Here is a 57,671-nt window from a genome sequence, read left to right on the forward strand (position 1 = left end):
CGCAACTGTTTGAGGCAGGAGGTATTCATCTCTAATGTTTCTGCGATAAATTGATTACTTGCCGCAATTTGACGAGTTTTGCGATGAGGAGCACTGCTCTGCAAGATGGTTTTGCCTACTTTTGCCGAAACAAAAGTAGGTCGAACCGAAGGTTTTAACCTATATTTAAATTACAGATGGTTTGACTCCGGTGTGATAAGGCCTTTTAATCAACTCATAATAATTTGCTGAAGTCATAGCACAGGATTGCTCAGTGAAACTCGACCCCATCGACCCACAAAAATTTACCGATTTTGTCACCTACTCAGAAAAAAAACGTACCCCTTGGGAACGCTTTCTGGACAAAATCAAACCGCGCTCCGCAGCGATGCGAACCACTGTACTGGTGGTCTTTGTGGTCTGTTTCAGCCTGTTCATGTCAATCTGGTTTTTCTGGCGTACGCTTTATTTACCTGAAATTCAGCAACACGCGCGTTATCTGGCCATGGAGCTGGAGATTCTCAACAATCCGGACCTGCGTCTTTATCATAAAGAACAGGAAGTCGATATTGATACCTGGCTCAAAAACCGGATCGGAATCGAATATGTCACCAATCCGGCTGAATATCCGAATGTAAAAGACAAGGTCATTGCCGAATTCTTTACTAACCAGATTGAAACCAAACTGGCCAAAGAATTAAGAATCGAACAGGCAACCGTTTATTTCCAGTTTAAGCCAAGTCCACGCATCTGGATTCAAACTCCAGAAATGAATGGCAACTGGGTACGTGAACCTCTTAAGACCTATGCCAACTATAGCCCTGAACTGATTCTAGGCTGGCTGCTTGGTACGCCACTCATTGCCGGCATTATTATCCTGACCCTGGTGCGTCAGCTGAACCGCCCTTTACGCCGCTTGCAGAATGCAGCAAACAGCTATAGTAAAAATGGTTCCGCTCCTTATCTGGATACCAATCATGGTCCGCTGGAAATCCGTCAGGTGAATCATGCCTTTAACCAGATGATTTATACCTTGGATCAAACCGAACGTGATCGTCGAATCATGCTCGCGGGGATTTCACATGACCTGCGTACGCCGTTGACCCGTATCCGTCTTAGCGCAGAAATGATGCCGGATGAAGACTTCCTCAAGGAAGGCCTGATTTATGACGTGGAGGATATGGATGCCATTCTGAACCAGTTCATTTCCTATATGCGGGATGGTTCCGATGAAGAGCTGCAAGAAACCAATGTCAATGTGCTGTTGCAGGAACTGGTCAAGCAGTTTAAGCCACTTGATATCCGCTTTACACCTCAAGAGATACCACTGGTTGAGGTACGCAGCATGTCGCTGAAACGCCTGATTGGCAACCTGATCAATAACTCGAAACGTTATGGTGCTGAACCGATCGAGCTTGCTGCCTATGTACAAGATCATAAACTGATGATCAGTGTATCCGATCATGGTGAAGGGATTCCGGAAGACCAGATTGAAGCGTTGATGCAACCCTTTGTTCGTGGAAATTCTGCGCGTACCGTACAAGGCAGTGGTCTGGGTCTGGCCATTGTCAAACGTATTGTTGATATTCACTCAGGTGAGCTGCATATCCAAAATCGGCCTGAAGGTGGTCTGGAAGCCATTATTGCCTTACCCCTGAAAACAGCAGATTCAGAGGCACCTGCTACCCCAACCACCTTGGATAAAATTCGTCAAACGCTCACTGATCACTTCTAGTAAGTGATCATAAAAGCAACAAACGACTTTTTAGTATTTCTATATAATTCATTTTAATTTCCAATAATTCAATCATTTAAAAAACATCATTTTTCATTATACCTACATTTAGCTAAAAAATTAGACCTTAGCCTAACACCTATGCAAAATACATTTTTTGATCGGTACAATCCGTATCATTATTTAAGAATTTATGAGAGTTGAAATGTCTTTAGATCGTATCCGTTTAGCCTCCCTACACAACAAAGTCATCAGCCCTGAACAAGCTGCTGAATTCATCGAAGATGGTATGACTGTGGGTATGAGTGGCTTTACTCGCGCTGGTGAAGCGAAGGCGGTTCCTTTAGCTTTGGTACAACGCGCAAAAGCAAATCCACTGAAAATCACGTTGATCACAGGTGCATCACTCGGTAACGATTTGGACAAGCAACTCACTGAAGCAGGCGTATTGGCACGTCGTTTACCATTCCAGGTAGATAGCACTTTACGTAAAGCGATCAACAAAGGCGAAGTGATGTTCATCGATCAGCATTTGTCTGAAACAGTTGAACAGATGCGTAACCAGCAGTTGAAAAAACCTGATGTAGCGGTAATTGAAGCAGTTGCGATCACTGAAGATGGCGGCATCATTCCAACAACTTCTGTAGGTAACTCTGCAAGTTTTGCAATTTTTGCTGAGAAAGTGATTGTTGAAATCAACACGAATTTAAGTCCTGCATTTGAAGGCTTGCACGACATCTATATCCCGACTTACCGTCCAACACGTCAAGCAATTCCATTGACTCAAGTGGATGAGCGTATCGGTACACATGCAATCAATATCGATCCTTCAAAAATCGTGGGTATCGTATTCAACAATGAATTGCATGACTCTCCATCAACTGTAACTGCACCAGATGATGAGACTCAAAGCATTGCTAACCATTTGATCGCTTTCTTTGAAAAAGAAGTAGCTGAAGAGCGTTTACCGAAAAACCTTGGCCCTCTTCAAGCAGGGATCGGTTCCATTGCAAACGCCGTATTGACGGGTCTGAAAGATTCAAACTTCGAAGACTTGATCATGTACTCAGAAGTACTACAAGACTGTACCTTTGAATTGATCGATGCCGGTAAAATGAAGTTTGCTTCAGGTTCTTCAATTACACTTTCTGCAAAATACGGCGAGAAAGTATTTAACAACCTTGAGCACTACAAAGACAAACTTGTATTACGTCCACAAGAAATCTCTAATCACCCTGAACTGGTACGTCGTTTAGGTATTATCGGTATCAACACTGCGCTTGAATTCGATATTTACGGTAACGTGAACTCAACTCACGTTTGTGGTACCAAAATGATGAACGGTATCGGTGGTTCAGGTGACTTCGCTCGTAATGCACACCTGGCAATCTTCGTGACTAAATCAATCGCGAAAGGTGGCGACATCTCTTCAGTAGTTCCATTTGCGTCTCACGTAGACCATGCTGAACACGATGTAGACATCTTGGTAACAGAACAAGGTCTGGCAGATCTTCGTGGTCTGGCGCCACGTGAACGTGCTCGTGCGATCATCGACAACTGTGCCCACCCAATGTACCGTGATGCATTGAATGACTATTTTGACCGTGCATGTACGAAAGGTGGCCATACGCCTCACCTGCTTCGTGAAGCGCTGTCTTGGCATTCTAACTTTGAAGAAAATGGCCACATGCTTGCAGCAGAAGCTGCGGTAAAAACTGCATAATTGACCGTTTCAGAAAACGCCCTACGGGGCGTTTTTTTATAGGTGAATGTGGGATCAATGACCGTGATCATCTGCATAAGATCCCCCTCAGTCCAAACTTGTTAAATATTTTGAATGATTAAACTGCGCTTAGTCTGAACGCAGGGCTTTAAATTCCGATTCTTCACCCTCATACTTGCAACAAGACTAAGATTAGAGACATAACATGCGCGTAGATATTTGGTCAGATGTGGTCTGCCCCTTCTGCTATATTGGTAAAAAACGTCTGGAAGCCGCTGCACAAGAAGCAGGGATTGAGCTTGAAGTACATTGGCATAGTTTTCAGTTAGATCCTGAAGCACCAGTACGTCAGGAAATTTCCAATTCTGAGCGCTTGGCACAAAAATACGGCCGTTCAGTCGCAGAAGTTGAAGACATGCAGCGCAATATTGCTGAAATGGCCAAAGCTGAAGGGATTGAATTTAACTGGGAAGGTGCCAACTCAGGTAACACCTTGAATGCGCACCGCATCATCCACCTCGCGCAAAGCAAAGGCTTGGGCAACGAAGCACAGGAAGCTTTTTTCTATAGCTACATGACCCAAGGTCTGGCGATTGGCGAACGTGAAACGCTGGAAGATGTCGCGGCCCGTATCGGCCTGAATCCGGTGGAAGTGGATGATGTACTGGACTCAGAAGAATTTGCCGACTTTGTTAAATTTGACCAGGAAGTAGCACGTGACCAACTCAAAGTGACAGGTGTGCCGTTCTTTGTCTTTGATCAGCGCATTGCTCTGGCCGGTGCCCAACCTAAAGAAGTTTTCCTGCAAGTATTCGAAAAAGCCTTAGAAACCACACCGCAATCCCCTGCTGAGCAATGTTCAACAGATGCCTGTGATGTTCCGACCCAGCCTGAATAAACATTGAAATTGAAGAAAATGAAAAAATCCCCATTCGAGATGGGGATTTTTTTATAGATGATTGGATTAGTCAACCAAGAAGCTGATCTTTAGATTCACACGATATTCGGTAATTTTATTGTCATTAATCACGACTTTCTGTTCATTGATCCAGGCACCTTGAACATTTTTAATCGTCTCTGTGACTTTCGCGATGCCAGTCTGAATTGCATCCTCAAAGCTTTTACTACTGCTTGAATTAACTTCTACCACTTTTGCAATTGCCATGATTCAACACTCACTCTGTGAAGATAGAAGCATTCATCTTAGTTGATTTAAATTTCTCTACAGCTCTTAGCAAACAAGTGATAGCAAAAACTTACAGGGAATGAACAAATACTGATCTGCCCTTACTGCTTTAAAAAAATTTAAATCTGGACCTCTAGTTTTAAATAATCAACAAATAAATGTTTGTTTAAAAGCTTCTAAAACATCTAAAAAATGTATAAAAAACAATCCAAAACTATCTAGAGTAAATATTCTAATACATTGTTTTATAGAGTATTTTATCTAAATTTAGTTGCTTTTCTTGCCGATTTGATCATTTTTTATTAATTGCCATTTGATATTATTTTTCACGTGATTTAGGACTAACTTTTTTTCTTGTTCAAGCTCTTGAACACCCAGATATCAAAAGGTCATGTTATGAAAACTGTTAAATTTTTATGCGCAGCAACTGTGATGGCTTTTTCTCTACAAGCTTCAGCACAAATGGCTCAAGTGGTTTATCTTCCAGATTTCCCTGTGAGCAAAGCACCAGTTGAAACTGTAGCTACAGATACTGCAAATGCAGAAACTGAAAAAGCGGCTTAAGTCTTTAAGCGAAATCTCCCAGCAGGCTGAATTATTCAGCCTGTTTTTATTTCAGGGCTCCAAAAATCTAACTTGTTCTTCTGTTTAGCGAGTATTAAGAATCTCATTATTTTTTATTTTATTTTGATTTCGTTCACTTTTTATTCAAAAACAACTACCAAATTCGCTTAAAAAATACTCAAAATAATCAAGTATTTTGTCAATCAGATGCTTATAATCAGAACCTGATCTTTTATGGATTTCAGACTTTCTTGTTATGAACCAGCTTCAAGCATTAATACAGGGAAAAATTTCTCCGCAGGCGGTTTCTGTGGATTTTTTGATTGAAATGGCTGAGCGTTATCCAGATCCCAACTCTACCGAATACAAACTGGTAGAACTTGCGGTCAATATGATCATGGCCAAAACACTGGATAAAGCACTCAAATATATCTAGAGAGCTAAAATGAATGCTTTAGAAAAAGCAAAATTAATTAAAGAATTAAACGAATTGGGGCAGCAATTAGAACATAAATCCCTCAGTTTATATGAAGCCGCCCGAACCAAAAAACGACTCCAGGATATTTTTCATCTCTGTGATGAACCTGTTTTTAAAAATCAGATTTTAAGTTTTAAATCCCGTGTTCAGCCTGAGCTGACAGCACATCAGTTTGCAGCAAGCACTCAGTTTCATCATTGTTATCGCGGTTATTTTAAGGATCCTGTCCAGCTGCAACAGGCACTGATTGCACATAGAGAAACAGGCTGGGCCTTTTTGCATCAGCCACAACAAGGCTGGCAAATCTGGCTGGGTCCTGTAGAGCAATCTGATTTTTTACATGGGGAATGGGATGAATTAGCAAATTGCCATCACTGGCTTTTGCAGCAACAGCAACAAGGCGCATATTTTCCTCTCGATCCTCAACTGAGTATTCCGGCTTTATCTGTTCAGGACGCCGAATTCGATACACTTACCCTGGAAATTGCGCGTTATCATCAGGGTAGTTTGCAGATTCAAACCAAGATCACTGCACCTCAACTGTCTAAAACAATCGAACCTGATTTAGACAGAGCAACCAGCGAAATAGAAGTTAAAACAGCTGAACTGTCTATAGAAATAAACAATACGGATAATTCATCCTCTAGTCCGGTGCTAGATGAACACATTACTTTCCCTGAATCTATACAGCTAGGTGAATTCTCTGCCCTGCTGCACCCCTTAGAACATACTGGAGCGACTATACGGCGTCTCTGCGCCCTGGAATTACAACCGGCTGCTTCCCAACCGGCTGATCTGGAAATAGCACTATATTATGCTGAGGAAGACCACTGGCAGGCCCGTCCTGTTTATCTTGTCATGCAGGCCGATCAGCAAGGGCAAGGTCTGAAATACCTGATGCTCTTGGGCGCACCGAGTCTCTTGCAGGCCAATTCCTGTATCCAGTACTGGGGCACGCAGCGTGGACGGCGTTGTATAGAGATAAAATCCATATCATGGGCAGCTTTAGGTGCCTGTCTTGATCAGATAGATCTTTTCAGTGAAATATATCTGCAACAAGCCGAAACGGTCTGGATGCCTGAGGAAAGCTATGCCTATATTCCGGCTCGGTGTATTCATCAAAAGAAATTTATCAATTTTGAGGAAGCGCCCGCTGATTTTTCTACTCCAATTTTATTGCTACAGGAACATCAGAAAATTCGGGTGATTCATGGAGAACATCGCCTGGCATTGTCCAATCAGGAAATCGCTTATCCTTATTTAATGCTCAAACGTGATAAGGATTTGAATTGGCAAAAAATTCATCAAATTGTTTTAGGATTGTCACAGCCGGTACGGGTTTTAGATCTTTATATGGCAATTCAGGCACAAATCATTAAATAATTGATGTAGTTATGTAGTTTATCCTTGCTTTTTTTCCTTATTTTTTAGAAAACTAGCGCAGTAAATAAAATACGATAAGAGCAAGAATCAACTCATGCGAATAAACCAAATTACTCGAATCTTATTGCTATCACTTGGCGTGGGATTAAGTAGTAGCCCAGTTTGGGCAGAAGCATCTCCTACAGAACCTACAAAAACAGAACAACCTACAGGTACAGGTACAGGTACAGGTACAGGTACAGGTACAGGTACAGGTACAGGTACAGGTACAGGTACAGGTACAGGTACAGGTACAGGTACAGGTATTTTAGATCAGATTCCACGCTTGATCGATGCCACGCCTACGATTTTACCTGAACAGTCAGATGAAGCGATGGTGCCCACCACTGAGGAAACAGAAGATAAATCTTGGGCCGACAAAAAGCAGAAAAGAATCCGTGAATGGGCAGACCGCACCGCACATAAGATTGATAACTGGTTTGGCCAGACCAACCCGGATGAGCCAGCAACTGCGACCTTGCGAATTATTCTGGATAATAGCTGGGACAAATATGAAAACTATGAAATCAAGCCGAGGATTCGAGGAAAAATCAAGCTTCCAACCTTGGAACAAAGGTTAAGTCTGGTCTTTGGTGATGACAGTCTGGATAACGAACTGGACACCAATGTCGCAATTACCAATGAAAATCCTGGCAATTCCCGGGACAAAAATCTGGATATTCGCCGTACCCGCGAAAACAACAGCTCGTTTGCACTACGCTGGTCAGAATTTTCAAATGGCCTACCTTTCGATAGCGATCTGGATCTGGGGGTACGTTCTGGGGATGATATTTATGTACGGGCCAAAATCAGTAAAGACTGGGCGATGCAGAATGACTTCTCTTTTCATGCTGAACAGATTTATCGTTATGGATTGCAGAGTGAAAACTATTTGCGAACCAACCTGGAACTGATTCATGCCCGTCCCAATGAGGCCTTTTTTTCCAATCAGTTAAGTCTGACCTATGCAGATGAGCAAGAAGACGATCTGACTTGGGATAACTATACTTTCAGGCAGCATCAATTTTTCCAGGGCAACCGCTTTAACTATGGTATTTATACGGGCGGCTATCTGGATGATAAAGACTTACGCTTAAATCGCTGGGGACCTTATGTGTCCTGGAGGCAACCTTTTTTACGTGAATGGTTCTTTGTCCAGGGCGACCTAAATTACCTGAATGATGACCGACTGGACCGCAGCCATTATCTGGGTGCGATGGTACGTCTTGAGGCTATTTTCTAAATTTGAATAAATCCGAAACTATAAAAGCCCATAAAATATGGGCTTTTTAATGTCTGAATCCAATGAGTTTTTATTGGCGGTGCTCAACCGTCGTAAAGGTAATTCGATCACTACGAATCACACGTTTTTGCTGCAAAGAAGGCTGTTCCATCTGTGGCATATTCCATACTGCGCGGTCTGTACGCTGCATTCGTTTTACCTTTGGCGCCTCTTTTTTCATTGGTGCCTGAAAACTAATATGATCACTACGAGTCACTTTTTTGGACTCAGTATCGGCCATTGTGGCTGCGCTCATTGATACCAGAATGATTGTACTCAGACTCATCATCAGTGATTTTTTCATGGGAGAATTCTCTTAACTTAATAATCGTTATTATAAATTAATATTTTAATTATTATCTATTTTTTAAATTCAAAAACCTAAAGGTATTTTTTTATTCTGGCTATCGCTTTTTTAAATCATTAAAGGGGGAATTCAAGTTTTAAACGCTAAATTCAGAACATAAAAAATCCCTCCGTAGAGGGATTTTTGAAATATAAAAATTAACCCAATAATAGACTGTTAATACGTTTTACATACTCAGCCGGATTTTCTGGTAGTCCACCTTCTGCAATCATTGCCTGATCAAAGATCACATTGGCCAGATCATCAAACTGGGCAGAACCTTCCAGTTTTTTCACCAGTGGATGTTCCGGGTTAATCTCCAGAATCGGCTTCACATCCGGTACAGGCTGACCTGCATCTTTCAGCATACGAATCAGTTGTGGAGAAAGCTCCCCTTCTCCTGTAACCAGACAGGCTGGAGAGTCGACTAGACGAGTTGTTACACGTACTTCTTTGGTTTTGTCTTTCAAAGAATCTGTTAGCTTTTCAACCACAGGTTTAAACTGTTCAGCAGCCGCTTCAAGTGCTTTTTTCTCTTCCGCATCTTGCAGATCACCTAGATCCACTGCACCCTTAGAGACATTTTGCAATGGTGTACCATCGAACTCATGCACAAAGTTCATTGCCCATTCATCGACACGCTCTGACATCAGCAATACTTCAATGCCTTTTTTCTTGAACACTTCCAGTTGTGGCGAGTTTTTCGCAGCATTCAGGCTTTCAGCGGTAATGTAGTAAATCGCTTTCTGGCCTTCTTTCATGCGTGCTTTATAGTCCGCCAATGAAGTGCTTACTTCATCATTGGTTGAAGTCGCATAGCGCAGCAGTTTCAAGATGCGTTCGCGGTTACCGAAATCTTCACCTAAACCTTCTTTCAGCACCGCACCAAATTCGCGGTAGAAAGTTTTGAAGTTTTCCTGATCTTTTTCATCTTCAGATTTTGCCAGATTATCCAAAGTGGTCAGAATACGGCGGGTATTGCCTTCACGGATGGTTTTCACATCACGGCTTTCCTGCAGCAATTCACGGCTCACGTTCAATGGCAGATCGGCACTGTCTACCACGCCCTGTACAAAGCGCAGATAGTTTGGAATCAGGTTATCCGCATCATCCATAATGAACACACGTTTCACATAGAGCTTGATGCCGGCTTTGGCTTCACGGGTGAAAATATCCTGTGAGGCCTTGCTTGGGATATAAAGCAGTTGGGTATATTCAGTACTACCTTCAACCCGGTTATGCGCCCAAGCCAATGGGGCAGCAAAATCATGGGTCAGGTTCTTATAGAATTCGGTATATTGCTCTTCAGTAATCTCAGATTTATTCCGGGTCCACAGTGCGCTGGCCGAGTTAATTGCTTCCCACTCATCGGTCTTCACATATTGACCGCCTTTTGGTGTTTCACCTTCAGCAGCTTCTTCTTCCTGCCAGACTTCTTTTTGCATCTGGATAGGCAGGCTGATGTGATCTGAGTATTTATTGATGATCTGTTTGACTTTATAGCTTTGCAGATAATCCAGTGCATCTTCACGCAGATGCAAAATAATATCGGTACCACGGCCTTCTTTGGTGATCTGTTCAACTTCGAACTCACCGGTACCGCCACTGATCCAGCGCACCCCTTCTGAGGCATCTGTACCGGCACGGCGTGATTCTACGGTAATTTTGTCAGCCACAATAAAGCCTGAGTAGAAACCTACACCAAACTGGCCAATCAGCTGCGCATCAGCTTTCTGATCACCCGTCAGTTTTGACATAAAGTCTTTGGTCCCTGATTTGGCAATCGTCCCCAGATTTTCAATGGCTTCTTGCTGGCTTAAACCGATCCCGTTATCTGAAATGGTAATAGTTTTATTTTCTGGATCGAGGCTGACACGTACGCGGAGGTCAGGATCATTTTCATAATATTCAGGATGGTTGATCCCTTCAAAACGTAATTTGTCACACGCATCTGAAGCATTAGAAATTAATTCACGCAGGAAAATTTCAGGATTTGAATAAAGCGAATGGGTCACAAGGTGCAGTAACTGCGCTACCTCAGCCTGGAAACTGTGTTTTTGTACGCTTAAATCGCTCATGAATCACTCCTATTATTTTAGATACAGATGTTAACTGTTGCCTATATGAATGGAGTGAGTTCAATAATTTTCAATAGCCTTAAAATAATTTTTTCGCAAAAAATATTTTTATGGCTTTCATTTTTATCAGTTTAATTGATGGGATGGACAAGACTTAATAAGGCCCCATTTTATAGATACGATCAAAATGCAGATCCAGTTGCTGCTGACGCATATTATAGACCTGACTCAAGCAGGATACGGATTCCTGGCAGCGATCACGAAATTGCAGCCATTTCACCTGATCGCGTTGAATTACTGAACGTGTTCCCATCGGCACCATACGGCGCAAGATGTTATAGCTGGTACTCATTTTGACATCAGCATCATTCAGCAAACGATGTTCACAAATTGTCTTCTCAGTCGCGGTTGTCGCTTTCTGACAATTAAAACTGGCAGCATAACTCTGTGAAATAAACAGCGTGCTGAAGATCAAAAGACTCTTCGACAAAAAACTCATGCTTTGATCTTCCTTATTATTAAGTCGTATTCAATTAATATTTACTTTATTCGTTTTAATATATTTGAGTATTGCCAATCTGCTCAATTTCAATACGTTATAAATCGTTGTTATTTTGAAAAAAAGCCCCATTCTTGATGAGGCTTTTGGAAAAAGTAAACCAAAAAATTAGAGCTTAGAATTTATAGCTATAACCGATCGTATAAACCCAAGGATCGATTCCAAATTCACCCAAATTAATTTTTGTACCATCAGCAGTCTTTGCTTCCAGATCTGTATCTAAGTCTGCATAACGTGCATCAACAAATACACCCCAGTTTTTTGCATCCGCTGGCTGGAAGTTAAAGCCGACTTGGCCAGCTACACCATAAGCAACATCTGCATCAAGCTTTGATACACCTAATGCGTCTTTTGCAGTTTGGCTAAATTCTTCATCCCATGGAATGAATACTGTAGCACCTACGCCGATATAGGGAGTAAAGCGGCTTGAATTTTTAAAATTATATTTGGCTGTGATCGTTGGTGGTAGATGTTTTAATGATGCAATTTTCACATCACCCGCCATCTCAACATCATGTTTAAACGGGGTAGCCAATAATAATTCGGCTGAAATATTGTCATTGAAGAAATATTCGACTGAAGGAGTAAAATTGAGTTCGCTACTTGCTTTAGCATCTTCAACCACACCAGGAATCAGGTCAGTTTCCTGAGTAGGTGCTAATACAGAAGCCCCCACTTTCACTTGCCATTGCCCTGCCATCGCAGATGCTGAAAGACCCATTAATGCAATTAGAGCTACTTGCTTTAACATTTTAAAATACCCCCAAGGGAAGAATAATTATTAAGAAAATATTTCTTAATTAATAATAAACACGGCTTAAATTAATATGCAATAGATATTATAAAACTAAATTTCATTTATTATTTAAATATATGTAATTATTATATATTTATTTTAAATTGACTATATTGGTTGGTTTTAAATACCCAGTAAATTAATCAGATTAAAATAATAATATTCAGAGCAAAATAATCAGGTTTATATTAATTTTTTATTTAAACATATATTTTAAATACATCTTATAATTTATTTTAAATCTAGGCAAATCTGCTCCGATTTATATCAGAGCAGATTATAAAAAGGACTTATAGAACCATGGCTGCAATCCAGCCAAAAATGATAAGCGGAATATTAAAATGAATGAAGGTTGGAACCACACTATCCTTCATATGGTCATGCTGACCATCCATATTCAGACCGGATGTTGGACCTAGAGTTGAATCTGATGCTGGAGAGCCAGCATCGCCCAAAGCAGCCGCAGTCCCGATGATCGCAATAGTTGCTGCAGGACTAAAACCAAATTGAATACAGAGCGGTACATAAATAATCGCCAAGATCGGAATGGTAGAGAATGATGAACCGATACCCAGAGTAATCAGCAGACCAATCAACAACATTAAAAAGGCGGCAAGTGCCTGGCTATTACCAATCCAGTCAACCGACGCTTCAACCAGCGCAGGAACCTGTCCTGTTGCCTCAATCACGGCAGCAAAACCTTGCGCGGCAATCATGATAAAACCAACCAGGGCCATCATACGCATACCGGTGATGATCACATCATCTGCTTCTTTCCATTTAAAGATTCCGGCACAGCTCAAGATTGCGACACCGACCAGACCGGCAAGAATCATCGAATCTGAATAAAGCTGTACCACAAGGGTTGCAATCACCGCGATCGCTGCCATCCAGATGGTCAGTTTGGCAATTTGCGGTTTCGCTGATTTTTGTTCTACACCCAGTTCAGCAGAGATACTTTGCTGCTGTTCCACATGGATATCTTTATAAAGACGTGGCTTACGGTAGCTGATAAACATGGCTACCAGCAAACCCACGAACATACCTGAGACCGGAATTGCCATCGCAGCGGGAATCTGGTCATAAGTAATCTCAAATCCGTAGGGTTTACCAAAGGTATTGATGTTATGGCCCAGAATATCATTCAGGAAGATGGCACCAAAACCAACTGGAACCAGCATATATGTTCCCACCAGACCAAAGGTCAGCAGACAGGCCACCAAACGGCGATCCAGCTTCAGATGGTTAAATACCAGCAATAACGGTGGAATCAGAACCGGAATAAAGGCGATGTGCACTGGAATCACGTTTTGCGAGAAAACGGCAGCCAATGCGACTGTACAAAAGATCAGATATTTAACCTTATTCTGTGCCTTTTCTGATGCCTCACCTTTTAAGGTAGTGATCATTTTATAGGCCAGCAAGTCAGGCAAACCGGAACGTGCCAAGGCCAAAGCAAAGGCACCCAAGATGCCATAAGCCAAGGCAATTTTAGCGCCACCGCCCAGACCATTGTTAAATGCGTCTAAAGTTCCCTGGAGGCCAAGACCTGCCAGCAAACCACCCGTAACAGCACCAATGACCAGGGCAAAAACCACAGGTACACGTGCCAATGAGAGTCCAAACATGACTCCAATAGCAGCAAGAATTGCGAACATAATGAATTGGGAATGAGAGAAAACGGCTATTTTATCAGAAAATCCGGATAAAAATTCTTCCACTTATCCCTTGCCGAGTCACGTTCCCAATCTCCGTATTAAGTGGTCGCTGTTAATTTCTGCTGAATAAAATTATGGATTAGATGAGCCACCTGTTCCGGCTGGCTCAAAATCGCCCAGTGATTGGCATTTAATTCTACCCGGGAAAAATCTTTTACCCATTTTGGCATTTCATCAATCAGATCTGGGCCAACAAACTGGTCCTTCTTGAGCACAATTGCCTGTACCGGACAGACTGCAAAACGCTGTCTAGGTCGAGATAAACGCGGTAAAAAGTTCGCCCGATACAGATTAACGCCATATTTTCCGTCTTTGACAATATTCTGGTTTAGCGGCAGATTTTCCTGCTGTTCCAGCTGACTGATCATTTTGCCCCAACGTTCTGCATTAAAGAAATTCCATGCGGTAGGCGCTATAAAAGGCAACTGGAATACCGCGATATACCAGGACCTAGTCATCTGTTTAAAGAACTTGGTCTTATGCTGTTTAAACTGTTCACGCATCCAGAAAGCCGCATGATCCAGACATGGACCTGACATGGTGCTAAAAGACAAAATACGGCTTTTAAATTTAGGTTCGGTGACCGCTTCCCAAGCCTGGATTGAACCCCAGTCATGAGCCGCAAGGTGGAAAGCTCGTCCTGGCAAGACCTGATCGACCACTTGCTCTAAATCTGCACACAGACGTTCCAGACGATAATCCCAAATTTTCTTGGGAACGCTGGAGTCTCCTGCTCCGCGCACATCATAGGTCACCACAAAATAATCCTGAACGAGGTGAGAAATTACCGCTTCCCAGACATCCTGATGGTCAGGATAACCATGAACCAGCATTAAAGCCGGTTGTTCAGGCTCGCCCCAGGTTTTCACATAGAGACGTTGATGATCGCTGGTATCTACCCACTGGCTATGTCTTTGCATAGATGTATCCTTATTCGCTGATTGGCTCTTTTATTGTTGAAATAGGCACGATTTATCAATGCCAGCTTATTTTTGTTGTTCTAGTATGCATATAAGACTAGAAAAAAGAATATCCACATGAGCCTATTACGAAAAATTCAGCAACTGCCCTCGTTATCCAAATTTATCCTGAATCGCTATGCCCCTTATCGTGGAGCAGGCATTGTCATTGATGAAATGGATTTTGCCAATTATCACGTTCGCGTGAAAATGCCACTGACTCGCAAAAATCAGAATATTGTCGGAGTACATTTTGGTGGCAGCCTGTATTCCATGGTCGATCCTTTTTATATGTTATTGCTGATGCACCATCTGGGTCCGAAATACATTGTCTGGGATAAAAGCTCTACCATTCAGTTTCTAGCGCCAGGACGTGGAACGGTCTATGCGGACATCCGGATTTCCAGGCAGGAAGTGCAAACAGTAAAAGAACTGGCAGCTGACCATAGTCCGGTTTATCGCCAGTATCAGCTCAATATTTATGATGATTCCGGTGTGCGTATCGCTGAGGTACAAAAGACCGTTTATATCCGCCTTAAACAGAGCAAAGGCAAGCTTCGAGAAGCTAAATAACGAAATTGAATAAACTAAAAGCGCCATGGAGGCGCTTTTAAATCTATCTGGAGGATAGTTCTGTCGATTAACGACGACGGTTATTCTGTTCGATCGCTGCACCAGCACCACCACCGATGGCACCACCAATTGCAGCCCCACCTGTACCGCCAAAGATGCTTTTACCCACTGCAGAACCTACAGCACCACCGACACCACTATAGGTCGCATTACGGTTTGAACCACCTTGAGCTTTACTACCGACTGCTGCACCGGCACCACCGCCAACTGCTGCACCAACACCACCACCTACTCTGTTACCTACACCACCGCCCACTGCACCACCGAGCGCAGCTGCGCCAATACGCTGATCTTTAGCAGACATATTTTCACAGCCTGCCAACATAAAAGTGGAGATAGTTGCAACAGCCATTACGCTCATTAACTTTTTCATGATCTTGGCCTTCCTTCGTGCTTTGACTTAAGATTAACCTGATTTTAAGGAGCGATTCATAACAAGATGTTAAATCTTGAAACCTTCATGATTTATTTTGTAAAGAGCGCATGAAAGATCATGTTTTATTGATGATTTCTCCATATTTAGGACAAGTAACTACCAGATAATCTGATCTTTTCTAGCAATATAAATATATATAATTTGAGAAATAAAAAAGCCACCCGAAGGTGGCTTTTTTAAAATGATTTAGCGGCTAATTACAGACCGTTAAATTCATCGCTGAATGCTTGGCTTAACGCTTGGTCTACATCAGAGAAGTCATTGTGCAGTTCAAATTCTGCAGCTTCTGCTTCTTGACGACGACGCTCTAAGTGGTAAGCCAGACCTGTACCCGCTGGGATCAGACGACCTACAACTACGTTTTCTTTCAGACCGCGTAGATCATCTTCTTTACCTGTTACAGCAGCTTCAGTTAACACACGAGTGGTTTCCTGGAACGATGCAGCAGAGATGAACGAGTCAGTAGAAAGCGACGCTTTGGTAATACCCATCAATTGACGTTCAAATTTCGCAGGGAACTTGTTTTGCGCAAGAACAGCTTGGTTCTCTTGCATCACACGGATGTAATCCACTTGTTCGCCTTTGATGAAGCTTGTATCGCCACCGTCAGTGATGTCCACTTTACGCAGCATTTGACGTACGATCACTTCGATGTGTTTATCGTTGATTTTTACACCTTGCAGACGGTAAACGTCCTGAACTTCGTTCACGATGTAGTTGGTCAACGCCACTTCACCTTTCAGACGTAAGATGTCATGCGGGTTCTGTGGACCATCAGAAATGGTTTCACCACGGTTCACATGTTCGCCTTCGAACACGTTAATGGTACGCCATTTCGGAATCAGCTCTTCGTAGATCTCAGAACCATCATCCGGAGTAATCACCAGACGGTTTTTACCTTTGGTCTCTTTACCGAAGCTTACAACACCTGACACTTCTGCAAGGATTGCGTGTTCTTTCGGTTTACGCGCTTCGAACAAGTCAGCAACACGTGGCAGACCACCGGTAATATCACGAGTACGTGAAGATTCTTGTGGTACACGACCAATTACGTCACCCACACCAATTGTTTCGCCATCACGGACAGAAAGAATAGTGTTTTGTGGCAAGAAGTAGAACTGTTCGCCGCCGTCTACTGTATCAAGCACAACAGCTGGACGTAAATCTTTACCAGACGCAGGACGAGCTGTTACAGGCAAGATTTCAACAGTGGTCATACCAGTTGCATCATCAGTTTTCGATGTTGCAGTTACACCATCAGCGATTTGGCTGAAGCGAACTTTACCGGCAACTTCTGTAACCAGTGGATGTGTATGCGGATCCCAAGTTGCTACGATACCGCCTGCTTCTACAGCTTCGCCATCTTTCAGCAAGATAAACGCACCGTATGGCAGTTTGTAACGTTCACGTTCACGGCCTAAGTCATCTGCAATACCGATTTCACCTGAACGTGAAGTTGATACCAAGTGACCTTTGGCATGTTGTACAGTTTTCACATTGTGGAAACGTACAGTACCTTTGTTACGAACTTGTACGCTGTTTGCAGCAGAAGTTCGGCTCGCAGCACCACCTACGTGGAATGTACGCATGGTTAACTGTGTACCCGGCTCACCAATCGACTGAGCAGCCATAACACCCACAGATTCACCTGGGTTTACCAAGTGACCGCGTGCAAGGTCACGACCGTAACATTTCGCACAAACACCGAAAGTAGATTCACAAGATACGACTGAACGTACTTTAACTTCATCGACACCTTGCTCTTCCAGGTAGTTTGCAAGTTTTTCGTCGATCAATGTGTTACGCGGCAGAATAACTTCTTCAGTACCTGCACGTTTCACATCTTCAGCAACTACACGACCCAGTACTCGAGTACCCAGGTTCTCGATCACGTCACCGCCTTGAATGAACGGAGTCATGACAAGACCAGACAACGTACCACAATCCGGCTCAGTGATGACTAAGTCTTGCGCAACGTCTACCAGACGACGAGTCAGGTAACCAGAGTTCGCTGTTTTCAGTGCTGTATCGGCCAAACCTTTACGTGCACCGTGTGTTGAAATGAAGTACTGAAGTACTGTCAAACCTTCACGGAAGTTCGCTTTAATAGGCGTTTCAATGATCGAACCATCTGGTTTCGCCATCAGACCACGCATACCAGCCAACTGACGAATCTGAGCTGCGGAACCACGGGCACCAGAGTCAGACATCATGTAGATGCTGTTGAATGATTTCTGTTTCTCATCCTCACCCTGTTTGTTCTTAACAGTCGTGAATGACAAGTTGTCCATCATCGCTTTCGCTACCTGGTCGTTTGTACGCGCCCAGATATCGACCACTTTGTTATAACGTTCGCCGGCAGTTACGAAACCTTGTTCGAACTGTTGTTCGATTTCACGAACTTCAGCTTCGGCTTTCCCGATAATCGCTTGTTTTTGTGGTGGAATGACCATGTCTTCCATACCAACAGAAACACCAGAACGAGTCGCTTGACGGAAACCAAGGTACATCAATTGGTCAGCGAAGATAACAGTGTCTTTCAGACCCAGTTTACGGTAGCAAGAGTTGATTAACTTAGAGATGTTCTTTTTGGTCATCTCAACGTTAATTTGCTGGAAGTCCATACCTTCAGGCACAACTTCCCAAAGCAGACAGCGACCAGGAGTCGTATCTACGATAATCGTTTGCTGTTCACGTTCACCGTTTTCGTTGATCACGGTTTGGTGTACACGTGCTTTCACGCGAGCGTGCATATCCACCTGACCAGTCGCAAGCGCACGGTTTACTTCGTCAGTGTCCGCGAACACCATGCCTTCACCTTTGGCATTTACCGCATCACGAGTGATGTAGTAAAGACCCAAGACAACGTCCTGAGACGGTACGATGATTGGCTCACCGTTCGCTGGAGACAGAATGTTGTTGGTCGACATCATTAACGCACGAGCTTCTAACTGAGCTTCAAGTGTTAATGGTACGTGTACCGCCATTTGGTCACCGTCGAAGTCGGCGTTGAACGCAGCACATACGAGTGGGTGAAGACGGATCGCTTTACCTTCAATCAGAATAGGTTCAAACGCTTGAAGACCTAGACGGTGAAGTGTCGGCGCACGGTTCAACATCACTGGATGCTGACGGATGACTGATGCAAGTACGTCCCAAACTTCTGGAGTTTCGCGTTCAACCATTTTCTTCGCAGCTTTAATGGTTGTTGCTTGACCAGATGCTTGCAGTTTCGCAAAGATGAATGGCTTGAACAGTTCAAGCGCCATTTTCTTAGGAAGACCGCATTGGTGTAAACGAAGGCTTGGACCTACGGTAATTACCGAACGACCAGAGTAATCGACACGTTTACCCAACAAGTTCTGACGGAAACGACCTTGTTTACCTTTGATCATATCTGCCAAAGATTTAAGAGGACGTTTGTTAGAACCAGTAATCGCACGACCACGACGACCGTTATCCAGCAATGCATCTACAGATTCTTGCAACATACGTTTTTCGTTACGTACGATGATGTCTGGAGCTGCAAGGTCAAGAAGACGTTTTAAACGGTTGTTACGGTTGATCACACGACGGTAAAGGTCGTTCAAATCAGAAGTCGCGAAACGACCACCTTCAAGTGGTACAAGCGGACGAAGATCTGGTGGAAGTACAGGAAGTACGTTCATCACCATCCATTCTGGCTTGTTGTTCGAATCGTTGAATGCTTCCATCAATTTCAGACGTTTAGAAGCTTTTTTAAGCTTAGTTTCTGAAGTCGTGTTTGGAATTTCTTCACGAAGACGCGCAATTTCAGCTTCAAGATCGATATCTTTAAGCAAGTCTTGAACCGCTTCTGCACCCATTTTCGCAGTGAATTCATCACCGTGTTCTTCTAACGCATTGAAGTATTCTTCATCGTTAAGAAGTTGGTATTTCTCAAATGGAGTCATACCTGGATCAGTGACAACGTAAGATTCGAAATACAATACGCGTTCGATATCACGTAGCGTCATGTCTAAAAGAAGACCAATACGGCTAGGAAGTGATTTTAAGAACCAGATGTGTGCAACTGGAGACGCTAGTTCGATGTGACCCATACGCTCACGACGAACTTTCGCAGTTGTTACTTCAACGCCACATTTTTCACAAATGACGCCTTTGTATTTCATACGCTTGTATTTACCACACAAGCATTCATAATCTTTTACTGGACCAAAGATTTTGGCACAGAATAAACCGTCACGTTCTGGTTTGAACGTACGGTAGTTAATGGTTTCTGGCTTTTTAACTTCACCATGAGACCACGACTTAATCATTTCTGGTGACGCAAGACCAATACGGATGCGATCAAACTCTACTGGAGCATGACCGTCGGAATCCGTCTTTTTGCGCATGATATCGAGCAAGTCTTTCAATTTTTTTCTCCGTGTGTCGAGGAGATTTTCACTTCCCGACTGGGTCACAAATATTGTTTTTTACTGAAATTCGGGAATCTCAAGAATCCCCCTAAATCCCCCTTTATAAAGGGGGACTTTCTCCCCTCTTTCTTAAAGAGGGGTCGGGGGAGATTTCTTAGTCACCATTTTTCAGTTCAATGTTGATACCTAAAGAACGGATCTCTTTGGTCAATACGTTGAACGATTCAGGCATACCTGGGTCCATATAATGGTTACCATCTACAATGTTCTTATAGATACGGGTACGGCCTTCAACGTCATCCGACTTCACAGTCAGCATTTCTTGAAGCGTATATGCTGCACCGTATGCTTCTAGTGCCCAGACTTCCATCTCACCGAAACGCTGACCACCGAATTGTGCTTTACCACCAAGCGGCTGTTGCGTTACTAGAGAGTAAGAACCAGTAGAACGCGCATGCATCTTGTCGTCAACCAAGTGGTTCAGTTTCAGCATGTACATGTAACCTACAGTTACAGGACGGTCGAAACGTTCACCAGTACGGCCATCATACAATACAGTTTGACCCGTACGTGACAAGCCAGCAAGCTCAAGTAATTCTTTGATCTGACCTTCTTCAGCACCGTCAAATACTGGAGTTGCCAGAGGAACACCTTTACGCAGGTTACCAGACAGTTTCAAGATTTCTTCATCAGTTAGGCTGTCAAGATCTTCTTGCTGGCCACCAACCTTATTATAAATCTTGTCTAGGAAATCACGCAGTTCAAGAACTGTACGCTGTTCTTTCAGCATCTTGTCGATTTGATCGCCAAGACCTTTAGCAGCCATACCCAAGTGAGTTTCCAGAATCTGACCCACGTTCATACGTGATGGTACACCGAGCGGGTTCAGTACGATATCTACTGGTACACCATTGGCATCGTGCGGCATGTCTTCAACAGGCAGGATGTTAGAAACTACACCCTTGTTACCGTGACGACCTGCCATCTTATCACCAGGCTGGATACGACGTTTAACGGCCAGGTAAACCTTAACAACTTTCAATACGCCAGTTGTCAGTTCGTCACCTGTAGAAAGTTTGCGTTTTTTCTCTGCAAATTTCTCATCAATTTCAAGGCTCTTCTCTTTCAGGAACACTTGAATTTGAGTTAAACGTTCAGCAATTGCTTCATCACTTGGTTGGATATCAAGCAGATCAACCAGCTCTAAACCAGATAACAATTCTTCAGACAGTTTGTCACCGCGTTTAGTAGTACCGCCACCGTTAGATTCCTGACCTTTCAACAGACGTACAATACGTTCACGTGCTGCTTCTTCGAAGATTTTGTATTCTTCTTTCAAGTCTTTACGGTAAGCATCCAGCTGAGCTTTTTCAATTGCCTGAGCACGTTCGTCTTTCTCAAGACCGTCACGTGTAAACACTTGAACGTCGATCACAGTACCTTTAGTACCCGATGGAACACGTAAAGAAGAATCTTTTACATCAGCCGCTTTTTCACCGAAGATTGCACGAAGCAGTTTTTCTTCAGGAGTTAACTGAGTTTCACCTTTAGGCGTTACTTTACCTACCAGGATGTCACCCGCAGTCACTTCAGCACCGATGTAAACGATACCTGACTCGTCCAGTTTAGAAAGCGCTGCTTCACCCACGTTCGGAATATCGGCAGTAATTTCTTCAGCACCCAATTTGGTATCACGTGCAACACATGAAAGTTCTTGGATGTGAATAGACGTTAAACGGTCTTCTTGAAGAACACGCTCAGATAACAAGATCGAGTCTTCGTAGTTGTAACCATTCCAGGTCATGAACGCTACACGCATGTTTTGACCAAGCGCAAGCTCACCGCCATCAGTTGATGGACCGTCAGCCAGAACGTCACCACGACCTACTTTATCGCCCAGGTTCACAAGAACTTTCTGGTTGATACAAGTGTTTTGGTTAGAACGTGTGTATTTGATCAGGTTATAGATATCTACACCTGCTTCGCCTGCAACCATTTCGTCTTCGTTGACACGAATCACGACACGCGAAGCGTCAACAAATTCAATACGACCACCACGTTTCGCGATTACACATACACCAGAGTCATGTGCTACGTTCGCTTCCATACCGGTACCAACCAGTGGTTTATCAGCAATTAACGTAGGAACAGCCTGACGTTGCATGTTCGAACCCATCAATGCACGGTTGGCGTCATCGTGCTCAAGGAACGGAATCAGTGATGCTGCTACAGATACAACCTGCTGAGCAGATACGTCCATATGCGTCACTTTTTCAGGAGGCATACGTACGAATTCGCCTTGGTGACGTACAGAAACGAATTCTTCAGACAGGTTGCCATCTTTATCTACTGCAGAGTCGGCCTGTGCAATCACAGTACCTACTTCTTCAATCGCAGATAGGTATTCAACGTCATCAGTTACGCGACCATCAACCACTTTACGGTATGGAGTTTCCAGGAAACCGAAGTTGTTACATTTTGCGTAAACAGATAGCGAGTTGATCAAACCAATGTTTGGACCCTCAGGAGTCTCAATTGGACATACACGACCATAGTGAGTTTGATGTACGTCACGTACTTCGAAGCCCGCACGTTCACGAGTCAAACCACCAGGCCCAAGTGCTGATACACGACGTTTGTGTGTAATTTCAGACAACGGGTTGTTTTGGTCCATGAACTGAGACAATTGACTTGAACCAAAGAATTCTTTGATTGCAGCAGCCACTGGCTTCGCATTGATCAGGTCTTGCGGAGACAGATTATCAGTTTCAGCTTGAGACAGACGTTCTTTAACAGCACGCTCTACACGAACCAGACCTACACGGAATTGGTTCTCGGTCATTTCACCCACAGAACGAACACGACGGTTACCCAAGTGATCGATATCGTCGACTTCACCTTTACCGTTACGGATTTCTACTAATGTTTTTAATACATCAGTGATATCTTCATTCGAGAGAATGCCTTCAACTTCGCGTGACTTCTGATCAGTACCCACTTCGTAAGGACGACCCAAACGACGGTTGAACTTCATACGACCCACTGGAGACAGATCATAACGCTCAGAAGAGAAGAACAGGTTATTGAACAGGTTCTCAGCAGCTTCTTTTGTTGGTGGCTCACCTGGACGCATGACTTTGTAGATTTCTACAAGCGCTTCATCACGGCTTACTGTGGTATCAGCACGTAATGTATCCGCAATAAACGGACCACGGTCGATATCGTTAGTAAACAGGATATTGAACTGTTTCACGCCGCCTTCTGCAATTTTCACCATGATTTCATGGCTCAGAACAGTATTGGCTGCAATCACATCACCATCTTTCAGTGGGATGTCTTCAGCAGTGATACGTTCGTACAGGTACTCATCAGGAACAGAAAGCTTCTCAAGACCAGATGCTTCCATTTGACGTACATGACGTGCGTTAATACGTTTACCTTGTTCAACAATGACTTTGCCGTCTTTGTCAGCAATGTCGAACTGTGCCATTTCGCCGCGCAGGCGCTCTGGAACAAGGTCAATCTGGTAGCTACCCATGTCCAGATACACAGGTACTTTCTCGTAGAACATGTCGAGAATTTGTTCGTTGGCATAACCCAGCGCACGAAGCACCACAGTCGCAAGCAATTTACGACGACGGTCAATACGTACGTAGACCAGGTCTTTGGCATCGAATTCAAAGTCTAACCATGAACCACGGTAAGGAATGATACGTGCTGAATAAAGGACTTTACCGCTTGAGTGAGTCTTGCCTTTATCGTGGTCAAAGAATACGCCCGGTGAACGGTGCAATTGCGATACGATTACACGCTCGGTACCGTTAATTACGAAAGTACCGTTGTCTGTCATAAGCGGCATTTCGCCCATGTAGACTTCTTGTTCACGTACGTCTTTGATTGATTTAGTTTCGCGATCTTTCAGGATCAAACGAATTTTTACGCGCATTGGTGCTGCATAAGTTGAGCCACGAAGGATACATTCGCGTACATCAAACTCAGGCTTACCAAGACTATACTCAACGAATTCTAAAGCAGCATTGCCAGAATAACTTTCAATAGGAAAAACTGAACGAAATGCGGCTTGGAGACCGATATCTTCGCGGTTTTTTGGTGATTTGCCATCTTGTAAGAATGTTCTGTACGAGTCGACTTGAATCGCGAGCAGGTACGGAGCATCCATGACGCTAGGCAATTTACCAAAATTCTTACGGATCCGTTTCTTTTCGGTATATGAGTATGCCATCTGGAGTCCTCGGAAAGTGTAAACCAAGCCCGCCTGCAGAACGGGCTCAGAAGGAATTACGCTGGCCGATATGGCCACCACTCTTTACAAATGCTGCAATTTTTAGTGGTATTAAAACGCTTAACAATATTTTTTTAATGAAAAATATTGGTAAGCGTTTGTTCATTATGTTTATTTTTAATTTGTATGAATTTTATATCATGCAAACAAAAATCGAGCCGATTATTGTAACGCAAAAAGGCTGATGACCCAAGAGCCATCAGCCAATTTTTGGAGCCGATTATAAAAAAACCGGCTCCTTTAAGAAATTACTTAAGAGTAACTGTAGCACCAGCTTCTTCAAGTTTTTTCTTAAGCTCTTCGCCTTCTTCTTTAGAAACGCCTTCTTTAAGAACTGTAGGTGCGCCTTCAACCATGTCTTTAGCTTCTTTCAAGCCAAGACCAGTAGCTTCACGAACTGCTTTAATTACAGCAACTTTGTTACCACCGAAAGAAGTCAACTCAACGTTGAATTCTGATTGTTCTTCAGCAGCAGCAGCAGCGCCAGGAGCAGCAGCAACAGCAACAGCAGCAGCAGATACGTTGAATTTCTCTTCGAAAGCAGAGATTAGTTCAACAAGTTCAAGAACAGTTTTTTCTGCAACTGCGTTTAGGATTTCTTCGTTAGTTAAAGCCATGAGAATAACTCCAAATGGAAATTGAATGGTGTGGAAATAAATTTAAGCTTATGCAGCTTCTGACTCGTTTTTCTCTTTGAGCGCAGTAATAAGGCGACCCAATTTCGAAATAGGAGCTTGAAGAACGTTTGCAAGCATAGTAAGCGCTTTTTCTTGGTTCGGAAGGTTCGCGATTACGCTAACTTCAGCACCTTCGTAAACTTTGCCATCAAATGCAGCAGCTTTAAGTTCGAATGCTTTGTTAGTTTTTGCGAATTCTTCGAACAAGCGTGCAGCTGCACCCATGTCGTCTTCAGAAGTCGAGAAAGCTAAGATTGTTGGGCCAACAAGGCTGTCGTTCAAGATATTGAATTGAGTATCTTGAAGAGCGCGTTTAGCCAGAGTGTTACGCACGATACGTGTTTTAACACCTAGTTTACGAGCTTCAACACGAAGAGCAGTTAATTGCTCAACTGTTAAACCTTGGTAGTCAGCAACAACAGCGGCAAATGCAGTAGAAGCAATTTCACTTACTTCAGCTACGATCTGTTTTTTGCCTTCAATAAGAAGAGCCATTGTAAAACCTCCTAACGGTGATTTATGTGCCTGATCACAAGCACACTCCCAATTCGTGAATTCATCTCTGAAATCACACGCGGAGGATGAACAAATCACACCACCGCGTCTACGCAGGCTGGAATATTAAGAAAGAAGCATAAAACTCCCCTCGCCTGAGGTCTTTGACGCTGATAAATTTACATTTATCAATTCAAAGTCTGCCTAAGTTCGCAAGCAGTCCGAAACCGGTTTCTTCTTGCGTAAGTTTTAAAGCAGTGCTTTAAAACTTACTCAGGGCTTTAAAATTCTGTATAAGTTTAAAACTTATTTAGAAACGTTTGCTACATCAACGATCAGACCAGGACCCATAGTAGAGCTTAGAGTGATCTTTTGGATGTAAACACCTTTAGAAGTAGCAGGTTTTGCTTTCTTAAGGTCAGCTACAAGAGCTTCAACGTTTTGACGAACAGCTTCAGCAGAGAAACCTACTTGACCGATCGCAGCGTGGATAATACCTGCTTTGTCTACACGGTAACGCGCTTGACCAGCTTTTGCATTTTTAACTGCAGTCGCAACGTCAGGAGTTACAGTACCCACTTTAGGGTTTGGCATTAAGCCACGTGGACCAAGAATCGTACCCAGTTTACCAACAACGCGCATTGCATCAGGAGCAGCAATCACTACGTCGAAGTCAAGGTTTCCGCCTTGGATGCTTTCAGCAAGATCGTCGAAACCAACAACGTCTGCACCAGCTTCTTTCGCAGCTTCGGCAGCAGCGCCTTGAGCAAATACAGCTACGCGTACAGTTTTACCAGTACCTGCAGGAAGAGTAGTCGCGCCACGAACAACCTGATCAGATTTACGAGGGTCAACACCCAGGTTTACAGCGATGTCCAAAGATTCTTTGAATTTCGCAGCTGGAAGGCTAGTAAGAACTTCTACAGCTTCTTCTAAAGTGTAAACTTTTTGTGCTTCTACAGCAGCAGCGATGGCTTTTTGACGTTTAGTTAACTTTGCCATGTCTTATAGCTCCACTTCCAAGCCCATAGAACGTGCAGAACCAGCGATGGTACGTACACGCGCGTCTAAATCAGCACCAGTTAAGTCTGGTTCTTTAGTAGTCGCGATTTCTTCCAATTGAGCACGAGTCAACTTACCAACTTTAGTTTTGTTAGGTACAGAAGAACCCTTTTGGATACCAGCAGCTTTCTTAAGAAGAACAGCAGCAGGTGGAGTTTTCATGATGAATGTGAACGACTTGTCGTTGTACACAGTGATCACGACTGGAATTGGCAGACCAGCTTCAACTTTTTGTGTAGCAGCATTGAATTCTTTACAGAATGCCATGATGTTAACACCACGTTGACCTAGTGCAGGACCAATCGGTGGAGATGGATTCGCTTTACCAGCTGGAACTTGCAGCTTGATATAGCCGTCAATCTTCTTAGCCATTTCAAATTACCTCTGGGTGCAAACGCCGCTAGGCTCCCCAATGATTTCAAGTAACGATACCGTTACAACAACAATGCCTGATTTGCACGCAAATCAGGCGTTTTCAACCCGAACAAATTAAACTGTTTTTTCGACTTGGCGAAATTCCAGTTCAACCTGAGTTGGTCGGTTAAATACGTTAATGGTCAGCGTTAAGCGTGACTTGTCGTAAAGCACTTCTTCCACCACACCTTTAAAGTCAGTGAATGGACCGTCAATTACGAGTAATTCTTCGCCTGGTTCAAACATGGTCTTAGGACGCGGTGCTTCACCAGTATTGCGTACACGTGCAAGGATTGCATCAGCTTCTTTTTGCGTAATTGGAGCCGGTTTTTCAGCCGTACCACCAATAAAACCAAGCACTTTTGGACACTCTTTCACGATGTGCCAAGTGTCATCGTTCATTTCCATTTCGACTAATACATAGCCAGGAAAGAACTTACGCTCTGATTTACGCTTCTTACCATCCTTCATTTCTACCACTTCTTCGGTAGGAACAAGGACTTCACCAAAGCTATCGGCAACAGCGCTACGCTGGATTCGATCATTAAGCGAACGCATCACTTGTTTTTCATAACCTGAATAGGCATGAATAATGTACCAACGTTTCATAGCTCTCTTACCCGATAATAAACTTCATTAACCAGCCTAAAACATAGTCAAAGCACCATAGAACAATGGCTGCAATCACTACAACAGCAAGGACTTGCCAAGATGTGGTCATAGTCTCTTGTTTGGTAGGCCAGGTCACTCGACGTAACTCGATTCGTGCATCCTTAAGAAGACGAACAAAGCCTTTGCCTTGATGGGTGGCGTATAATAAACCGAATGCCACAACGATACAAGCCAAAATTACCCCAACGCGCACCCAAATATCATTCGCAGGCGCCCAGTATGCAGGTAAATATTGGTTTACCATCATAGCACCGACCAATAAAATCAAGGCGATAACCCATAGAACAATGTCTAATGGAGAACCAGAACTTACATCTACAGCAGGATTATTTCTTTGAGGAATTGCCGCTTCGCTTAATGCGTCGCGTGATTTATCATTCGACATTTTTGTACTCGTCGTAGGTTTCGCGACTTATTATATGACCAGTTTTGCCGACATCAAGCGTCTTTTGAAAAAAACTTGGCAGGCCAGGAGGGACTCGAACCCCCAACATTCGGTTTTGGAGACCGACGCTCTACCAATTGAACTACTGGCCTGTAGATAAACTGGAGCCGAAACTCCAGCTTATTTTCTATTCTATGATTATGCAGTTACTTTAGCAACTACACCAGCACCAACTGTACGACCACCTTCACGGATTGCAAAACGTAGACCTGGGTCCATTGCGATTGGGTGGATTAGTTCTACTGACATTTCTACGTTGTCACCAGGCATAACCATTTCAACGCCTTCTTTCAAAGAAATCGCGCCAGTTACGTCAGTTGTACGGAAGTAGAACTGTGGACGGTAACCATTCAGGAATGGAGTGTGACGACCACCTTCGTCTTTAGAAAGTACGTATACTTCTGCATCGAATTTAGTGTGCGGTTTGATAGAACCTGGTTTAGCAAGCACTTGACCACGTTGTACGTCTTCACGTTTAGTACCACGAAGCAAGATACCACAGTTCTCACCAGCACGGCCTTCGTCAAGAAGTTTACGGAACATTTCAACACCAGTTACAGTAGTCTTAACTGTGTCTTTGATACCCACGATTTCAACTTCTTCACCAACTTTGATGACACCAGTTTCAACACGGCCAGTTACAACTGTACCACGACCAGAAATTGAGAATACGTCTTCGATTGGCATCAAGAATGCTTGGTCGATTGCACGTTCTGGTTCTGGGATGTAAGAGTCAAGCGCTTCAACAAGTGCTACTACAGCTGGTTCGCCGTATTGACCTTGGTCACCGTTAAGAGCTGCAAGAGCAGAACCACGGATGATTGGAGTGTCATCACCTGGGAAGTCGTAAGTAGAAAGAAGTTCACGAACTTCCATTTCAACCAGTTCAAGAAGCTCTTCGTCGTCTACAAGGTCGCATTTGTTCAAGAATACAACGATGTAAGGTACACCTACCTGACGAGAAAGCAGGATGTGTTCACGAGTTTGTGGCATTGGACCGTCAGTCGCAGCACATACAAGGATCGCGCCGTCCATCTGAGCAGCACCAGTAATCATGTTTTTAACATAATCGGCGTGGCCCGGGCAGTCTACGTGAGCGTAGTGACGAGTTGGAGAATCGTATTCTACGTGTGAAGTATTAATTGTAATACCACGTGCTTTTTCTTCTGGTGCAGAGTCGATTGCAGCGTAGTCTTTCGCTTCACCACCGAATGTTTTAGCACATACAGTTGCAATCGCAGCTGTTAAAGTTGTTTTACCATGGTCAACGTGACCGATTGTGCCCACGTTAACGTGTGGCTTATTACGTTCAAACTTAGCCTTAGCCATGTTAATCTTCCTCGTTTACGTCGAACACAATTCTGAGTAAAACCCAGCTCCGACATATCGTTTAAAAAAAACCAAACACCAAATACTTGAAAAGCAGACTAAATAGCCTGCTTTTGAAATATTTTTGCAACCACGTTGCCAAACTGTAATCTGGAGCTCTTATCGAGATTTGAACTCGAGACCTCTCCCTTACCAAGGGAGTGCTCTACCACTGAGCTATAAGAGCAAATATTAGCACTTCAAACAATGGAGCGGGAGACGAGGATCGAACTCGCGACATGCAGCTTGGAAGGCTGCCGCTCTACCAACTGAGCTACTCCCGCACGATGTTGGTACTTACCACTTTGAAGTCTTAAAATTGGTGGTGAGGGAAGGATTCGAACCTTCGAAACTTTCGTAGCGGAGTTACAGTCCGCCCCCTTTGACCGCTCGGGAACCTCACCATTTTTACACTTACATCAGTGTCGTTCTTTACTTCGCACTCCAAACTCTCTAAGATGGTGCCGGCACACGGATTCGAACTGTGGACCTACTGATTACAAGTCAGTTGCTCTACCAACTGAGCTATGCCGGCGTTTCTTAGTGTTTCGTACGTTTCGTATCGGAACGGTGTGCAGTTTAGCAAAACTCAGAATCCATGCAAGTGTTTTTTTCAAAAAAAACGCCAAAAACTCACAAAATCAATCCGTTTGATGATAATTCAACCGCTTTGATCACTGCGCGAGCTTTTATTTGGGTTTCATTCCATTCTGACTCAGGATTTGAGTCCGCAACCAGCCCTGCTCCCGCCTGAACATAGACCTTATTTTCACGAATCACGCAGGTACGAATGGCAATCGACATGTCCATTTCACCATGCCAGCCTAAATAACCAACAGCGCCGCCAAAAATTCCGCGTTTTACTGGCTCAACTTCGTCAATAATTTCCATGGCACGAATTTTTGGCGCACCAGAAAGTGTTCCCGCAGGGAAAGTTGCCTTAAAAACATCCAGTGCATCGACATCATCACGTACTTCACCTTGTACATTCGACACAATGTGCATCACATGCGAGTAACGTTCGATCACCATTTGATCAGTGACTTGTACTTTACCGATTTTGGATACACGACCGACATCATTTCGGCCCAGGTCAATCAGCATTAAGTGCTCGGCAATTTCTTTTTCATCAGACAGCAAATCTTTTTCCAGCGCCAGATCTTCTTCTTTGGTCTTGCCACGTGGACGCGTACCCGCCAGTGGACGAACAGTCGCAATGCCATTTTCCAGACGAGAAAGAATTTCAGGCGAAGAACCCACAATATGGAACGGCGTATTGTTTTCTAGGGTTTGCCCTTGTACCAGGAACAAATAAGGCGATGGATTAAGGTGACGTAATGCGCGATAGACCTGTAAAGGCTCACCATCGAAATCAGAAACCATACGATGGCCTGGCACCACCTGCATCACATCTCCGGCACGGATGTACTCTTTTACCTTTTCAATAGAGGCAATAAAGTTGTCATGTCCAGTTAAAGACTCAAAATGCGGTGCTGTATGTTTTTCTGCTTTCAGGCTTACCGGTGTCGCCAGAATATTTTCCAGCTCATCCAGCTGCTGCTGCGCTTTCTCATAAGCTGCCGGATCAGCTGCATCGGCATGTACAATCAGGAACAGGGTATCTTTCAGGTTATCGAATACGATGACGGTTTTGGACAGCATCATCCAGATATCTGGCAAGCCTACCGGATCAGCTTCAGGCACATTTTTTAGCTTAGGTTCGATATAACGTACTGAGTCATAACCAAAGTAACCGACAAGACCACCGGTAAAGCTTGGTAAGGCTGGAAGTTCTGCCTGAGTCGGTACTTTAAACTGTGCCTGAAAGTCTCGGATATACTGGAATGGATCGGCACAGTGCTGTTTTTCAATAGAGCCATCTGGATGCTGAACAGTCAGTTCACCCGCATTACAGGAGAATACAGTCGATTCACCCAGACCGATAATTGAATAGCGCGCCCAGTTTTCTCCCCCTTCCACAGATTCGAACAGATAAGCCTGTTGGTGCTGTTTTAGACGGGCAAAGATAGATAAAGGAGTATCGGTATCAGCCAGACGCTGGCGGTATACAGGAATCAGGTTGTAGCCTTGAGATGCAAGTTGCTGGAATTGAGCTGAAGTTGTCATTCGGTTTTTCTCTTTAAATTGGGGTTACTCAGTATGAAAATGGAATTGAACTGAGCGACGCCATCGAAAAACCTTATAACTATTCATCTTATTTCCTTCGTACCCTATTTAAGCAAGCAACTCACGTAGATCATCGACAATTTCTTGAGGATCACAGTCTGCTATATTTTCACCATGATTATAGCCATAGCTGACTACAATACAATCTATACCCGCACGGCGTGCAGCTTCAATGTCATTGACCGAATCACCAATCATCAGTATCTGATCTTTGGTCACACCATAATGTTCCACACAATGCAACAACTGACGCGGATCTGGCTTACGCTCGGCAAAGCGATCACCACCAATGGTGTCATCAAAGTATTTCGCCATTTCCAGAATATCCAGAATACTGCGTGCCGGTTCTTCTGGTTTATTGGTCACACAGATCAGTTTTTTGTCGTTAGCCTTACCCCATTCCAGAAACTCGATAATTCCGTCAAATGGCTTGGTATCCACACAAGGATCGGCATTATAAATTTCCAGGAATGTCGTAAGTAATTCCTGATGTTGAGCAGGTAATACTTCTCCCACCAGATGCTGGAGTACGCTTTCACAGAACTTGGACGTTCCTTTACCAATCCAGACCCGTACCTGCTCCTCAGTGACCAGGGGTAGCTGCAAGACATTCAGGCTCATATTCATGGCCCGATACAGATCATGGGCTGAATCCACCAAGGTGCCATCCAGATCGAATAAAATCAGCTTACGTTGTTCCAGTTGTGCAATTGACATCCTGACCCTCATTTTCTTTATTTGCAGCCATAAAAAAGGCATGCGTGATGCATGCCTCGATTGTAACCAATCATGGACTTATTTAAACAACACCCAAGCGATAATCGCCAAAATAATCAGAACGATTAGTGAAATCAGTCCAATAGATGCATTTTTCTGTGCTTCTTTTTCCTGCTCTACACGAGAAACAGGCTGTTCCACCGGAATTGGTGCGGGTTCTGGCTTAACCGAGCTCAGGTCTACACCCTCAGCAATTGGTGCCGGTTTTGGAATACCGACATTGGTTGGCATGCCATCACGGGTTAATTGTACCGAAGCATCACGATGTTTCAGTTCCGGCATTCCCTGATCATTCATTTGCTGTGCAGGTGTAGGCTCAGCTACTTCAACCTGTTCCACGACTTTTTCTGCCGTTGCTTCAATTTCTGCTGGAACCTCGACTGCACCCACAGGCGCCAGTACTGAAAATTTCAAGCTGGCAAACTGAACAATGTCATCCTGCTTTAATAAGGTTTCCTGCGCAATCTGCACATCATTGACGAAAGTGCCATTCGATGAACCCAAATCCTGTACCCAGAGCGCATCATCCTTCAGTAAAAATGTCGCATGTTTACGGGAAATTTCCGCAGCCTGCAACACGATATCCGCAGCCTGATGACGCCCCACCAGCATGTCACGGTCAATGCTAATTTCCTGTCCTGTTAAGTCGCCTGTAATCGCGTGTATTTTCCAAGTCATGAAAGTTACTTCTCTGTTCTCTTTGACATTATCATAACATGCTGTCTGCAAATGCGAATGACCTAGCTTTTGGGTCTAAGTGTGGTTGTTGTAACGGTATTTTTACTTTTTTCCACCTGCTGGACGGGTTCTACCATTTGTCGCTGAATCACCGGCTCTATTGCTACTGGCGTGACGACTACATTGGCTGGTTGCGCCTGAACCGGTGCGGTCGGCACAGTTTGATAAGTCGAGTTTTGCAATGGCGTTCTGGATACCGGAATTCGCTGTTGATATACATCTTCAACACTTTCTGGCAATTTGGCAAAGTTCCCGTCTGAATCGAGTGCGAGTTGCAGACTATATAACTGACTATAACGTTGCTGGGTCAGTTTACGCACTGCATTTTTATCCCCCACAATGGTTGGATGGATAAAGATCAATAAGTTACGTTTTTGATTGGACTTACCTTCTGAACGGAATAAACGTCCCAAGCCTGGAATTGCACCCAGCCCCGGCACCGCTTGGCGTCCATAACTGGTATTATCCGAAATCAGACCGCCAAGGACAATGGTTTGTCCATGTTCGGCCAGAATTGAGGTTTTGATCGCTCGCTTGCTGGTGACCAGATCCTGCGCCTGCCCTTTACTGGCTTTGACATCAGAAACTTCCTGTTCCACTTCCAGGCGTACCGTACCATCTTCGCCAATATGGGGAACCACCTTTAAAGTGACCCCGACATCCTTACGTTCAATGGTGGTATAAGGATTGGCCACTCCTGCCGCACCCGTAGATACCGAACCAGTAACAAAGGGTACGTTTTCACCCACTACAATATAGGCTTCTTCATTGTCCATGGTCACAATTGACGGTGTAGACAACAGGTTGGATTTGGTGGTTTCTTTGAGTGCCTGAATCATCGCGCCATACAGACGACGGGAACCATCACTGCCTTCACGATAATCACCGAGTACCAGTGAACTGCCCGCGCCCACGGCACTTGCAGCACCTGCACCACCTCCCGTGAGATAACCGGCCGCAATATTTTTCAGGCTAGTCCCAAAATTATCGAAGTTCACCAGCCCAATACCACTACTGATATCGCCCAAAGCCCATTGCACACCCAGCTGGTCCGCATCTGTCCCTTCTACTTCAATAATTGCAGCTTCAATCAGAACCTGTTGACGGCGTATATCCAGCTGATCAATGGCAGATTCGATTTCACGCATCAGTTGCGGGTCTGCTTTAACCACCAAAGAATTCTGCGTGGCATCTGCAATGATGCTGACGCCATTGGCATTAAAGCTGCTAATTCCGCCTTGCTCGGTTTTCATACCAGTATTGAGCTGAATATTGGATGCGGTTGAGCTGTTTGAGTTAGTAGTACTGTTGTTATTCAGGTTATTAGTTGAATTATATGAAGACGAACTAGAAGAGGAATTATCCAAACCCGTATTGACTGCCTGCCCTGTCACTAACCCCTGCAAGATTTCCGAAAGATTCTTGGCGCTGGCATATTTTAAACGAAAGACTTTTAAGCCACCCAGACGGTCTGCTGCAGGCACATCCAGCGTTTCAATAATCTGACGAATGCGCTTGCGTGTTGCCGGATCACCCTTAATCAAAATCCGGTTGGTACGCACATCTGCCATGACCCGTACCCGTGAACCACGCAGATCTTTAGCTGCACCTGTCGCTGCCATTGAATCAATCAGCTCGATCATTTCTTCGGCCTGACTGGATTGCAGGCTAATGGCTTCAATATCATTCTGGCCCGTGCCATCCAGATTACGGATGATGGTTTCCAGCTGATAGATATTGGTCGCCCGGTCCGACACAATCAGTGCATTAGTGCCCGGAACGGCAGCCAAATGGGCAAACTGTGGCATCAACGGACGCAGGGCTGGAATCAGGTCATTCGGATTGGTATTTTCCAGCCAGATCACGCGAGTGACAATCTGGTCACCAGTCGCACGATGACGTGCATCATAGGGAATCCCGGAGCTTTTGACATTGCTGTCTGGAACCAGCTTGATGGTATTTCCTGAAGGAATGGCCACCACACCATTGACATTCAAGACCCCTAAAAACAGGTCATAGACTTCATTTTTATTCAGTGGCTTGTTGGAAATGACCGTGACATTGCCTCGAACCCGGGGATCTACCGCAAAATTTTTACCGGTAATATCCGCCACTTCATTAATGAATGCGGTTAAGTCTGCATCCCGGAGATTGATTTTCCAGGTTTGCGCATAACTTGCCGTACTGACCATAGCAACCAATGGTGCGGCCACACAGAATGCCCATGCTGATCGATTATTATTAAATAAAGCCATAAACTTTTGTGTTTCCTAACCCTATGCGTGATGACACATCACTTCAAATCCTGTTGTATGGTCATCACCTGATCACCACGTTTTATTTCGAGTTTGACCTGACCTTCACGTCGAGCCTGTTCCAGTAACTGTGCTTCGGTTTGTCCCTGCGACAGGGTCTGACCATTCAAAGACAAAATCCGGTCTCCCGGTCTTAATCCCAAGCGATTACGCAGTGCAGCCGGTGTTCGTGAAGTGACTTCATAACCACCATCTGCTGCACTTACCCCCATATTCTGTAAGTACTGGTCCTTATTTTCCTGCATCTGCTGGATGGCCCGATTGATTTCACTCTGTGGTGAAGGTTGTTCAGGCATACCACTTTCCGTATGCAGCGGAGGCATTGAATTTGAAGATGCTGCTGAGATATCCGGCACAATCGGCTGGTTTAAACCATTTTCCAGCCCTTTAAACAGGATTTCTTGGGTAGCACCGCTTGATTTACGCAAAATCACCCGGTCCCAATACACTTCAGCCAGCGTAAAACCGCTATTCCCCAATACCTCTCCGACCCGATAACGGTCAGACTGGTCATTAATTTTCAAGACTGCTGAAGAGTTATAGCTTGGGCTCGCCACCACAACCCCCTGCAAGACAATATTGGCAGTTTCAGCAGTGTTCGCTGCGTAAGTATTTTCCTGAAATAGTGAAAAGGCACTTATATTTGGCACTTGAGCCTGTTGTGACCCCAGTTCTACCTGATCAATCTGCATCGCTTGTGGCGGAGCCACCAGAAGCCAGAATAAGGCGGCCAATTTCCAGCATAAATACAGAATCAGCAGGAACAATAAAATCGGAGCAACACGCTCTGTCTGTTTCAGATCAATATTTTTAAAATAATCGAGTGGGCTTGCCATCAGTTGAAGCCCCCCATTAAAGGCTGACGGGTACTAATCACATAAGTATCCAGCCCAGCTTTACCGGTATAAGAAGGGGCATTAAGTAAAAAGCGCTGTGTCAGCTGAATATCCAGCATCAAGCTTGGATCCAGTTTAATATTCAACATACGTTGATCGCGATTGTCACGTACATCCAGCAGCAGCTGTCCATTCTCATCGGATAACTGACCACTCAGAACCGGTACATTCATACGCTCCTGACGCTGGGCAAACGTGTAAATCAGCTCACCACCGCTCCACTGCATCTGGCCATCTACATGGCTAAAGCCTTGCTCTTTTTTATATTTAAAATCGAGTTCTTTAAACTGAATCGGGTTGGTAGGCCATTGCCAGTCAGCAATCTTCTTTAAAGTTTCAGGTGCAAGCTGTCCCTCAAGGTTTTTGACGGTTAAAGTTTTATTCAGACCATAGCCCATTACACCCGAAAACTGGGTATTACCGCTATGCAGATCAATATTTGCCCCTAATCTCAGCAACAACAGGTCCAAAGGACGAACCTGCCAGTTCAGACTTCCCCGAAGATTACCTTTTTTCCAGTCCGCACTTCCCTGCCAGATATTCCCGCTTACATTATGCAAGACCTGATTATTTTTATAAAATTTTGAAATTAACCAAGCTGCAGGAACTTGCAGAATCACAAAGACAAAAAAGGCTAGAATTGCAAATATCAACCATTTTAATGTTTTCGGCTTATTGCTCATCCCGCCACGACCAACCTATCCAATCGAAACCCCTAAATTTATAGTTTTGTCATTTTATAATCACATTATGCACACTTTTTCTCTGACGCCAATTCATAGGCATAAAAAAACCAAGCAGGATGTGCTTGGCTGATCAATCACAGGCCGTATGCATAACAGCCTGATGATGAATAATGCGGCAGAAGGATTAGATCACGAAATCTTCCAGTTTTGCGCCTTTCTCTAATTCAGCAACTAACCAGCGTGGCTGTTTACCACGACCAGTCCATGTGTCTTCCGGATTGCTTTTACTGCGATAACGTGGCTCTACAGACTTACGTGCAGTTTTTTTACGTTTAGAAGCACCAAATTCAAGTAGCTGTTCAATCGTTAAGCCTACTTTGTCGGCAATATCCAATACCTGATGATAAGCATCTTCAATTTCTTGATCTTTTTTCAAAGCAATTAAAGACTCAGCTTCTGCTTGTAAACGTTTTAACTCTTCAACTGATAAATTTGTAATGTCTGGCATCATGTTCTCCAATAAATAGCATTATTTCTTTTAATAAATAACGAACCCATCATATTTATATTAAGTGTAATATTCAATATAAAATTTTAAATGTACAACAATAAACTTAAGGGCCATTACAAAATTAATCATTAAATTAGAGATGAAACTCAATATTAAATTTCATGTTGTACAGTTAATTCCAGCGATTTTATTTTTTCTCGAATATGTTCAGGTATTTCAGTTTTCTGCATATTTTTATTTAAACATACAATTACTGCTTCTGAAGTGGCTACGATACTTTGCTGCTGTTCACTCCATAATAAATAATGCATTCTGACTGCACTATTCCGAATTTCATCAATTCGTGCCGCCACTTTTAATTGATCTGGATAAACCACAGGTTTTAAATAACGGCATTGATTTGAAGCCACCACTGTTAAAATATCTTCATCAAAAATATTTAATTTACCCAAATAAGCCAAACGGGCACTTTCTATATAACGGTAATACATCGCATTATTAACATGCCCAAACGCATCCATGTCTCCCCATGCAACAGTTTGCGAATAAATCACCGGATATTGTTGTAATTCTGACATTATTTCCTCAAATTCTGATTTCGATAAAATTAACATTCGATTCAAATACGGCATTTAACTGCTGTATTAAATCATCTCTTCCCTGCAATACAGATTTAATTCTCAAATAGCTCATGCGGATGTCATCTGGATAGAGATCCAGCAATTGCTGAGCTTCTTCTACCCGGCCAGTTGCCTGTAGAATATGCCATTTGGCAAAACTTAATATTGGCAGTGCAGTATATTTTGCATCCCAAGCTGAGATCTGCTGCTCAATATCTGCATAATCTGGAAACTGCTTTAATAACTGCTGCTGGAACCATAAATAAAATACATCCTGATTAAATTGGAGTTCCAGTAAATGTTTAGCAAGGCTTTCATGCTCAACACTCATTTCCGGCATTCTAAATAACAGTTTCAACCATAATAGCTTGACTTCATAGTCACGGTTAAATATGTCCTGTTTTAAATCCAGATAACGTTGTTTTAAATATTCCAAATCGTCTTCAGTAGCCTGGTCATAAGCTATTAATAATTGCTGCAGCCATATTTTTTTTACTTCTTGGTCTAAATGTCCATATTTGGTTGAACGTAAATATAACCAGGGAAACTGTAAGGCGAATTGCCCCCATAAAGCATTTAAACGCTGCTCATAAGCGGTTTTGACCCGTCTTAACCAAGGAGATAACTCATGCTGATTTAAAAATTCTAGGTGAGTTAATGCCTGCTGACCATCCTGCTGCGATAAATAGATTTCAATCCGCTGTAATTCTGCCAGTTCAAATGCCATGGGATTGGACTGATTTAAACTACTTAATGCTTCGCTATATTGTTGCTGTCCCCAGGATAATCGGGCATCAATAATATACTTGAGCAATCCCGACTGATTAAAAGACTGCTGGATAAAATCCCGTTGATCTTGTGCAGCATTTAATAACCAAACTACGGCTAACTGCTCATAAGGATGCAAGCGGGCAAAGCTGAATACCGTTTCATGTTTACGCTGTTTAAAGCTGAGATAACGCTTGGTCGCATACCACAGCATATGCATCAGAAAGCTGATTACGATAAGCAAGCCCACCAGGAACCAGAAAGTGGTCTGGATTTGTAGTCCGCGCCAATACAGATAGACATAGCCCGCACCATAACCATAGCTCAGTACGCTCAAGATCGCTAAGCCCAGCAAACCAACCAGTAAATAAGCAAGTAAAATCTGTTTCATAAGCAATTAACCGATCAGGGTACGCGTATTGAGCTGAGGAGTAGGCGTCTGAGGTGCTATCTTAATTTGCTCCAGTCGCTGAATCCATTGTTTGCTTTGCGCATCCGGAAGTTGAGCCAATACCTCGATCACACTTTTCAGGGCTTGCTGGAAAGCTACCTGCTGTCCTTGCTGCACACTATTTTCTGCAATCAGTAAACGCAGCTGAGCTTCTTTTAAGACCAGATTACGCTGCATTAAGACTGCACTCGGTTTCTCGACTGATTCAATCTGAATCCAGCGCTGCCAAAATGAGCTTTGGGCTGTAGCGCGGTGCTGATGCTGCACCTGGATTTCCTTTTCCATCTCAATATCAATCTGTTGCAGTAATTCTTTTAATTTATTCTGTTGTACTAAACGATTGTTGATGAACTGCTTAAGGACTTCCCGATCCTTGTCAATCGCCTGATTCAGGCTACCCAGAAGAGCAGGTGCCAGTTCTAGATGTTCAAGCTGATTGGATAATTGATTCAACTTTTCCATAGCCATTGCATATTGTTGCTGCTGCAAGGCAAACTCAACCAGATCCAGATATTGCTCGACCAAAGGCAGATCATCCTGCAAATCAGCCCTAGGAGTATCCTGAACTGTCCCCTTGTTCGGTGTTTCAGGGCTTAACGCTTGGCCCGTAGCAACCTGACGTTTTAAGGCCACCATCTGATCATTCAGATTGGCATTCTGCTGTTGCAGTTGCTTCAAATTCTGGGTCAATTCAGTCTGTGCTGAATTTAAGCCAAACAGGTCATAGCTCAGCTTGGCAATCCACGCCAAGCTCAAGATGAAAAAAACAATAAATAATTTTTTCATGCGTTTCCTAGTACATCAGTAGCTGCTGCAAAATCGTCGATCCGCTTAAGTCCTCTAACTGAGCGAATTGAAAACCAGCCTGATGTTGCTGTTGATATTCCCCAAGCATGGCAGCCAAACGCGGCCCCAAAACCAAATACAATGCCCGATTAATGAGATGCGGATACGGCTGCATCAAGGCTAGCCAGTTAAGCCAGCTCGCTTCACTGCTGACCAAGACTGCATAACGGGGATTAGCTTCAAGGCTCGTCAAATGTTTAGCTAATATCTCGGCAGTCACTGGCGGACACTGACGATCATATAAAATGAAATTCAATATATGAATTTGCTGATCCTTTAAATGCTGCATCATAAATTGACGCCCACCTTCACCTCGCCAAAAGGCGACAGTTGATCCGGTAGCTAACTGCTGTAGCACAGGCAATTGCAGCATCCCTTCCGAAGTCTCCACATCAGGCACATAACTCTGGATACCGTAGCTTGCTAAAGCCTGCTCGGTAGCTTTACCTACAGCGACCCACTGGATACTTCCAAGATCATGCAATGATAGACCTGCCTGCTGCAAATATTGCATGCCAATCTGGGCAGCGGTCGGACTCACTACGACAATCAGTTTTGCTTGGGGTAGCTGCCTAAATAAACTGGCCAGCTCATCCGTATAAGGCTGCTGTACCAGTTCTAGCAAGGGCAACTCTATCACCGGAATCTGCGCTGTCTGTAGGGCTTGCGTTAAATTTGCAGCACGATCACTCGGACGGGTATTAATGAACAACATTATTTTGAATAAAGGGCTTTCAATAACTCGCCTGCGCCCTGATCTAGCAAATCTTTGGCCAGTTGAACACCCAATTGTTCTGCATCTGCCATGGTTCCACTTTGCTGTGCGCGTAGCAAAGTTGCGCCATCTATACTACCGACCCGGCCTTCAATCGAAATGACACCTTCATTTAAAGTAGCATAGCCTGCGATTGGCACCTGACAGCCACCTTCCAGATAGGCATTAAAGGCACGTTCGGCACGGACACACGCATCAGTTTCTACATGTAATAGAGGCTGGATTAAATCTAATACCGCTTGATCTCCACTCCGGCATTCTAGGCCCAATGCACCCTGTCCTACTGCGGGTAAACTTACTTCAGGCACAATACTATGACGAATACGATCTGCAAGGCCCAAGCGTTTTAAACCGGCACTGGCCAGGATGATTGCATCATACTGACCTGCATCCAGTTTGGATAAGCGTGTACCCACATTGCCCCGTAAATCGATAATCTCAAGGTCCGGACGCTGTTTTAAAATCTGGGTTTTACGGCGCAAGCTGGAAGTTCCAACTTTGGCACCTTGAGGCAATTCGTCAAAACTGGCATAAGTATTTGAGACAAAAGCATCCAGTGGATCTTCACGTTCACAGATGACTGCCAAAGATAAGCCTTCAGGCAAAGCCATCGGTACATCTTTCATTGAATGGACTGCCAGATCGGCACGACCATCTAGTAAGGCTGCTTCTAATTCTTTTACAAATAAGCCCTTACCACCAATTTTTGCCAATGGCGTATCAAGAATTTTATCGCCCTGTGTAACAAAAGTGACTAACTCGACCTGAAGTCCAGCATGCAGGTCCTGTAAGCGTGCACGGATATGTTCCGCCTGCCAGAGCGCAAGTGGACTTTGTCGAGTAGCGATTTTTAGGGTCTTCATAAATTTCAATAAACAGTCAATGAGAACAATAGTCTAAACTTAACCTGCTCACTTGAAAATGCAAGCGAATTTATACAAGTTTCAATGCTGGTCCAGACGAACTCATTGATCCGTTTAGAGTTTCTGAATCCGTTCCCGCAAGAATGGCAAATGACGCCGACTGACCGCCAGACGCTCTTCCAGTTCACGACAACGCACCTGATACTGGCCGGAACTCACCACTTCCAACCCCTCTAGATAATGAACCGAAACCAGTGCATTACGGTGAATCCTGATGAACTGATGTCCAAACTCCTGTTCCAACTCCTTCAGGGTCTCATCAATCAGGACACTGCCGTTTTTATGGCGTACGGTCACATATTTTTGATCCGCCAGAAAATAATAGATATTTTCAACTGGCACCAATTCGACCCCGCGATAGGTCTTTGCCGCAATTTGATGGCGGCTGATATTGATTTCTTCCATATTTTCTTTTTGTTTTAGTTGGCTCATTTGAGCTTGGGTAAGTTTAATTAAATGCTCTAAAACCTGTGCCAATTCCTGTTGCATCACCGGTTTAAGCAGGTAGCCGTCTGCATTAGACTTGAATGCATCCAGCGCGTGTTGGTCATAGGCCGTACAAAAGACAATAGCCGGCATCGGGTCGAGCTGACGCAAATGCTGCGCACAGGTCAAACCATCCATTTCAGGCATTTGAATATCTAATAAGATGACATCAGGTTCATGCTGGTGAGCCAGATCAATTGCTTGACGACCATGCGTAGCTGTTGCAACCACATCATGCCCCAGTTGAGAGACTAAACGTGATAGTCGCTCGACAGCCAAAGGCTCATCGTCACAAATCAGGACGTCCATTTCTCCTCCTTAATCCAGTCAACATTATTCATTTGATTATAAGTTAACTGTGATTTCCTTGATTTCTTTTTATTTATAGCGATATTGCACAACCGTGGTAAACACCCCTCCACCGGCGAAAGTCTGAAACGTCATCGTAGGTCCGTAATAGGCTTCCAGACGCTGTCTGACATTTTCAATTGCAATACCATGTCCCTTTTTTAATGTTTTATTATCCTGCGTATAGGGGTTTGTTATGATGATATTAATTTGATTTTGCAAGATTTCAATCAATATGCTTATGGTACTCTTTGTCAAAATTTTTTCAACTCCATGGAAAATACTATTTTCCACTAGGGGTTGTAAAGTCAATAATGGAATTTGGACTTGTGAGTATAAGTCTTTGTTTTCTAATTTCCACTCGACCTGCAAACGCTCTCCCAGACGAATCTGTTCAATCTCCAGATAGCGCTGGCAAAGTTCAATTTCTTCCTGCAACTTGACCAGCTTCAATTCCTGAAAACTGGCCCGAAATAAACGGGACAAATTCAGCAACATTTGTTCGGCTTTGTCCGGGTCAATACTGATCAGGCTGATCACGCTATTCAAACTATTAAACAGAAAATGCGGATGAATCCTGGCTTGCATGGCCTGAATCCGTGCATTTAATTCACTGTGCTGCTGCTGCGCCCATTGTTCACGCAAATACAGATAGCGAAAACAGAACATGCCTAACAGGATACCAAAACTCAGATGTAGGCCGACCTGATCCAGTGCGATCGCCAGACTCAGTCCCTGAAAATTCAAATTGCTGCCAAAATAAGTCAGTACATTCAGGCTGGTGGTGGTCACCAAAACAATGGCCTGTAATAGCAGAAATCCGCAGATTAATGCCAGCTTAATCCCTATACGCTGAAAATGCTGATGAAAAAGCTCGACTAACGCTGCAAAACATAACAGTATCCAGTTGATATACAGCATATATTGAAGCAGATCTGCCAGATTAAGCGCCTGCCAGGACTGTGCTTTTGCCAAGGCCAAGACCATGGCCAGCACATTACCGCCAATAAACATTTCCAGCAAATAGTGCAGCTTGCCAATCTGGCTAAAAAAATAGGAGCTTTGCACTGATCCGGTCGGAGATGTAAAAGATTGATCGACTTGGACTTCGGCAACGGGCTTTGAATTTGTTATACTCTTTTTCGTTCTACTGCTTTTAATCTGATTGAGCCGACATGACCACATCTTCTAATTCCTCAAATCCATCACAAGCCCAGACTTCGGGTATGTGGGGCGGTCGTTTCTCTGAAGCGACTGATGCTTTTGTTGCTGAATTTACAGCATCTGTTCAATTTGACCAACGTTTTTATAAACAAGACATTGCAGGCTCGATTGCACATGCAACCATGCTGGCAAAAGTTGGCGTACTGACCGAACAGGAACGTGATGACATTATCGAAGGTCTGACTGCGATTAAAGCAGATATTGAAGCAGGTAACTTCGAATGGCGCATTGACCTTGAAGATGTGCATATGAACATTGAGTCACGCCTGACTCAGCGTATCGGCATCACCGGTAAAAAATTGCATACGGGCCGTAGCCGTAATGACCAGGTTGCCACAGATATCCGTCTGTATGTCCGTGATGAAATTGATGCCATCCTGGAATTACTGAAAAAATTGCAAAAAGGCATCCTGGGTCTGGCAGCTAAAAACACCAATACCATCATGCCAGGTTTTACCCATCTGCAAACTGCACAGCCAGTGACTTTTGGTCATCATTTAATGGCTTGGTTTGAAATGCTGGTACGTGACTCTGAGCGTCTGATTGATTGCCGTAAACGTGTTAACCGTATGCCACTCGGTTCTGCTGCTCTGGCAGGTACGACGTACCCGATTGACCGGGCTTATACTGCTGAGCTTCTAGGTTTTGAAGCTGTTGCTGAAAACTCTTTAGATGCTGTTTCTGACCGTGACTTTGGTATCGAATTCAATGCTGCGGCATCTTTAATTATGATGCATCTGTCACGTATGTCTGAGGAAATGATCCTGTGGACATCTGCTCAGTTCAAGTTCGTAAACATTCCAGACCGTTTCTGTACTGGTTCTTCGATCATGCCACAGAAGAAAAACCCAGATGTGCCTGAACTGATCCGTGGTAAAACCGGCCGTGTATATGGTGATCTGATGAGCCTGTTGACCCTAATGAAAGGTCAACCGCTTGCTTACAACAAAGATAACCAGGAAGACAAAGAACCATTATTTGATGCGATCGATACCGTTCGTGGTTCATTAATGGCATTTGCTGACATGATTCCTGCTCTAGTACCAAATATTGAAATCATGCGTGAAGCAGCGCTTCGTGGCTTCTCAACGGCCACTGACCTGGCAGATTATCTGGTAAAAAATGGCGTGGCTTTCCGTGATGCTCATGAAATTGTGGGTAAAGCGGTAGCTTTAGGCGTGCAGGAAGGTAAAGACTTATCTGAATTAACACTTGAGCAACTGCAACAGTTCTCTGATCTGATTCAGGCAGATGTATTTGAAAAAGCCCTGACTTTAGAAGCATCTGTGAATGCACGTAATCACATCGGTGGTACTGCACCTGCACAGGTTGAAGCTGCGATCGAACGTGCGCATGCTCGCCTAGAGAAACTTTACGCTTAATTGCTTTCGCTTTAAATTGGAGTATTGATATGTCTCGACAAGTTTTTTGCCGTAAGTATCAACAAGAAATGGAAGGTTTAGACTTTGCACCATTCCCGGGTGCAAAGGGTCAGGAACTGTTTGATACGATATCTAAACAGGCTTGGCAAGAATGGCTGAAACACCAGACCACGCTGATCAATGAAAAGCGTTTAAACGTGTTTGAACCGGATGCGAAAAAGTTCCTTGAAGAACAACGCGAGAAGTTCTTTAACAATGATGAATCATTGGAAAAAGCTGAAGGTCTAAAGCCTGAGTAAAAAAGAAAGCACTGCTTTTCTTTTTTACGCAAGACAAGGACGAAGTCCGCGTAGGCAAGCATTTAAAAAGAGTCTCTTTTGAGGCTCTTTTTATTGGAAAGAGTACTGCTCTGCCCTTGCGCAAGACGAGAAGCTATGCTTCAAGTGAAAAAACTAAGACACTGCCTTATTTTTCTGCAAGGCAAGCGAAGCGCGTAGTTTTACTTGTCAAAAAGGAAATCCATGAAAGATTTCCTTTTTAATTTAAAGCCCTGCTTTTTTTGTTTTTTACACAAGACAAGCAGCTATGAGTTCATAGAATAAAAAAACTCATTACGTGGAAATTTTTTATCTAAGCTCAAGCTTTTCTCTTACGTAAATTAAGCGAAACATATAACTTCGAATGCTATAAAAAATAATCCATAAAAAGAATTCTCTTTTTAATTTGAAAAGTATTTCTTCATCAGATCATGAGTTAAATACCCGGCAAGAGACTCCTCGAATATTCTTTTTCTATAGATATTCTATTTTTCTTAAAAGCACTCCAAAAACTATTTTAATTTTCATGAGATCGAAAATTATTGAGCTAAAAAACAGGCTCAAAACCTGTCATTTTCTTACCGTGTTTTTTAAATTTAAGCAGCCATTATCGTACTGAAAAGCAATCAGATTTGTATCAAAATAATCAATTGTAAATTCTGTATACATTGCTCTCACAAAACACAACATTCAGCTACAAGAAACCACATGATTTTGTGGAAGGTGCTCCCTATAATGACCAACAAGAAGATGAGATATCTTTGAATAACTATAATAATAACTGAGAAATACCCCCGATTTCATCCCAGTTCTTCCCCCAAAGGCTGGGTATTTTTTTGCCTGTTATTTTTATATTCTCTATTTTTAGCTATAAAAAAAAGCCCCTTTTAAGGAGCTTTTATTGATTAAGGCTGTTTCAGATATGGCCAAGCTGCTTTTAGGTAAATAAACATCGACCATAAGGTCAGCACCACGGCTGTATATAGCAAAGCATAAGCCAGCATTTCTAGCGGTGGCCAGTTCAGCAGAAATACTGTAATCGCAATCATCTGGAACGCGGTTTTGTATTTACCCACTGTAGACACCGCCACACTGGTACGCGCACCGAGTTCAGCCATCCATTCACGTAAAGCTGAAACTGTAATTTCCCGTGAAATAATCACAATCGCTGCAAAAGCCATCGAGATCGAAGGTTGCCATTGCACTAAGACAATAAGCGCAGCAGCGACCATCAACTTGTCTGCAACCGGATCTAAAAAACGACCAAAAGCAGAGGTCTGATTCAGAGTACGCGCCAGATAACCATCAAACCAGTCAGTGACTGCAGCCACTACAAAAATTGTCGTTAAGATAATATGCCGCGTCACATCAGGACTGGTTTCATTAAATCCCATTGCCGGTGGCCAATATGCGACCAATAAAAAAACCGGAATCAGGATAATACGAGCCAAGGTCAAGATATTTGGAATATTCAGGATACGACCTGTAGTCATAGACACCGCCAATTGTTCCCCTCATGTACGATGAAAATGCACACTTTTTTCGAGGTTTAATCCATCATTAATAAGCTTCACTTTATACGAATTGACTTGAAGTGTCACTAGGCAAACACCGTCACTGTCTGTCTAGCCATCGCAATCAGCCGATTTTCTGCATCCCACAGATAGGCATGTTCTGTTGAATAACCGTCAGCCGCATGGTCGGTAATCACTTTATATTTAAACCAATCATGTAGCTGATGCTGCACTGGATGCACATAGGTTACAGTCCAGGTCAGGCTGCTCGCCGGGGCCAGTGTCTGAAACATCGGCAACACCCCAGGTGGCCAGATGTCAAAAATGGCCATCAGGTCAGCTAACTGAAATTCACGGTCAGAATGTAGATCGGGGTGGAAGCGGCACCAGCCTTCAAAATCAGGACGTACACTTGAACTGCACGGCAGATTCAGGTCTGCCCATCTGAGTTCGAAATGATCAAAGCACTTTGGAAGCTTGAACTGTGCAGGAATCCGGAACAGGGTTTCAGGAGGAGCATAATCCGGAGCCTGCATTTCCTGATGTACCTGAATGCTAGAATCACGCGCTACACCGAAACTGGCAATCAGAATGCTCTGAACAGCCTCATCCTGCCATAGACGCACTTCGATGGTAGTGACCGATTTGCCTTCACGCAGAATTTCCGCAGTCAGGCGTGCTTTGCCTTCCTGTACCGGGCCAACAAAAGTCACACTGGTACTCAGCAGACGTTTAGCAGGATCATTGATCGTCACCACGGCTTTTTGCATCATGACTGCAGCTGCAAGTCCACCGTAGATGGTTCTTCCTTATCCCCAGCCTGTCGGCATTTCAATCCATTCTTGCTGCGCAATTTGTGCGTACAGTGCTTGCAACGACATATCGATCCTTCAACTTTGTCTGATGAACCGATATATTGCTGGAAAAATCTATGAATAGAAATGACCTTTGACTCTAAGGTCAATGTGCATTTTTGCACTTGCAATTGATATAAAACGATTACTCATGCAGAACTTTATAAATCATCCGGGCCATGACCGAACCCAGACCTGGAACCAGTTGCAGGTCTTTTTCTGAAGCTTTAAGCACACCCTGAATCCCGCCAAAATGGGTTAATAAATCACGACGGCGCTTCGGTCCTAATCCTGGGATCACTTCCAATACGGATGAACCCCGTTTTTTATCGCGTTTGGCCCGATGGCGGGTAATGGCAAAACGGTGAGCTTCATCACGTACCTGCTGGATCAGATGCAGGGCCTTATGATCTTCTGGAAGCTGAATCTTGCTGCCATCGGTAAAATGCAGGGTTTCCAGACCCGGCTTACGCCCTTCGCCTTTAGACACACCGACCATAAAGGCATCCAGTCCAAGTTCTTGCATGACTTCCATCGCCATATGCAATTGCCCTTTACCACCGTCAATCAGCAGCAGATCTGGCAACATGGCTTTTTTATAACGACGGGTTAAGGCCTGACGCATCGCGGCATAGTCATCACCCGCCTGAATATCATTGATAGAAAACTGGCGATAATCACGTTTGCGCGCACCTCCACTGTCAAAGACTACACAGGAGGCAACCGTATCTTCACCCATGGTATGCGAGATATCGAAACACTCAATCCGATCTACCGGCCGTCCCACGACTTCTTCTAACTGATGGAAACGTTCATTCAATTCAAAGTGATTAGCCAGCTTGCCCTGAATAGCATGTTGTACATTCATCTGTGCCAGTTCCAGCCATTCGGCACGGGTTTCCCGAACTTTGGACTTGATCTGAATCTTCTTGCCAAAATGTTGAGAAAGTGCGGCTTCCAGCTCCTTCCGGTCTGGCATTTTAATATTCACGATCAGCTCAGAGGGAATTTCATCGGCAACCTGGAAATAGAAATTGGCAATAAAATCTGAGAGCATTTGCCCCAGATCATCACTTAGCATATCCGGGAAATAGCCTTTACCGCCGAGCATCTTGCCATTACGCACATGCATGATCTGCACACAAGTCACCCCTGCCTGATAGGCAATCGCCAGAATATCTGCCTCACCTTTAACTTTATAAATCGCCTGCTGCGCCTGTACATCACGCAGTAACGCCATCCGGTCACGATAAAATACCGCCTTTTCAAATTCCAGATTTTCTGCAGCTGCTTCCATCTTGGCAATCAGTTCCTGATTCAACTCTTTGGTATCGCCTTGCAAGAAACGGATCGAATTATTGACATCTTCCTGATAATCCTCAGGCGAAATCAGGCCGACACAAGGGCCGGAACAACGCTTGATCTGATATTGCAAACAAGGTCGAGTACGATTGGCAAAGAAACCATTCTCACAGGAACGTACATTGAACAGTTTTTGCAGAATAACCAAAGTATCGCGGGCATTATAGGCACTCGGATAAGGTCCAAAAAACTTGCCGACCTGATGCTTGCCCTTGCCACGACCGCTGGCAATTCGCGGATAAGGTTTGTCTGCAGAAACAAAAATATAGACATAGGATTTGTCATCACGCAGCATGATGTTATACGGCGGACGATGCAGCTTGATCAGGTTTTGCTCTAGTAATAAAGCTTCAGTTTCTGAACGCACCACCAAGGTTTGAATGTCATAAATCCGTGCCACCAAAGCTTGAGTCTTGGGATGATCAAGGGTTTTGACAAAATAACTGGACACCCGATTTTTCAGGTTTTTGGCTTTTCCCACATATAAGAGTTCGCCATCTTTGCCATACATCCGGTAGACCCCGGGTAAGGTGGTCATATTGGCCAAGATTTTTTCAATATGAGGGCGTGCGTTCTCGTTCACCTAAAACCTATTTTTCACCTGCAATATGCAGATATATGTGATGTTTAATGTGTCATTTTCAAGCGATGACACAAAATTCATCCGAACTGTCATCCAAAGTGAAACAGGTTATGCCCAGACTGCCGTATTTATAGGCAACCCAATATGGTCTGATTGCTAAAAGCTATAAGTCGCCTGAACTAACTTTGCTATGCTCGACAGGTTCAATCTCGAGATGATCCAAGATGACAAGTTCCCAATCCGGTATTCATGTTGTGCAACCTGCCACCTCTAGCCATAGTCAGTCTGAGCGTGACCGTTTGATTGGGAAACCGCGTTTTCATTTTGAACCTCAGGCTGTAATGCAGTTGCTACGGGAACGGATCATCGGTCAGGATACCGCCTTAAATGAAATTGAAAAAATGCTGCATGTAGTCAAGGCTGACTTTTCCAGTCCAGAACGTCCGCTTTCGGTTACCTTAATGCTTGGCCCGACCGGTGTCGGCAAGACTGAGACTGTACGTCTGATTGCCGAAGCAATTTATGGTCGCCCTGATGCTTTCTGCCGGATTGATATGAATACTTTAGCGCAGGAACATTATGCAGCTGCCCTGACTGGCGCCCCTCCGGGTTATGTGGGCTCTAAAGAAGGCCATAGCCTGTTTGATGAAACCGCTATTGCCGGAAGCCATACCCGTCCCGGCATCATGCTGTTTGATGAACTGGAAAAAGCCAGTACTGAAGTGATTCGTGGCCTGATGAATGTACTGGATACCGGCCGACTGACGTTGACTGCTGGTACCAAAACTATTGATTTTCGTAACTGCATGATTTTTATGACCAGTAATGTCGGTGCACAAGCCGCACAGCAATATCTGGAAAAACTCAGCTATCTACCACAAAAAGTGCAGCAACTATGTCTGAAAAAAGTACCGACCCAGCAGATCATTGAAAAAGTCATGCGGCGCAAGTTCGATCCTGAATTTTTAAACCGGATTGACCGTACATTGCACTATCAGGCTGTCCAAAATGATGCCCTGCCACGACTGGTTGAGATTGAGCTGGATAAATTAAATCAACGTCTGCAACACCAGAAACGACAGATTCACCTCACTGATGCAGCCAAGGCCCATTTTTATCAGGGTCATGACATCCGTTATGGCGCCCGTCATTTGGGTCGAAAAATACGGACCGAACTGGAACCAATTTTAGCGATTTATTTCCTGAATCACCCAGAACAGCTACAACTCCATCTGGACTGCATTAATGGACAATTGCTAGTTCAGCCTCAAGCATCCGATTCCAATTAAACTGTTTGATGCGCTTGAATCGCCTGAATCAATGCATTCGGGTCTTTAGGTGAAATCAGGACATATTTTTGTTGATCTGCCAGCATATAGCTGACTTTTAAACGCTTGAAAGACAAAGCAGGTGCAATTTCTGAGTGGTCTGTAGGTTGGATGTTCTGAATTGAACTGAGTGGAATTTGCCAGGTCAGCCATAGGCTTTTAATGGTCAATTGTCCATCCTGCACGATATAACGGGTACTCCAGACCGGCCACCAGACCAAGAGGATTGTGAGTATATAGACTGCGGTATGCATCGGATATTGAGCCATCGTCCCTTTGGCCTGCATGGTCAGTAATAATTGCAATAACAAACCGCTCATACAGATCAAAAATGCCAACAGCCACCAGTCTTTTTTGGAACGAAATACACGCATCATCTTCCCCTTAATTTGTTTTATCTTACACAAAATCAGAATGATGTGGTGAATCTCTGCAAGTAATAAAAAACGCCCCTGTGGGCGTTTTATTTTTTATATTGCAGTTTAGGCAAACAGATAAGGACGAACAAAGATCAGGAAGAAAATGCCTAGCATCAGGAACCATTTCAGGAAATAGTACAGCTGGCGGTTCTGTGCTTTTAAAGCCTTAGCCTTGACCCGGAGCTGATAAACATAACCAAAGACCTTGTTTAAGCCACCGGTCTGATCTCCAACTTCATTCGGTGAACTGGCTGCTGTCATTACTTTTTTGCCAAACCAGTGATTGAAGCGTTCCATCCAGCGGGTTTTTAAAGGTCGCTCGACATCAGCAAAGAAAATGATCCGGTTCTGGTCAGTCTTGTTTTCGGCATAATGAATATAGGTTTCATCAAACACTACGCTCTCGCCGTCACGCCAGGAATAACGCTGGCCATCGACATCGATAAAGCAGCGGTCATCATTCGGGGTCATTAAGCCCAAGTGATAACGCAATGAACCGGCATACGGGTCACGATGGCGGACCAAACGACTATCCGGTGCCAGCTCGGTAAACATAGCCGCCTTAATGGTTGGCAAGGTTTTGAGCAAAGCCGTAGTTTTTGGGCAGAGTTCTGCTGCAGACGGATGCGCCGAGTCATACCATTTTAAATAGAAGCGTTTCCAGCCGGTTTTGAAAAATGAGTTAAACCCCAAGTCATCATATTTGCTCGATGCCTTGATGCCACCTTTCTGATAGAGCGCCTGTGCTTCGTCACGAATCATTTCCCAGTTTTCATCCAGCACTTTTAGGTCTTTAAAATGCTGCGTATCGATATAAGGCTGATTCGGGACGCGTGAAAAGGCGTACATCAGAAAATTGATCGGTGCAAACAGGGTCGAATGGTCAAAAAACTGGCGATAAAAAGAATGCCGAACTGTGCCACGTCGCTGAATATATAACGCTGAGATGACAAAGATGGCCAAAATAATCCACTTAAGCATATCAATACCCAAAAAATCCTAGCCCCAAAAAAGAACGGGGAAAAATAAAAAAATCACATCTGGGCCGCATTATAACAAAGCTGTTTTCGCTCTCCCTACCCGCTTGTAGAACACAGCATTGCATACATTTTCTTACATCCGTATCGAATGATTTGAATCTCAATTGACTATTTTGACCAAAACACCACACAGCAAACATTCCCTATCTGGTCAATTTGCGTTATAAAAACAGCGCGACAGCAATAAAAAAGTGAAATTGAAACAATAACTTCATTACACTGCGATAACGGTTCACTGTATTCCGGACATGACAACACCTTGATTGAGCGATGAAAATTGATGACCCTTGCGTCACGGCTTGATACAACTTGTGTTGTTCTTTTTGGATATAGTTATCGTAAGATTAGCGAAGTAAAAAAGTGCGCGGGAAATGCGCGCTTGCTTCACAACATCAACTTAGAAGTCCTCCAAAATAAAGGAGATCAGGGCATGATCCACGCTGGCAATGCCATTACCGTCCAAATGCTTGAGGACGGAATTGCAGAATTCCGCTTTGACTTACAAGGTGAGTCGGTTAACAAATTCAACCGTGCAACGATTGAAGATTTCAAGGCTGCGATTGACGCAGTTTCCGCTGCTGAAATTCAGGGTTTAATCGTAACTTCAGGCAAGTCTACATTTATTGTAGGTGCTGACATTACTGAATTCGGCGATAACTTTGCTCAAGGCGAACAGGCAATTGTTGACTGGGCACTACCAGTTCATGAAATTTTTAACAGCTTCGAAGACCTGGATATTCCTAAAGTTGCCGCGATTAACGGTATGGCACTAGGTGGCGGTTTCGAGATGTGCTTAGTCTGTGACTACCGTGTGATGTCAGAACAGGCGCAAGTCGGCCTGCCTGAAATCAAACTTGGTATCTTCCCTGGTTTCGGTGGTACGGTTCGTTTAAGCCGTCTGATCGGTATCGACAATGCAGTTGAATGGATGGCCATGGCTACTCCGAAAAAACCGGCTGCTGCACTGAAAGATGGTGCTGTTGATGCGGTTGTGGCTGCAGACAAACTGAAAGATGCTGCGATTGACCTGGTGAAACAGGCAATTCACGGTCGTTTAGACTGGCAAACAAAACGCCAGGAAAAACTGGACCCAATCAAGCTGAACATGCTTGAGCAAATGATGGCATTCAATACGGCGAAAGGTGCAGTTCTTGCAAAAGCAAACCCTGCTCAATACCCGGCGCCAAAACTATTGCTTGATTCTCTTCAGGCAGGTGCAAGCTTACACCGCGATGAAGCGTTAAAAGTTGAAGCTCAAGGCTTTGCGAAAGCTGCAGTGACTCCACAAGCGGGTGCGTTAATCGGTCTGTTCCTGAACGACCAGGTGGTGAAGAAAACTTCTAAGAAATATGAACAAGGTGCACATCCAGTGAACCAGGCTGCCGTTCTAGGTGCGGGTATCATGGGTGGTGGTATTGCTTACCAGGCGGCAAGCAAAGGCACTCCGATCATCATGAAAGACATCGGTAACCAGCAACTTGCACTGGGTATGTCTGAAGCAAATAAACTGCTGACCAAGCAGGTTGAACGCAAGAAGATGAAACCGGCGCAAATGGGTGAAACCCTTGCTCGCATCCGTCCTACTTTAAGCTATGACGAGTTTAAAGAAGTGGATATCGTGATCGAAGCGGTAACCGAAAACCCGAAAGTGAAAGGCATCGTACTGAAAGAAACTGAATCTAAAGTACGTGAAAACACGATCATTGCGTCAAACACCTCTACGATTTCAATCACGCGTCTGGCTGAAAATCTGGAACGTCCAGAGAACTTCGTGGGTATGCACTTCTTTAACCCGGTACACATGATGCCATTGGTGGAAGTGATTCGTGGTGAGAAGACTTCTGCTGAAGCGATTGCAACGACTGTTGTTCTTGCTCAGAAAATGGGTAAAACACCAATCGTAGTGAATGACTGCCCGGGCTTCCTGGTAAACCGCGTACTGTTCCCTTACTTCGGTGCATTTGACCTGTTACTGAAAGATGGTGCTGACTTCCAGCAAATCGACAAAGTGATGGAAAAATTCGGCTGGCCTATGGGCCCTGCTTACCTGATGGACGTGGTCGGTATCGATACTGGCGTTCACGGTGCAGAAGTCATGGCTGAAGGCTTCCCGGATCGTATGAAACCTGATTTCAAAGGTTCAATCCAAGTGATGTACGAAAACAACCGTCTGGGTCAAAAGAATGATGTTGGTTTCTACAAATACGAACTTGACCGTAAAGGCAAAAAAGCCAAAGTGGTTGATCCAACTGCATACGAGCTTGTGGCATCTGTTGCAACTGCTGAAAAACGTGAATTTGATCCTCAAGAGATCATTGACCGTATGATGCTAGCTTTCTGTAACGAAACTGTTCGTTGCCTGGAAGACAACATTGTTGCAACTCCGGCTGAAGCAGATATGGCGATGATCATGGGTGTAGGCTTCCCTCCATTCCGTGGCGGTCCATGCCGTTATATCGACCAGACTGGTGTAGCTGAGTATGTTGCGCTTTGCGACAAATACGCGCACTTAGGTAAGGCTTATGAAGCGCCGCAATCATTGCGCGACATGGCTGCTAACAACAAAAAATTCTACGGTTAAGGAGTGACGTGAATGGCTACTTTAAATCCACGTGACGTTGTGATTGTTGATGGCGTACGTACTGCCATGGGCAAATCGAAAAACGGTATGTTCCGCAATGTACGTGCCGACAGCATGTCAGCTGAACTTATCCGTGCGTTGATGGTTCGCAATGAATTCGATCCGAATGAAGTTGAAGATGTGATCTGGGGCTGTGTGAACCAGACTCTGGAACAAGGGATGAACATTGCGCGTAACATCGCATTGTTAGCTGACCTTCCTAAGACTGTTGCAGGTCAAACGGTTAACCGTCTGTGTGGTTCTTCTATGCAGGCAATCCACACTGCGGCTGCACAGATTGCGACTAACCAGGGTGATATTTTCATCATCGGTGGTGTAGAGCACATGGGCCACGTAGGCATGATGCACGGCATCGACCTGAACCCTGCTGCATCTAAACACTATGCTAAAGCGTCTAACATGATGGGCCTGACTGCTGAAATGCTGGGTCGCATGAACGGTATTACTCGTGAAGAACAGGATGCGTTTGGTGTTGAATCTCACCGCCGTGCCTGGGCTGCAACTGAAAATGGTCTGTTCCAGAACGAGATCGTAGGCATCGAAGGTCATAATGCTGACGGTTATAAAGTTTTGTGCGATATCGATGAAGTCATCCGTCCGGATGCTAACATCGAAACTTTCCGTGCTTTGCGTCCAGTATTCGATCCTAAAGGCGGTACAGTAACTGCTGCAACATCTTCAGCATTGTCTGACGGTGCATCTGCAATGCTGTTAATGTCTGCTGAACGTGCTCAAGCGCTCGGTTTGAAACCACGTGCTGTGATTCGCTCTATGGCGGTTGCAGGTTGTGATGCTGCGATTATGGGTTATGGCCCTGTTCCAGCAACTCAAAAAGCATTAAAACGTGCTGGTCTGACGATTGAAGATATTCAAACTGTTGAGTTGAACGAAGCCTTTGCTGCGCAAGGTCTGTCTGTACTTAAAGGCTTAGGGCTGTACGAGAAACAGAATATCGTGAACCTGAATGGTGGTGCGATTGCATTAGGTCACCCGTTGGGCTGTTCTGGCGCGCGTATTACCACTTCTCTCCTAAACATCATGGAACAGCAAGATACTCAAATCGGTCTTGCAACGATGTGTATCGGTCTAGGTCAAGGTATTGCAACGATTATCGAACGTGTTTAATTCTTAAATACTTCGAGACAGAAAACCCCGCTTATTGCGGGGTTTCTTTATTGCGAACTATTCATTCAAAATTTTGTAAAATACACATAGCCTTATTTATGATAAAGTTAAATATTAAATACAAATTTAAAATAATTATGAAAAAATATTTAGCATTTACAGTTCTGAGTCTGAGCTTGGTAGGATGTGCCAGCACACCAAAAGCACCACAATCTGATTACTTTGCAAGAATTCAAAAAGAATTTAAAACCCAACCTGTGGCTATCTTGACAGATGCCTGCCTACTACGTAAAGAACTTGGTGACAGTCATATTTTACTGGATCAATCTAATCGTACTGCCGAAGCAATATCTCAATCATTGGTAAAACAGTTAAACCAGAATGCGGTTCAAGTGACCAAAACCTTCCAGCCAACACATTGCGGTTTCTTTGAAAAGCGTACCATTCAGACTTATAAAAAACGTAATACTTTAGAGTCGCAACCTGAATATTTAGGCACTTATCCTGTTTTGGCAGCCAACCAACCTGCAATTACTGATCTGGATGGTGCAAGTATCCAACTGCTGCTTCAAAAGAGTTTTAAAGCCAGCCATGGGCGTTATGCGTTAAGCAATAACTATCAACCTGTAGATATTGATATTACAGATCGCCTAACTGACCATCTCAAGCCTGTGTTAGGCACATCTAAGGTTCTGGTCATCCAGGTCTTAGGACAACAGCCTTCTTTAGGAAAACGGATTGGTAATATTGCCGGCACAGCTGCTTTCGCAGTTTTGACAATGGGTGTAGTTGTAGCAGATGATCCAGTACCTACAGAAGGCCAAT

Annotated in this window: 50 protein-coding genes, 5 tRNA genes and 1 pseudogene (1 of these 56 cut by a window edge); 15 read left to right on the plus strand and 41 right to left on the minus strand. The window is 44.0% G+C overall.

What is annotated here, in order from left to right; translation table 11 throughout:
* Positions 1–253: 253 nt before the first annotated feature.
* The 3 genes from AC4MCD_RS13090 (at position 254) to AC4MCD_RS13100 (ending at position 4,335) form a co-directional block, all read left to right on the plus strand.
* Complete coding sequence (locus AC4MCD_RS13090; protein WP_491876255.1) at positions 254–1,714, plus strand: ATP-binding protein; 1,461 nt, start codon at positions 254–256, stop codon at positions 1,712–1,714.
* Between the two features lie 205 nt (positions 1,715–1,919).
* Positions 1,920–3,437 (plus strand): succinyl-CoA:acetate CoA-transferase ScpC, encoded by a 1,518-nt coding sequence (gene scpC / locus AC4MCD_RS13095; RefSeq protein ID WP_419375048.1) that lies wholly within the window; start codon positions 1,920–1,922, stop codon positions 3,435–3,437.
* Between the two features lie 205 nt (positions 3,438–3,642).
* Positions 3,643–4,335 carry a DsbA family oxidoreductase gene (locus AC4MCD_RS13100; RefSeq protein WP_491876256.1) on the plus strand — a complete coding sequence of 231 codons (693 nt, stop codon included), beginning with the start codon at positions 3,643–3,645 and terminating at the stop codon, positions 4,333–4,335.
* A gap of 66 nt (positions 4,336–4,401) precedes the next feature.
* Here AC4MCD_RS13100 and AC4MCD_RS13105 read toward each other — a convergent pair whose 3' ends face one another.
* Positions 4,402–4,602 carry a dodecin family protein gene (locus AC4MCD_RS13105; protein ID WP_491876257.1) on the minus strand — a complete coding sequence of 67 codons (201 nt, stop codon included), beginning with the start codon at positions 4,600–4,602 and terminating at the stop codon, positions 4,402–4,404.
* Between the two features lie 417 nt (positions 4,603–5,019).
* Between AC4MCD_RS13105 and AC4MCD_RS13110 the strand changes: the two genes are divergently transcribed.
* The 4 genes from AC4MCD_RS13110 to AC4MCD_RS13125 all read left to right on the plus strand — a co-directional run bounded on the left by AC4MCD_RS13110 (position 5,020) and on the right by AC4MCD_RS13125 (position 8,330).
* On the plus strand, positions 5,020–5,187 hold the full coding sequence (locus AC4MCD_RS13110) for a hypothetical protein (RefSeq protein WP_171069961.1): 168 nt from the start codon (positions 5,020–5,022) through the stop codon (positions 5,185–5,187).
* 256 nt (positions 5,188–5,443) lie between these two features.
* Positions 5,444–5,623: a hypothetical protein gene (locus AC4MCD_RS13115; RefSeq protein WP_419363850.1), complete on the plus strand. Its 180-nt coding sequence runs from the start codon at positions 5,444–5,446 to the stop codon at positions 5,621–5,623.
* 9 nt (positions 5,624–5,632) lie between these two features.
* Complete coding sequence (locus AC4MCD_RS13120; protein ID WP_491876258.1) at positions 5,633–7,048, plus strand: hypothetical protein; 1,416 nt, start codon at positions 5,633–5,635, stop codon at positions 7,046–7,048.
* Positions 7,049–7,142: 94 nt separating this feature from the next.
* Complete coding sequence (locus tag AC4MCD_RS13125) at positions 7,143–8,330, plus strand: hypothetical protein (RefSeq protein WP_491876259.1); 1,188 nt, start codon at positions 7,143–7,145, stop codon at positions 8,328–8,330.
* 70 nt (positions 8,331–8,400) lie between these two features.
* Here the strand turns inward: AC4MCD_RS13125 and AC4MCD_RS13130 are convergent, their stop codons facing one another.
* The 6 genes from AC4MCD_RS13130 to AC4MCD_RS13155 form a co-directional block, all read right to left on the minus strand.
* Entirely contained in the window at positions 8,401–8,673 is a 273-nt protein-coding gene (locus AC4MCD_RS13130; protein ID WP_419363858.1) for a hypothetical protein, read from the minus strand.
* A gap of 200 nt (positions 8,674–8,873) precedes the next feature.
* Complete coding sequence (gene htpG / locus AC4MCD_RS13135; RefSeq protein ID WP_491876260.1) at positions 8,874–10,793, minus strand: molecular chaperone HtpG; 1,920 nt, start codon at positions 10,791–10,793, stop codon at positions 8,874–8,876.
* Positions 10,794–10,947: 154 nt separating this feature from the next.
* The gene (locus AC4MCD_RS13140; RefSeq protein WP_034170983.1) at positions 10,948–11,292 is read right to left on the minus strand and encodes a lysozyme inhibitor LprI family protein; all 345 of its coding nucleotides are present in this window, start codon (positions 11,290–11,292) and stop codon (positions 10,948–10,950) included.
* Positions 11,293–11,467: 175 nt separating this feature from the next.
* Positions 11,468–12,103, minus strand: a complete 636-nt coding sequence (locus tag AC4MCD_RS13145; RefSeq protein ID WP_491876261.1) for an OmpW/AlkL family protein — start codon at positions 12,101–12,103, stop codon at positions 11,468–11,470.
* A gap of 335 nt (positions 12,104–12,438) precedes the next feature.
* On the minus strand, positions 12,439–13,806 hold the full coding sequence (locus AC4MCD_RS13150) for a Na+/H+ antiporter family protein (RefSeq protein ID WP_159123440.1): 1,368 nt from the start codon (positions 13,804–13,806) through the stop codon (positions 12,439–12,441).
* 98 nt (positions 13,807–13,904) lie between these two features.
* Entirely contained in the window at positions 13,905–14,786 is an 882-nt protein-coding gene (locus AC4MCD_RS13155) for an alpha/beta fold hydrolase (protein ID WP_491876262.1), read from the minus strand.
* Positions 14,787–14,903: 117 nt separating this feature from the next.
* On the opposite strand from AC4MCD_RS13155, the gene AC4MCD_RS13160 reads away from it, so the two are divergent.
* A complete protein-coding gene (locus AC4MCD_RS13160) occupies positions 14,904–15,398 on the plus strand; it encodes a DUF4442 domain-containing protein (protein ID WP_180104692.1) in 495 nt (164 codons plus the stop codon).
* A 67-nt stretch (positions 15,399–15,465) separates the two neighbouring features.
* On the opposite strand, the gene AC4MCD_RS13165 is transcribed toward AC4MCD_RS13160, so the two are convergent.
* The 3 genes from AC4MCD_RS13165 to rpoB all read right to left on the minus strand — a co-directional run bounded on the left by AC4MCD_RS13165 (position 15,466) and on the right by rpoB (position 24,537).
* Positions 15,466–15,831, minus strand: a complete 366-nt coding sequence (locus tag AC4MCD_RS13165) for a YMGG-like glycine zipper-containing protein (protein ID WP_034170980.1) — start codon at positions 15,829–15,831, stop codon at positions 15,466–15,468.
* 260 nt (positions 15,832–16,091) lie between these two features.
* Positions 16,092–20,291 carry a DNA-directed RNA polymerase subunit beta' gene (rpoC, locus tag AC4MCD_RS13170; protein WP_180104691.1) on the minus strand — a complete coding sequence of 1,400 codons (4,200 nt, stop codon included), beginning with the start codon at positions 20,289–20,291 and terminating at the stop codon, positions 16,092–16,094.
* A gap of 157 nt (positions 20,292–20,448) precedes the next feature.
* On the minus strand, positions 20,449–24,537 hold the full coding sequence (rpoB, locus tag AC4MCD_RS13175; RefSeq protein WP_004781674.1) for a DNA-directed RNA polymerase subunit beta: 4,089 nt from the start codon (positions 24,535–24,537) through the stop codon (positions 20,449–20,451).
* Here rpoB and AC4MCD_RS13180 point away from each other — a divergent pair.
* Complete coding sequence (locus AC4MCD_RS13180; RefSeq protein ID WP_034170979.1) at positions 24,531–24,782, plus strand: hypothetical protein; 252 nt, start codon at positions 24,531–24,533, stop codon at positions 24,780–24,782. The genes rpoB and AC4MCD_RS13180 overlap by 7 nt on opposite strands.
* A 63-nt stretch (positions 24,783–24,845) precedes the next feature.
* On the opposite strand, the gene rplL is transcribed toward AC4MCD_RS13180, so the two are convergent.
* From rplL to AC4MCD_RS13310, 26 genes are all read right to left on the minus strand, one after another.
* The gene (gene rplL / locus AC4MCD_RS13185; RefSeq protein ID WP_159123444.1) at positions 24,846–25,214 is read right to left on the minus strand and encodes a 50S ribosomal protein L7/L12; all 369 of its coding nucleotides are present in this window, start codon (positions 25,212–25,214) and stop codon (positions 24,846–24,848) included.
* A gap of 48 nt (positions 25,215–25,262) precedes the next feature.
* Entirely contained in the window at positions 25,263–25,769 is a 507-nt protein-coding gene (rplJ, locus tag AC4MCD_RS13190) for a 50S ribosomal protein L10 (RefSeq protein WP_004781671.1), read from the minus strand.
* Between the two features lie 306 nt (positions 25,770–26,075).
* On the minus strand, positions 26,076–26,771 hold the full coding sequence (rplA, locus tag AC4MCD_RS13195; RefSeq protein WP_004781669.1) for a 50S ribosomal protein L1: 696 nt from the start codon (positions 26,769–26,771) through the stop codon (positions 26,076–26,078).
* 3 nt (positions 26,772–26,774) lie between these two features.
* On the minus strand, positions 26,775–27,203 hold the full coding sequence (rplK, locus tag AC4MCD_RS13200; RefSeq protein ID WP_004781668.1) for a 50S ribosomal protein L11: 429 nt from the start codon (positions 27,201–27,203) through the stop codon (positions 26,775–26,777).
* Between the two features lie 117 nt (positions 27,204–27,320).
* Entirely contained in the window at positions 27,321–27,854 is a 534-nt protein-coding gene (nusG, locus tag AC4MCD_RS13205; protein WP_005232530.1) for a transcription termination/antitermination protein NusG, read from the minus strand.
* 7 nt (positions 27,855–27,861) lie between these two features.
* Positions 27,862–28,302, minus strand: a complete 441-nt coding sequence (gene secE, locus AC4MCD_RS13210; RefSeq protein ID WP_262736197.1) for a preprotein translocase subunit SecE — start codon at positions 28,300–28,302, stop codon at positions 27,862–27,864.
* Between the two features lie 76 nt (positions 28,303–28,378).
* Positions 28,379–28,454, minus strand: a tRNA-Trp gene (locus AC4MCD_RS13215).
* Positions 28,455–28,500: 46 nt separating this feature from the next.
* The gene (gene tuf, locus AC4MCD_RS13220; protein ID WP_491876263.1) at positions 28,501–29,691 is read right to left on the minus strand and encodes an elongation factor Tu; all 1,191 of its coding nucleotides are present in this window, start codon (positions 29,689–29,691) and stop codon (positions 28,501–28,503) included.
* A gap of 151 nt (positions 29,692–29,842) precedes the next feature.
* Positions 29,843–29,917, minus strand: a tRNA-Thr gene (locus tag AC4MCD_RS13225).
* A 21-nt stretch (positions 29,918–29,938) separates the two neighbouring features.
* A tRNA-Gly gene (locus AC4MCD_RS13230) sits at positions 29,939–30,014 on the minus strand.
* 36 nt (positions 30,015–30,050) lie between these two features.
* Positions 30,051–30,134, minus strand: a tRNA-Tyr gene (locus AC4MCD_RS13235).
* A gap of 55 nt (positions 30,135–30,189) precedes the next feature.
* Positions 30,190–30,265, minus strand: a tRNA-Thr gene (locus AC4MCD_RS13240).
* Between the two features lie 98 nt (positions 30,266–30,363).
* Entirely contained in the window at positions 30,364–31,857 is a 1,494-nt protein-coding gene (gene trpE / locus AC4MCD_RS13245) for an anthranilate synthase component I (protein ID WP_284880668.1), read from the minus strand.
* Between the two features lie 108 nt (positions 31,858–31,965).
* Positions 31,966–32,634, minus strand: coding sequence for a phosphoglycolate phosphatase (gph, locus tag AC4MCD_RS13250; RefSeq protein ID WP_491876264.1), 669 nt, complete (start codon positions 32,632–32,634; stop codon positions 31,966–31,968).
* Positions 32,635–32,712: 78 nt separating this feature from the next.
* The gene (locus AC4MCD_RS13255; protein WP_419375183.1) at positions 32,713–33,372 is read right to left on the minus strand and encodes an FHA domain-containing protein; all 660 of its coding nucleotides are present in this window, start codon (positions 33,370–33,372) and stop codon (positions 32,713–32,715) included.
* A 62-nt stretch (positions 33,373–33,434) separates the two neighbouring features.
* Positions 33,435–35,687 carry a type II secretion system secretin GspD gene (gene gspD / locus AC4MCD_RS13260; protein WP_491876265.1) on the minus strand — a complete coding sequence of 751 codons (2,253 nt, stop codon included), beginning with the start codon at positions 35,685–35,687 and terminating at the stop codon, positions 33,435–33,437.
* Positions 35,688–35,725: 38 nt separating this feature from the next.
* A complete protein-coding gene (locus AC4MCD_RS13265) occupies positions 35,726–36,583 on the minus strand; it encodes a type II secretion system protein N (RefSeq protein WP_491876266.1) in 858 nt (285 codons plus the stop codon).
* On the minus strand, positions 36,583–37,326 hold the full coding sequence (gene gspN, locus AC4MCD_RS13270; RefSeq protein WP_004781653.1) for a type II secretion system protein N: 744 nt from the start codon (positions 37,324–37,326) through the stop codon (positions 36,583–36,585). The genes AC4MCD_RS13265 and gspN overlap by 1 nt, the downstream gene beginning before the upstream one ends.
* Before the next feature lie 187 nt (positions 37,327–37,513).
* A complete protein-coding gene (locus AC4MCD_RS13275; protein WP_079281036.1) occupies positions 37,514–37,840 on the minus strand; it encodes an H-NS histone family protein in 327 nt (108 codons plus the stop codon).
* A gap of 152 nt (positions 37,841–37,992) precedes the next feature.
* On the minus strand, positions 37,993–38,418 hold the full coding sequence (locus tag AC4MCD_RS13280; protein WP_004781650.1) for an acyl-CoA thioesterase: 426 nt from the start codon (positions 38,416–38,418) through the stop codon (positions 37,993–37,995).
* Positions 38,419–38,425: 7 nt separating this feature from the next.
* Positions 38,426–39,619, minus strand: a complete 1,194-nt coding sequence (locus AC4MCD_RS13285; protein ID WP_419375179.1) for a heme biosynthesis protein HemY — start codon at positions 39,617–39,619, stop codon at positions 38,426–38,428.
* 6 nt (positions 39,620–39,625) lie between these two features.
* Positions 39,626–40,465 (minus strand): hypothetical protein, encoded by an 840-nt coding sequence (locus AC4MCD_RS13290; protein WP_004781647.1) that lies wholly within the window; start codon positions 40,463–40,465, stop codon positions 39,626–39,628.
* Between the two features lie 7 nt (positions 40,466–40,472).
* A complete protein-coding gene (locus tag AC4MCD_RS13295; RefSeq protein WP_491876267.1) occupies positions 40,473–41,240 on the minus strand; it encodes a uroporphyrinogen-III synthase in 768 nt (255 codons plus the stop codon).
* Complete coding sequence (gene hemC / locus AC4MCD_RS13300) at positions 41,240–42,163, minus strand: hydroxymethylbilane synthase (protein WP_419365815.1); 924 nt, start codon at positions 42,161–42,163, stop codon at positions 41,240–41,242. Before hemC ends, AC4MCD_RS13295 begins: the two co-directional genes overlap by 1 nt.
* 114 nt (positions 42,164–42,277) lie before the next feature.
* Positions 42,278–43,018, minus strand: a complete 741-nt coding sequence (locus AC4MCD_RS13305; RefSeq protein ID WP_005232557.1) for a LytR/AlgR family response regulator transcription factor — start codon at positions 43,016–43,018, stop codon at positions 42,278–42,280.
* Between the two features lie 69 nt (positions 43,019–43,087).
* Entirely contained in the window at positions 43,088–44,242 is a 1,155-nt protein-coding gene (locus AC4MCD_RS13310) for a sensor histidine kinase (protein WP_491876268.1), read from the minus strand.
* On the opposite strand from AC4MCD_RS13310, the gene argH reads away from it, so the two are divergent.
* Both argH and AC4MCD_RS13320 read left to right on the plus strand, forming a co-directional pair.
* Complete coding sequence (gene argH / locus AC4MCD_RS13315; RefSeq protein ID WP_051065353.1) at positions 44,233–45,663, plus strand: argininosuccinate lyase; 1,431 nt, start codon at positions 44,233–44,235, stop codon at positions 45,661–45,663. The genes AC4MCD_RS13310 and argH overlap by 10 nt on opposite strands.
* 29 nt (positions 45,664–45,692) lie before the next feature.
* Positions 45,693–45,962: an oxidative damage protection protein gene (locus AC4MCD_RS13320; protein WP_005232563.1), complete on the plus strand. Its 270-nt coding sequence runs from the start codon at positions 45,693–45,695 to the stop codon at positions 45,960–45,962.
* A 923-nt stretch (positions 45,963–46,885) separates the two neighbouring features.
* Here the strand turns inward: AC4MCD_RS13320 and pgsA are convergent.
* The 3 genes and pseudogenes from pgsA to uvrC form a co-directional block, all read right to left on the minus strand.
* A complete protein-coding gene (gene pgsA / locus AC4MCD_RS13325; RefSeq protein ID WP_004781631.1) occupies positions 46,886–47,473 on the minus strand; it encodes a CDP-diacylglycerol--glycerol-3-phosphate 3-phosphatidyltransferase in 588 nt (195 codons plus the stop codon).
* Between the two features lie 107 nt (positions 47,474–47,580).
* A pseudogene (locus tag AC4MCD_RS13330) lies at positions 47,581–48,375 on the minus strand (thioesterase family protein).
* 118 nt (positions 48,376–48,493) lie between these two features.
* Positions 48,494–50,293, minus strand: a complete 1,800-nt coding sequence (gene uvrC, locus AC4MCD_RS13335) for an excinuclease ABC subunit UvrC (RefSeq protein ID WP_491876269.1) — start codon at positions 50,291–50,293, stop codon at positions 48,494–48,496.
* A 224-nt stretch (positions 50,294–50,517) separates the two neighbouring features.
* Here uvrC and AC4MCD_RS13340 point away from each other — a divergent pair, with 224 nt between their 5' ends.
* Positions 50,518–51,582, plus strand: coding sequence for an AAA family ATPase (locus tag AC4MCD_RS13340; protein ID WP_419375174.1), 1,065 nt, complete (start codon positions 50,518–50,520; stop codon positions 51,580–51,582).
* On the opposite strand, the gene AC4MCD_RS13345 is transcribed toward AC4MCD_RS13340, so the two are convergent.
* Both AC4MCD_RS13345 and lpxO read right to left on the minus strand, forming a co-directional pair.
* Positions 51,579–51,995, minus strand: a complete 417-nt coding sequence (locus tag AC4MCD_RS13345; protein ID WP_491876270.1) for a PH domain-containing protein — start codon at positions 51,993–51,995, stop codon at positions 51,579–51,581. The genes AC4MCD_RS13340 and AC4MCD_RS13345 overlap by 4 nt on opposite strands.
* Positions 51,996–52,103: 108 nt before the next feature.
* The gene (gene lpxO, locus AC4MCD_RS13350) at positions 52,104–53,021 is read right to left on the minus strand and encodes a lipid A hydroxylase LpxO (RefSeq protein WP_034589795.1); all 918 of its coding nucleotides are present in this window, start codon (positions 53,019–53,021) and stop codon (positions 52,104–52,106) included.
* Positions 53,022–53,510: 489 nt separating this feature from the next.
* On the opposite strand from lpxO, the gene fadB reads away from it, so the two are divergent.
* The 3 genes from fadB to AC4MCD_RS13365 form a co-directional block, all read left to right on the plus strand.
* Entirely contained in the window at positions 53,511–55,661 is a 2,151-nt protein-coding gene (gene fadB / locus AC4MCD_RS13355) for a fatty acid oxidation complex subunit alpha FadB (RefSeq protein ID WP_491876271.1), read from the plus strand.
* Positions 55,662–55,673: 12 nt separating this feature from the next.
* A complete protein-coding gene (gene fadA / locus AC4MCD_RS13360; RefSeq protein ID WP_419375170.1) occupies positions 55,674–56,846 on the plus strand; it encodes an acetyl-CoA C-acyltransferase FadA in 1,173 nt (390 codons plus the stop codon).
* A 137-nt stretch (positions 56,847–56,983) separates the two neighbouring features.
* Positions 56,984–57,671, plus strand: the 5' portion of a protein-coding gene (locus AC4MCD_RS13365; RefSeq protein ID WP_166136827.1) for a hypothetical protein. 137 nt of this gene lie beyond the right edge of the window; 688 of the gene's 825 nt are visible here — the first part of the coding sequence; its start codon is at positions 56,984–56,986; its stop codon lies off the right edge, out of view.

The organism is Acinetobacter sp. CAU_H_78 (genome assembly GCF_058599365.1).

Bases quoted from the DNA above. Each gene is read 5' to 3' on its own strand.
- AC4MCD_RS13310 (WP_491876268.1), bottom strand. From the start codon at position 44,242: ATGTGGTCATGTCGGCTCAATCAGATTAAAAGCAGTAGAACGAAAAAG.
- rplJ (WP_004781671.1), bottom strand. From the start codon at position 25,769: ATGGCTCTTCTTATTGAAGGCAAAAAACAGATCGTAGCTGAAGTAAGT.
- htpG (WP_491876260.1), bottom strand. From the start codon at position 10,793: ATGAGCGATTTAAGCGTACAAAAACACAGTTTCCAGGCTGAGGTAGCG.
- pgsA (WP_004781631.1), bottom strand. From the start codon at position 47,473: ATGACTACAGGTCGTATCCTGAATATTCCAAATATCTTGACCTTGGCT.
- rplA (WP_004781669.1), bottom strand. From the start codon at position 26,771: ATGGCAAAGTTAACTAAACGTCAAAAAGCCATCGCTGCTGCTGTAGAA.
- rpoB (WP_004781674.1), bottom strand. From the start codon at position 24,537: ATGGCATACTCATATACCGAAAAGAAACGGATCCGTAAGAATTTTGGT.
- AC4MCD_RS13115 (WP_419363850.1), top strand. From the start codon at position 5,444: ATGAACCAGCTTCAAGCATTAATACAGGGAAAAATTTCTCCGCAGGCG.
- rplK (WP_004781668.1), bottom strand. From the start codon at position 27,203: ATGGCTAAGAAGATTGACGGCTATATCAAGCTGCAAGTTCCAGCTGGT.
- AC4MCD_RS13345 (WP_491876270.1), bottom strand. From the start codon at position 51,995: ATGCGTGTATTTCGTTCCAAAAAAGACTGGTGGCTGTTGGCATTTTTG.
- rplL (WP_159123444.1), bottom strand. From the start codon at position 25,214: ATGGCTTTAACTAACGAAGAAATCCTAAACGCAGTTGCAGAAAAAACT.
- argH (WP_051065353.1), top strand. From the start codon at position 44,233: ATGACCACATCTTCTAATTCCTCAAATCCATCACAAGCCCAGACTTCG.
- AC4MCD_RS13165 (WP_034170980.1), bottom strand. From the start codon at position 15,831: ATGAAAAAGTTAATGAGCGTAATGGCTGTTGCAACTATCTCCACTTTT.
- tuf (WP_491876263.1), bottom strand. From the start codon at position 29,691: ATGGCTAAGGCTAAGTTTGAACGTAATAAGCCACACGTTAACGTGGGC.
- AC4MCD_RS13150 (WP_159123440.1), bottom strand. From the start codon at position 13,806: ATGTTCGCAATTCTTGCTGCTATTGGAGTCATGTTTGGACTCTCATTG.
- AC4MCD_RS13255 (WP_419375183.1), bottom strand. From the start codon at position 33,372: ATGACTTGGAAAATACACGCGATTACAGGCGACTTAACAGGACAGGAA.
- AC4MCD_RS13180 (WP_034170979.1), top strand. From the start codon at position 24,531: ATGCCATCTGGAGTCCTCGGAAAGTGTAAACCAAGCCCGCCTGCAGAA.
- gspN (WP_004781653.1), bottom strand. From the start codon at position 37,326: ATGAGCAATAAGCCGAAAACATTAAAATGGTTGATATTTGCAATTCTA.
- AC4MCD_RS13305 (WP_005232557.1), bottom strand. From the start codon at position 43,018: ATGGACGTCCTGATTTGTGACGATGAGCCTTTGGCTGTCGAGCGACTA.
- AC4MCD_RS13275 (WP_079281036.1), bottom strand. From the start codon at position 37,840: ATGATGCCAGACATTACAAATTTATCAGTTGAAGAGTTAAAACGTTTA.
- AC4MCD_RS13105 (WP_491876257.1), bottom strand. From the start codon at position 4,602: ATGGCAATTGCAAAAGTGGTAGAAGTTAATTCAAGCAGTAGTAAAAGC.
- AC4MCD_RS13155 (WP_491876262.1), bottom strand. From the start codon at position 14,786: ATGCAAAGACATAGCCAGTGGGTAGATACCAGCGATCATCAACGTCTC.
- AC4MCD_RS13280 (WP_004781650.1), bottom strand. From the start codon at position 38,418: ATGTCAGAATTACAACAATATCCGGTGATTTATTCGCAAACTGTTGCA.
- gph (WP_491876264.1), bottom strand. From the start codon at position 32,634: ATGTCAATTGCACAACTGGAACAACGTAAGCTGATTTTATTCGATCTG.
- AC4MCD_RS13120 (WP_491876258.1), top strand. From the start codon at position 5,633: ATGAATGCTTTAGAAAAAGCAAAATTAATTAAAGAATTAAACGAATTG.
- trpE (WP_284880668.1), bottom strand. From the start codon at position 31,857: ATGACAACTTCAGCTCAATTCCAGCAACTTGCATCTCAAGGCTACAAC.
- AC4MCD_RS13285 (WP_419375179.1), bottom strand. From the start codon at position 39,619: ATGAAACAGATTTTACTTGCTTATTTACTGGTTGGTTTGCTGGGCTTA.
- AC4MCD_RS13145 (WP_491876261.1), bottom strand. From the start codon at position 12,103: ATGTTAAAGCAAGTAGCTCTAATTGCATTAATGGGTCTTTCAGCATCT.
- AC4MCD_RS13265 (WP_491876266.1), bottom strand. From the start codon at position 36,583: ATGGCAAGCCCACTCGATTATTTTAAAAATATTGATCTGAAACAGACA.
- AC4MCD_RS13340 (WP_419375174.1), top strand. From the start codon at position 50,518: ATGACAAGTTCCCAATCCGGTATTCATGTTGTGCAACCTGCCACCTCT.
- lpxO (WP_034589795.1), bottom strand. From the start codon at position 53,021: ATGCTTAAGTGGATTATTTTGGCCATCTTTGTCATCTCAGCGTTATAT.
- AC4MCD_RS13290 (WP_004781647.1), bottom strand. From the start codon at position 40,465: ATGAAAAAATTATTTATTGTTTTTTTCATCTTGAGCTTGGCGTGGATT.
- hemC (WP_419365815.1), bottom strand. From the start codon at position 42,163: ATGAAGACCCTAAAAATCGCTACTCGACAAAGTCCACTTGCGCTCTGG.
- fadB (WP_491876271.1), top strand. From the start codon at position 53,511: ATGATCCACGCTGGCAATGCCATTACCGTCCAAATGCTTGAGGACGGA.
- nusG (WP_005232530.1), bottom strand. From the start codon at position 27,854: ATGAAACGTTGGTACATTATTCATGCCTATTCAGGTTATGAAAAACAA.
- AC4MCD_RS13295 (WP_491876267.1), bottom strand. From the start codon at position 41,240: ATGTTGTTCATTAATACCCGTCCGAGTGATCGTGCTGCAAATTTAACG.
- AC4MCD_RS13130 (WP_419363858.1), bottom strand. From the start codon at position 8,673: ATGAAAAAATCACTGATGATGAGTCTGAGTACAATCATTCTGGTATCA.
- scpC (WP_419375048.1), top strand. From the start codon at position 1,920: ATGTCTTTAGATCGTATCCGTTTAGCCTCCCTACACAACAAAGTCATC.
- fadA (WP_419375170.1), top strand. From the start codon at position 55,674: ATGGCTACTTTAAATCCACGTGACGTTGTGATTGTTGATGGCGTACGT.
- AC4MCD_RS13100 (WP_491876256.1), top strand. From the start codon at position 3,643: ATGCGCGTAGATATTTGGTCAGATGTGGTCTGCCCCTTCTGCTATATT.
- secE (WP_262736197.1), bottom strand. From the start codon at position 28,302: ATGTCGAATGATAAATCACGCGACGCATTAAGCGAAGCGGCAATTCCT.
- gspD (WP_491876265.1), bottom strand. From the start codon at position 35,687: ATGGCTTTATTTAATAATAATCGATCAGCATGGGCATTCTGTGTGGCC.
- AC4MCD_RS13110 (WP_171069961.1), top strand. From the start codon at position 5,020: ATGAAAACTGTTAAATTTTTATGCGCAGCAACTGTGATGGCTTTTTCT.
- AC4MCD_RS13125 (WP_491876259.1), top strand. From the start codon at position 7,143: ATGCGAATAAACCAAATTACTCGAATCTTATTGCTATCACTTGGCGTG.
- AC4MCD_RS13140 (WP_034170983.1), bottom strand. From the start codon at position 11,292: ATGAGTTTTTTGTCGAAGAGTCTTTTGATCTTCAGCACGCTGTTTATT.
- AC4MCD_RS13160 (WP_180104692.1), top strand. From the start codon at position 14,904: ATGAGCCTATTACGAAAAATTCAGCAACTGCCCTCGTTATCCAAATTT.
- AC4MCD_RS13320 (WP_005232563.1), top strand. From the start codon at position 45,693: ATGTCTCGACAAGTTTTTTGCCGTAAGTATCAACAAGAAATGGAAGGT.